This is a genomic window from Komagataeibacter swingsii (genome assembly GCF_003207895.1).
In the GTDB taxonomy this organism is placed as follows: Bacteria; Pseudomonadota; Alphaproteobacteria; order Acetobacterales; family Acetobacteraceae; genus Komagataeibacter; species Komagataeibacter swingsii.
The window spans coordinates 342,032-388,826 of sequence record NZ_NKUB01000001.1; the positions used below are offsets into that span (position 1 = coordinate 342,032).

Sequence of the window (46,795 nt, forward strand, 5' to 3'; positions counted from 1 at the left end):
ATGACCTGCTGTATGACGACCGCGCCGAACGCGCGGGCGCCAAGTTTGCCGATGCCGACCTGCTGGGCCATCCGTGGCAGCTGATCGTCGGCCCGCGCGGGGCGAAGGATGGCAAGGTGGAAGTGAAGAACCGTCGCACGGGTGAGCGCACCGAGGAAACGGTGGACGCGGCGCTGGCCCTTATCGCGAAAATACGCGCCTGATGTTTGGCCCCTTCGAGCGGATGGTCGCCGGGCGTTACCTGCATGCCCGGCGGGGGGAACGGTTCGTTTCCGTCATTGCGATCTTCTCGCTTGTGGGGATCGCGCTGGGCGTCGCCACGCTGATCATCGTCATGTCGGTCATGAACGGGTTCAAGGCCGACCTGCTGGGGCGTATCCTCGGGCTGAATGGCGATCTCAGCGTATTCGGCGTGACACGCACCATCAGTGATTATGATGACGTGGCGGCCCGCGTGCGCAGGGTGCCGGGCGTCGTCTCGGCGGCCCCCCTGGTGGAATCGCAGGTACTGCTCAATTCCGGCAGCTACAATGCGGGCGGGCTGGTGCGCGGCATGACGCGGGCCGACCTGCTGGCGCTGCATGAGGTCAGCGACAACCTTGTCGCCGGGTCCGTGGACGATTTTGGCGGGGATGACACCATCATCGTCGGCACCACGCTGGCGGAACGCGCGGGGCTTACGGTTGGCGGCAGGCTGACGCTGGTTTCACCCCAGGGGGCGGCCACCGCGTTCGGCACCATGCCGCGCGTGCGCGCCTATCGCGTCGTGGGCATATTCGATGCCGGGGTGAATGATTATAACGCCAGCTATGTTTTCCTGCCGCTGCATGCGGCGCAGGTGTATTTCCAGCTGCCGGGGCAGGTGACGCAGGTGCAGGTCATGACCCGGGATGCGGAAAATGTCGGCCCCATCCGTCAGGCGATCGAGAAGGTCATGGATGGCAATGTGCGCGTCATGGACTGGACGCAGAGCAACAATGCCTTCTTCGGCGCGGTGCAGGTGGAACAGAACGTGATGTTCCTGATCCTGACGCTGATCATCCTTGTCGCCGCCTTCAATGTCATTTCCTCGCTGATCATGATGGTCAAGGACAAGAGCGCCGATATCGCCGTGCTGCGCACGCTGGGGGCCACGCGCGGGGCGATCATGCGCATCTTCCTCATGTGCGGGGCGTCGGTGGGGGTGACGGGCACGTTTGCCGGCACCGGGCTGGGCATTGTGTTCTGCCTGAATATCGAACATATCCGCCAGCTTCTGCAGCGCATTACCGGCACCAACCTGTTCAACCCCGAGGTCTATTACCTTGAACACCTGCCCGCCAGACTGATCTGGTCGCAGGTGATCGAGGTGATCGTGATGGCGCTGGTGCTGTCGCTGCTGGCGACGCTGTATCCGTCATGGCGGGCGGCGAAAACCGACCCGGTGGAGGCCCTGCGCCATGAGTGATGTCCTGAACACCGCCCCGCCGCTGCGCATGGATGGTGTTGCGCGCCGCTATGTCAGTGGGGAGGAAACGCTGGACGTGCTGCGCGGCGCGGACCTGACGCTGCACCCCGGTGAGATCGTGGCCCTTGTCGCCCCTTCGGGCACGGGCAAGTCCACGCTGCTGCATCTGGCGGGCCTGCTGGAAAAGCCGGATGCGGGCTGCGTCATGGTGGCGGGGCAGGATGCGGGCGCGCTGACGGATGCGCAGCGCACCGAAATCAGGCGCGACCGGATCGGGTTTGTGTACCAGTTCCATCACCTGCTGGCCGAATTCAGCGCGCGGGAAAACGTCATGCTGCCGCAGATGATCGCGGGTGTCGCGCGCAGGGCCGCACGCGCGCGGGCGGACGACCTGCTGTCCATTTTCGGGCTGGCGCATCGGCTGGACCACCTGCCGGGCAAGCTGTCGGGCGGGGAGAAGCAGCGCGTGGCCATTGCCCGCGCGCTGGCTAACCGCCCGCAGGTCCTGCTGGCGGATGAACCGACGGGCAACCTGGACGTGCATACGTCCGACGCCGTGTTTGACGCGCTGCTGGAAACCGTGCGCGCCCACGGGGTCGCCGCCCTGATCGCGACCCATAACATGGACCTTGCCCGCCGCATGGACCGCATCGTGACCCTGCGCGACGGGCTGGTGGTGCCGGTAGCACCCGCCACCTGAAAAAAACGGTGAAAAGTTTCTGGTGAAGCGTTTTTCCAAAAAGCTTCGCAGAACGCCGCCTTTTTCAAAAAAGGCGGCACTCAAAAACTTATGGGGATGGCAGGACCCGCACAGGGACGTGCGAATCATATGCGGTGTGGAGTAGGATGCAACCATGTCCCATGCCGATTTCGTCCATCTGCGCGTCCACTCCGCCTATTCCCTCAGCCAGGGGGCCATCCGCGTGCCCGAACTGGTGGCGCTGGCGCATGACATGCGCATGCCCGCCGTCGCCATTACCGATACGGGCAACATGTTCGGCGCGCTGGAATTTTCGCAATATTGCGGGAAGAAGGGCGTGCAGCCCATTATCGGCTGCCAGATCGGCCTGCCGTCGCGCAGCGACAAGCCCGGCAGCCCGGCCGAACCCGTGGTGCTGCTGGCGCGCAATGCGGAAGGGCTGGCCAATTTGCAGTTCCTGTCATCCGCCGGGTTCCTGCAACACGAAACGGATGAACCGACCGTAACCCTCGATCTTCTGTGCGAACGCGCGGGCGGGCTGTTCCTGCTGACGGGCGGCAGCCGGGGGCCGCTGTTCCACCTGCTGGCCGAAGGGCAGGAGCGGGAGGCAGCACACCTCATGGACCGGCTGCATGAAGCCTATGGCAGCCACATGGCGGTGGAACTGCACCGGCACGGTCAGGCGGCGGAACGCGCGGTGGAGCCGGGCATGATCGCCATGGCCGACCGCATGGGCCTGCCGCTGGTGGCGACCAATGAATGCTTCTTCCCCAGACCGGACATGTACGAGGCGCATGACGCGCTGCTGTGCATCGCGCAGGGCCGCACCATGGCCGAACGCGACCGCTGGCGCGTGACGCCCGAACACTGGTTCAAGCCGCCCGACGCCATGCGCGAACTGTTCGCCGACCTGCCCGAAGCCTGCGACAACACGCTGGATATCGCGCGCTGCTGCGCCATTGCGGTGGAAACGCGCAAGCCCCTGCTGCCGGTCTGCCCCAAGGTAGAGGAAGGCCAGACCGAGGAACAGACATTGCGGCACATGGCCGTGACCGGCCTGAAAAACCGCCTGTCGCGCATGAATGTCGATGATGAAACCCGGACGAAATACGAGGAACGCCTGGCGTTCGAACTCGATATCATCGCCCAGATGGGCTTTCCCGGTTATTTCATGATCGTGGCCGACTTCATCCAGTGGGCCAAGGCGCATGACATACCCGTGGGGCCGGGCCGTGGGTCGGGTGCGGGGTCGCTTGCGGCATGGGCGCTGACCATTACCGATATCGATCCCATTCCCTTCAACCTGCTGTTCGAGCGGTTCCTGAACCCAGAGCGCGTGTCGATGCCGGATTTCGACATTGACTTCTGCCAGGACCGGCGTGACGAGGTGATCCGCTACGTCCGCAACGAATACGGCCCCGACCGCGTGGCCCAGATCATCACGTTCGGCAAGCTGCAGGCGCGCGCGGCGGTGCGTGACGTGGGGCGCGTGCTGGGCCTGCCCTTCGGCATGGTCAACCGCGTGGCCGAACTGATCCCCAACAATCCCGCCCAGCCGGTCACGCTGAAACAGGCGATCGAGGGCGAGCCGCGCCTGCAGGAAATGCGCGACGAGGACGAGGCCATCCGCCGGCTGATGGAAATCGGCCAGCAGCTCGAAGGCCTGTTCCGCCACGCCAGTACCCATGCGGCGGGTGTCGTGATCGGCGATCGCGAACTGGTCGAACTGGTGCCGCTGTACCGCGACCCCAAGAGCGACATGCTGGTCACGCAGTACAACATGAAGTTCGTGGAGCAGGCGGGGCTGGTCAAATTCGACTTCCTTGGCCTGACCACGCTCACCATCCTGCAACGCGCGGTGCAGTTCCTGCACGGCATGGGGGTAGAGGTCGACCTGTCGGCCCTGCCGCTGGATGACGCCCTGACCTACGACATGCTGGCGCGCGGCGATACTGGCGGCGTGTTCCAGTTCGAAGGGGCCGGCATGCGCGACGTGCTCAAGCAGATGCGCCCGACCCGGCTGGAAGACCTGATTGCCGCCGTGGCGCTGTACCGTCCCGGCCCCATGGCCAACATCCCCGATTACTGCCGGCGCAAGCATGGTGAGCCGTGGGAGCCGCCGCATGAGGAAATCCGCGATATCCTCGAAGAGACCTACGGCATCATGGTCTATCAGGAACAGGTCATGCAGATCGCCCAGAAGATGGCGGGCTACAGCCTGGGGGGCGCCGACCTGCTGCGGCGCGCCATGGGCAAGAAGATCCGCGCGGAAATGGACCACCAGCGCGAAATCTTTACCGAAGGGGCGATGAAGCGCGGGATCGAGCGCGAAAAGGCCGCCGAGGTGTTCGACCTCATGGCCAAGTTCGCCGATTACGGGTTCAACAAATCCCATGCCGCCGCCTACGCGCTGGTGTCGTACCAGACGGCGTGGATGAAGGCGAACCACCCCGTGGCCTTCATTGCCGCGTGCATGTCGCTGGCGCGTGAAAAGACCGACAAGCTGGCGGGCCTGCGGCAGGAAGCCGACCGGCTTGGCATTCCCCTCCTGCCGCCCGACATCAATGCGTCGGGTGCTGATTTCACGGTGGAAAAATTGCCTGATGGCAAGGGATACGGCATCCGCTACGCGCTGGCCGCGATCAAGAAGGTCGGCCTGAGCGCCATGCAGTCGCTGGTGGCGGTGCGCGGCGACAGGCCCTTTACCGACCTTGAGGACCTGGCCGCCCGCCTTGACCCCCGGCAGGTCAACAAGATGCAGCTTGAAAACCTGGCCCGCGCGGGGGCGTTCGACACCATCATGCCCAATCGCGCGCAGGCCTGTGGCGGGGCGGAAACCGTGATGCGCCGCGCGCAGGCCAATGCGCAGGAAGCCGCCAGCGGCCAGATCGGCCTGTTTGGCGGGGGGGGCGCCATGCCCGCCCAGCGCGAGCCGCTGCGCCTGCCGCGCTGCGCCGACTGGCCGGAATTCGAACGGCTGAACATGGAAGCCGACGCCATCGGTTTCCACCTGACGGGACACCCGCTGGATTCCTATGGCCCGCTCATGCGCAGGCTGGGCGCGGTCCGGGCCACGGGGCTGGAGGCGGCGGCACAGGCGGGCATTGGCCGCGTCAAGATCGCGGGCTGCGTGGTGGACCGCAAGGAGCGCCCCACCCGCACGGGCAACAAGATGGCGTGGGTGCGGCTGTCCGATGCGTCGGGCGGGTGCGAAATCACCTTCTTTTCCGAAGTGCTGTCACGGTCGCGCGAAATCCTTGTGGCGGGCAATGCCGTGGTGGTGACGGCGGACCTGAAGCTGGAGGGCGAGGCGCTGCGCATTACGGCATCCGACGTGATGGAACTGGAACAGGCCGCCGCCGAGGCCGCGGCCGAACTGCGTATCTGGTTCGACCGGGCGGATGCGCTGGAACCGATCCGCGACGTGCTGCAGGGGGGTGGCAACGGGCGGGGGCGGGTGATCCTGCTGCCATCGGTCGCGGAAACGCGCGATGTGGAACTGACGCTGGCCGAACGGTACCGCGTGACCCCGCGCGTGGCGCAGATGATCAAGGCCATCGAGGGCGTGGGCAAGGTGGAACAGTTCTGATGACCCCACGGCCCGGCGGGCGGGGATTGCCATGAACCTTGCATGTGCCGGGCCGGGGTGCCATACGCAATCCCTGTCAGTTTTTTTCATTGTCCCTGTCGACGCAATGCCGGATACAGAATGGACCAGACCAGTCCCGCCACCGCCCTGTCGCACCAGCATGTCACCTTTCCGGACGGATTGCAGCTGGACTGCGGCTTCCACCTTGCCCCGGTGGATGTGGCGTACCGCACCTATGGCGCCCTGTCGCCCGCGCGTGACAACGCGATCCTTGTCTGCCACGCGCTGACGGGCGACCAGTATGTGGCCGACCCCCATCCCCTGACCGGCAAGCCCGGATGGTGGGGGCGCATGGTGGGGCCGGGGCTGCCGATTGACACCGATCGTTTCTTCGTCATCTGCGTCAATGTGCTGGGCGGGTGCATGGGCACGACCGGCCCGCGCAGCCTGCGGGTGTGCGATGACGGGACGGAGGAGCCATGGGGCACCGATTTCCCCGCCATCACCATCCGCGACATGGTGCGCGCGCAGCACCTTCTGGTCGAACATATGGGCATCGAGCGCCTGCTGGCGGTGGTGGGCGGGTCCATGGGCGGCATGCAGGTGCTGGAATGGTGCGCGACCTATCCCGATCAGGTGTTCGCGGCCATGCCGATCGCGACATCCCCCTTCCATTCGGCGCAGAACATCGCCTTCAACGAGGTCAGCCGCCAGGCCATATTCGCCGACCCGCAGTGGCATGGCGGGCGGTACTGGGAATGTAACGAGATCCCGGCCCGCGGGCTGGCGGTCGCGCGCATGATGGCGCACATCACCTACCTGTCCGAAGCGGCGCTGACGCGCAAATTCGGCCGCCGCGTGCGGACGACCCCCGGTCGGGGGGCGGTAGGCGCGCCGGGCGCGCTGTTTGGCGAGATGTTCGAGGTGGAAAGCTACCTGCGCCATCAGGGATCGACCTTCGTGCGGCGGTTTGACGCCAATTCCTACCTGACGATCACGCGCGCGATGGATTATTTCGACCTTGGCGCCGAGCATGATGGCGACATGTCGCGCCCGTTCCGGGGCACGCCCACGCGGTTCTGCATCATATCGTTTTCGTCGGACTGGCTGTTCCCCACGTCGCAGGCGCGGCTTCTGGCGCGTGCGCTCAACCAGGTCGCGGCTAACGTATCCTTTGTCGAGATCGACAGTGACAAGGGGCATGACGCCTTCTTGCTGGATGAACCTGATTTCGACCGGACCATCCGTGGCTTCCTGTGCGGGGCGGCGGAACATGCGGGGATTGACTGAGCATGCGGCTTGACCAGCGCCTGATCGCGGGCATGATCCGTCCCCGGACCCGTGTACTGGATGTGGGCAGCGGCGATGGCGCGTTGCTGGACTACCTGTTCCGCAACAGCGGGTGCGACGCGCGCGGGATCGAGATCGACATGCGCGAGGTCACCCGTTCCGTCGCCCACGGCCTGCCGGTCATGCATGGCGATGCCGACCACGATCTGGTCCATTACCCCGACAATGCATTTGATTACGTGGTGCTGCAGCGCACCCTGCAGGCGGTCGAACGCCCGCGTGAGGTGCTGCGCCAGATGCTGCGCATCGGGCGGTACGCCATCGTGTCCTTCCCCAATTTCGGTCACTGGCGGCTGCGCATGCAGCTTCTGCTGCGCGGGCGCATGCCCATGACCAGCGTGTGGAGCACGCCATGGTACGACACGCCCAACATCCACCCCTGCACGATCCTGGACTTTTTGACGCTGTGCCGCGACGAGGGCTATGTTGTCCAGCAGTGGATGGCCGTTGATGAAGATGGCGAGCGCGCACCATGGCGGCGTTCGATCCGGCTGGCCAACCTGTTCGGGGAGCAGGCGCTGTTCCTGTTGCGGCGCAAGGACGCCCCCCGCTGACCAAGTCGCCACGGTGGGAGATGTGATATTGGATACCCTTGAAGCCATCGAGACCCGGCGCGCCATACGGGCCTATGACCCGGATCACACGATCAGCCCGGCGGACCTGCACAAACTGCTTGCGGCCGCGCGCCGGGCGCCGTCCGCCTTCAATATCCAGCACTGCCGTTTCGTGGTGGTGCGGGACCCGGCCCTGCGCCGCGCGCTGCGCAAGGTGGCGTGGGACCAGCCGGATGTGACCGATGCCTCGGCCCTGGTCGTGATCTGTGCCGACCGCGATGCGTGGAAAAAGGACCCGGCCCGTTATTTCGATGGCGCGCCCGATGACGTGAAGCAGCGCATGGCGGAGATGATCCGCGGCTATTACGAAGGCCGCGAATGGGTCCAGCAGGACGAGACCATGCGCAGCGCGGGGCTTGCGGCCCAGACGCTCATGCTGGCCGCCACCGCCATGGGCTACCAGTCCTGCCCCATGGACGGGTTCGATTATGACGCGGTGGGCCGGCTGATCAACCTGCCGGCGGGCCATGTGGTGGCGATGTTCGTCGTCATTGGCAGGGGGGTGGAACAGGCCGCGCCCCGCGTGGGCCGGCTGCCTGATGGCGAAGTCATCCTGACCGACCGCTTTCCCCCGTCCTGAACCGTGGCCGCCCATGGCGGGCGGGCATGGGGGCCGCATGAAAAAGCTTGCGGCCCGCCCCGTAACACTATACAGGCTCAGGCTTGGGAACGGACCGCGCCTGTTCCTTGTGCTGGTTTGATTGCACGTGTCCTTGACGCGGGGGACACGAACAGAAGCAGACTGGACCGGCCTTTATTCCTTACATGATATCCTTGCGACGACAGACCAAGTGCCCCCGTGCATATAAGGGCCGGTGTCGGGTATGTCTGTCAGTTCGCCATCCGGGCATGCAGGTTCCTGCACGCCCCACGGCCCTGTTTTTTCGCGCCAGGAGGCGCCATTCATGACAACGTTTGCCGATCTTCATCTTGCAGAGCCGCTGCTGCGGGCACTGGACGAGGAAGGCTACGCCACGCCCACCCCCATTCAGGCCGGCGCCATTCCCTACCTGCTGGAAGGGCGCGACCTGCTGGGTCTGGCACAGACCGGAACGGGCAAGACCGCGGCCTTCGCGCTGCCGATCCTTGACCGCCTGTTCCGTGAAAAGGGCCGCGCCCACCCCAAGGGCGCGCGCGCGCTGGTGCTGGCGCCGACCCGCGAACTGGCATCCCAGATCGGGGAAAGCTTCGCATCCTATGCCCGCCACATGCGCTTCAGCCACGCCGTGGTGTTTGGTGGCGTGGGGCAGGGACGCCAGATCGAGGCGCTGCGCCGTGGCGTGGACGTGCTGGTCGCCGCCCCCGGCCGCCTGCTGGACCTGATGGGGCAGGGGCATGTCGACCTGTCCGGGCTTGAGGTGCTGGTGCTGGATGAAGCCGACCGCATGCTGGACATGGGCTTCGTGCGCGATATCCGCAAGATTGTCGCAGCCCTGCCGACCGACCGCCAGACGCTGCTGTTCTCGGCCACCATGCCCAAGACCATTTCCGACCTGGCGCATGGCCTGCTGCGTGATCCCGCCACCGTGCAGGTCACCCCGCCGTCCAGCACGGTGGACCGCATCCGCCAGGCGGTGATGTTTGTCGATACCGGCAACAAGCGCGAGGCGCTGAAGCTGCTGGTGGACTCGCCCAAGGTCGAACGCGCCGTGGTGTTCACGCTGATGAAGCATGAAGCCAACAAGGTCGCGGCCTTCCTGAGCGAACACGGCATCACGGCCGAAGCCATCCACGGCAACAAGTCGCAGGGCGCGCGTGAACGCGCCATGTCGGGTTTCCGGTCCGGCAACGTGAAGGTGCTGGTGGCGACCGATATCGCAGCGCGCGGCATTGACGTGGACGACGTGACCCACGTGTTCAACTACGACCTGCCCAACGTGCCCGAAAGCTATGTCCACCGTATCGGCCGCACGGCGCGCGCCGGGCGTGAAGGCTGGGCCGTATCCCTGTGTGACGCGGAACAGCGGGCATGGCTGCGCGATATTGAAAAGAATATCGGCAAGAAGATCCCGGTCGTGTCCGAACATCCGTACCATTCGGAATCGGCCGAGAACTCAACCATGCGCCCGCCCGTGCTGGGTGGCGGTGGCCGTGGTCGTGGCGGCGGCGGTGGCCGTTCCGGTGGCGCACGCCCCGGTGGTGGTGGACGCCCGGCCGGTGGCGGTCGTCCGTCCGGTGGTGGGCGTGGTGGCCGCCCCGGCGGCGGTGGCCGTGCCGGTGGCGCAGGTCGTCGCGCGGTCTGATCGCGCAGGCGGCGTATTGCTGCCCCGACGGGCTGGCGCCGCACGGGCGATGATATGAAAAAGGCACCCGGTCCTGTGGATCGGGTGCCTTTTTTTGTCTGTCGCGATCATCCGCATGCATGTAAAACGCGATATGTTATTTAATAAATTGCCGAATATGATTTATGATGCAAACCGCATTCATGGATTATGCCTGCCGGATATTGCGGGCAGGGTGCCGCGCCTGTTTTTTTTAACCGGCATTTAAAAATAAATCCGCATCCCACATAATGCCTTGCGGTTCCGATGGCACGTCATTTAATGTTCCTTCCCATTAAGAAACTCACGGGAAAGAGATACCTTTTAAGCGGAACTGTTTGCCATAAGGAATAAATCATGCCTGGCGCGGGGCGCAGTAATGGTCCGTAAAATGCCCGGCGCGCCTGTTGCATGCATATGTATCAGCGGTTTTTATTCAGGTCGGTCTGGTTGTAAAATATGTTAAGGGAATTGTGGCTGAAGTGGGGCGGTCGTGCGTTCATGGCCACGCCGCGCGGGTCGAAGTGGCTTGTCAGCTTTCTGTTGGCTGGGGGGGCGTTTCTCTGCCTGTCTGTTGGCAACATCACCCTTGCGCCCGAACAGCAGGCCTATATTTCCGTGGGCACGATCAGCCTGTTCTTCCTGCTGAACCGCAGGAAGGGGCGGCACGTCACCTGCATCCTCATGATGCTGTCACTGTTCGTGTCCTTCCGCTACCTGATCTGGCGGCTGGGCAGCACGGTGCAGTTCGCCGGCCCGCTGCAGATTGTCATGTCGGTGGCCCTGCTGCTGGCGGAGGGGTACGCCCTGTCCACCCTGTGCCTGAGCTATTTCCAGATGTCATGGCCGCTGGGCCGCAGGCCGCACCGCCTGCCGGACAACCCCGATGAATGGCCGATGGTCGATGTCTATGTCCCGTCCTATAACGAGGATCTGGAACTGGTGCGCTCGACCGTGCTGGGGGCGATGGACCTGCACTGGCCCGCGGACAAGCTGAATGTCTATATCCTGGATGACGGGCGGCGGAAGTCCTTTTACGATTTTGCACGGGAATCCGGCGCGGGCTACATCATCCGCGCCGAGAACAACCACGCCAAGGCGGGCAACCTCAACCATGCCATGAAGATCACCAGGGGGGAATTCGTGGTCATTTTCGACTGCGACCACGTGCCCACCCGGTCCTTCCTGCTCAAGACCATTGGCTGGATGATGGCCGATCCCAACCTGGCCCTGCTGCAGACGCCGCACCATTTCTATTCCCCCGACCCGTTCCAGCGTAACCTTGCGGCCGGGTATGACGTGCCGCCCGAAGGCAACATGTTCTACGGGCTGGTGCAGGACGGCAATGATTTCTGGGATGCGACGTTCTTCTGCGGTTCGTGTGCCGCCATCCGCCGTTCGGCGTTGCTGAGTGTTGGCGGGTTCGCGACCGAAACGGTTACGGAAGACGCCCACACCGCGCTGAAGATGCAGCGCAAGGGGTGGGGTACGGCCTACCTGCGCCAGCCGCTGGCCGGCGGGCTGGCGACCGAACGGCTGATCCTGCATATCGGCCAGCGCGTGCGCTGGGCGCGTGGCATGCTGCAGATCATGCGGCTGGACAACCCCCTGCTGGGCGGTGGCCTGCGGTGGGAACAGCGGTTGTGCTACCTGTCGGCCATGTCGCACTTCCTGTTCGCCATTCCCCGGGTGACCTTCCTTGTCTCCCCGCTGGGGTTCCTGTTTTTCGGGCAGAACATCATTGCCGCGTCGCCCTTCGCCATCATGGTCTATGCGCTGCCGCACATCTTCCATTCCATCATGACCCTGTCGCGGATCGAGGGGCGATGGCGCTATTCCTTCTGGAGCGAGATCTACGAAACCTCGCTTGCGCTGTTCCTGGTCCGCATCACCATCGTGACCCTGCTGCAACCGCACAAGGGCAAGTTCAACGTGACGGACAAGGGCGGGCTGCTGGCGCGGGGCTATTTCGATTTCAGCGCGGTGTACCCCAATGTCGTCATGGCGCTGGTCCTGTTCGTGGGGATGGTGCGCGGCATCCTGGGCATGATTTTCCAGTATCACCAGAAACTGGCGTTCCAGTCCTTCGCGCTCAACACGCTATGGATCACCATCAGCCTGATCGTGGTGCTGGCGTCCATCGCGGTGGGGCGCGAGACGCGGCAGATCCGGCACAAGCCGCGGGTGCGGGTCAAGCTGCCGGTTGATGTCTGCTTTGGCGATGGTGCGGTCTTCCATGCCCATACCACCGATATCTCGCTGGGCGGGGCGGGCGTGACCCTCAGCCTGCCCAGGCAGCTCGAAACCCCGCTGGATGTCACCCTGCGCTACAGCAAGCCCGATGACGAAATCATGGTGGCGGTGCCGGCCACCATACTCGGGCAGCGCGGTTCATGGCTGCACCTGCAATGGAAAATCGAGACGCTGGAACAGGAACGCCAGATTGTCAGCCTTGTGTTCGGTCGAAGCGATGCATGGCATAACTGGGCCGATTTCAAGGATGACCGACCGTTGAACAGCATATATCAGGTCATAAAAAGCATAAGTGGCCTTCTGTCCCCGCCTTACCTGTGGGATCTCAGCCCGGCGCAGGAATCTGAAGAAGGTGATGCAAGCGTGCACAAGGAAGAAACGCTGGAAAAAAAGAGCCTTGTGGTGCCGCCTGTCCATCGGGGCATTGGCTATGGCATGACCATGATGGCGGTAGGGGCGGGCATGCTGCTGTCGCTGGTGATGCCCGCCACGGCGCAGGACGCCGCCTTGCCCCCGCCCGCGCCGCCCGCACCACCCGCGCCGCCGTCGCAGGTTTACACGACGACCGGCGTGTCGCGCCTGACCCCGCTGGGGGATACCAACAGTGGCGACATCCCGCCCGTGGGCGGCATGGTGGACCCGACGCTGGCGGACCGGGTGGCCGATACCGAAATTACGCGCACCATCCCGTTCCATGACCTTGGCCTTGAAAATGGCCCGCTGACCCTGCGGGGCTTTTCGCCATTGCAGGGAATTGACGTGGTGGTGCCGGCCAACCGCGTCGTGACCCATGCGACGCTGAAGCTGTCGGGGGCGATTTCGCCCTCGCTTCTGCCCGAAGCCACGGCGCTGACCGTCACCCTGAATGAACAGTATGTCGGCACCATCCGCATCGATCCCGCCCATCCGACTTTCGGACCGATGGAATTCGCGGTCGACCCGCTTTATTTCACGGGGGACAACAAGCTCAATTTCCATTTTGCCGGTGAATACAGGCGTGACTGCAACGACCTGTACAATGATGTGCTGTGGGCGCAGATATCGGACCAGTCCAGCATTACCCTGACCACGGCGCGGATCGTGCCTGAACGTGACCTGAGCCGGCTGCCGGTGCCCTTTTTCGATCCCAACCTGAAGGTGGCCATGCGGGTGCCGGTGGTCATGCCTGCGGCAGCGCCGGGGGAGGACATCATGCGGGCGGGGGGGCTTGTCGCCTCATGGTTCGGCAAGATGGCTGATTCCCGGCGGCTGTCCTTTCCCGTGTCGCGCAGCATGCCCGCATCCGGCAATGCCGTTGAAATCGGTCAGGACATTCCCGTTGATGACCAGGGGCACATGCCCGGCGGCCCGACGCTGCTGGAAATTGCCAACCCCAATGACAAATGGGGCACCATCCTGGTCGTGACGGGACGCACGCCGCATGAGGTGGAGGTCGCGGCCCGCGCACTGGTGTTTTCGCCCGATACCCTGGGCAGCACCGCGTCCACCGTGGTGCAGGACGTCACCCTGCGTTCCCGCACGCCTTATGACGCCCCGGCCTTCATCCCGACGGATCGCCCGGTGCGCTTTGGCGAACTGGTGACGGCAGGCGACCTGCAGGCAGGCGGTTTCACGCCCGGTACGCTGCATGTGCCGTTCCATCTGCCGCCGGACCTGTACACTTGGCACGGGCTGCCTTTCCTGATGGACCTGTGGGTACGCACGCCCGATAACCCGGTGGTCGATATCAGCGCGTCCCGCCTGGATGTCAGCCTCAACAACTCCTACCTGCAAAGCTATTCGCTGCTGGGCAACAGCCTGTGGCGCACATGGTCGGAACGGATGGTCACCCAGCATGCGGGCGCCGTGGGGCATGTCACGGCGCTGCCGTCATGGCTGCTGTTCGGGCAGAATGACCTGCAGTTCAATTTTGATACCCGCCCGATGGACCGGGGGGCCTGCCGCCGTACGCCCGATAACCTGCGGCTGGGGATTGATTCGGATTCCGTGCTGGATTTCCGGCGCGGGGTGCATTTCGCGACGCTGCCCAACCTGTCCTATTTTTCCGAAATCGGGTTCCCGTTTTCGCGCATGGCCGACCTTGGGGAAACCACGGTGGTCCTGCCGCCCACGCCGGATACCGACACGATCGGGGCCTATCTTGACCTGATGGGCTTCATGGGGTCGGTCACGTGGTATCCCGCCGCGGGGGTGCATCTGGCGACGACGACGGATATCGCGCGCAACCCGCCATCGGGCGACATCATCCTGCTGGCGCCAGTAGGGCAGATGGGACCGGCGGCTTCCCTGCTGTCGCGTTCGGCATACCAGATTGACGACGGCCATATCCATGTCGGTCAGGATATGGGGCTGCAGGGTATCTGGTACATGTTCCAGGACCGTGACGGCAGCGGCCTGCGCAATGGCGTGACCGCCAACCTGAACGCCCCGGTGCATAACGTCGCGATGATGATCGGGGCGGAATCCCCCTATGCCAGCCATCGTTCGGTGCTGGCGCTGCTGGGGGATGACGGCGCGCATATCCATGAACTGGTCACCAGCCTGCATGACCGCAAGGCGCTGTCCAGCCTGCAGGGCGACCTTGTGCTGAAGAATGGTGACAAATTCACGACCTATCGCACATCCCCCACCTATACCGTGGGCAGTTTGCCGCTGTGGATGTGGGTGGACTGGTTCCTGTCGCGCCACCCGGTCCTGATGTACCTGTGCGGTGTGGCGGGTGCGTTCATGCTGGGAACGGGCGCATGGCTGTGGCTGCGTGCCCGCGCCCGCCGCCGGGTGCGTGAACAGGCCATTGCCGATGAAGCCGCACGCATGGCGGGGCATGTTCCCGGAGACTGACCGGGCGGGACGCGGCACCGGATATGTCCCGCGTCCCGCATGTCCGTGTGGCGTGCAGGCATAACGGAGCAGTGGATTCCGGCATGGGAACGGGAATGGGCCTGTCACAGGCATGGCAGGCCGGTCGCGGTGGGATCTGGCCGTCGCATCGCACGCGCGGTCCGACGGGGGGCGTAATGTTTTGACTGTATTATGTTTTTAAGGACTGTCTGAAATCAGGCCATTGATGGATGAAAGGTTCCGGATGCCGTCTTTTTTCAGGAAAGCGGTATTTCGGAAAGCTTTTTGAAACAAGCTTTGCCAAAAACGTCTTTATGATTTTCAGGGCACTGGCGGAGAGGGTGGGATTCGAACCCACGGTACGCTCACACGCACGGCGGTTTTCAAGACCGCTGCCTTCAACCGCTCGGCCACCTCTCCATATCGCCTGTTTAGCTACGTCTGCCGCCGCCGTCTAGGGGTTTGGCCGCACAAAAACCGCTGCCTTCAAGGGGGCGCTGTGCCGACTTTTGTGCCGACATGCAGCATATGGTCCAGTTCATCCGCGGTAAGGGCGGATAGATAGATCTCGGTCGTCTTGACCGATGTGTGGCCCAGATGGCGGCTTAGCCGATAAATGTCTCCACCGGCCTTGAGCCACCGGATGGCGAAGGCATGACGGAAGTCATGGATGCGGAAGCGGGCAAACGGAATGCCCGTGGCTTCACACCGGGCAGCGACCCGGCGCATGATCTGCCCGTAATTCGAAGCGGCGTTGCGATAGGGATTGCCATCACGGTTGGGGAACAGGAAGCCGGTACAGGGTGCTTGCTCCAGCAATGCGGTTGCATTCCCGCCTGACGTGACCCATGCGATTGTACGGGGCCGACTGGTCTTGGTGCGGAGCAGAGCCCGGCGATGGAGAGACAGAACAATGAAGCGGATAGCAATAGCAGCTGCCATGCTACTGACCCCGATCGTGGCATGCGCTCGGGTGCCCCCGCAGAACTGGACGCAGAATTTCATTCCATCCCTGAAGGATTGGCAGGCAGCACTTCTTTATAAAGGAATGCCGCTTTCGGTACAACTTGATCAAATAGCTGTACAGATTAACGATGTTGCCGCACAAATAACGGGTATCAACTCAGATATCGGAACAAAGGTTGATGTAAAAAACGGCACGTCTGCAAATCAGTCTCTCACAACGCCTACGCTTACATCTCCTGTCATATCGGGAGGGGCGTCTACCGAACAGATCCTTAATGCTCCCACCATATCGGCTGGCACGTCTACCGGTCAGGCACTAACCCAACCGACGATAACCCAAGCCCCATCTGTCGATATTGCAGGAAATCAGTCACTGACGGTGTCGCCGGTAGGAAATCCGATCAGCACTTTGTCAAGTTTGAACGCTCAGGGAACAGCTACCAGTTCGACAGGACGAGAATTCCTTGTAAATCTTGGATTTACGTCATCTGTGGCCGGTTCTGCGACGGGCGCGGATAAAGTGGTCCTCTACGCTGGCATGACTTGTAATCAGGGGTCCGGAAATTGCTGGGCAATGAATCCACTTGCTACGGCGGGGACTGGTTATACCGGCAGCGTGCAGACGGTTGAGGCTGATCTCAACAACTTCGCATCTGATGCGCCGGTAGGGGGAACGTTTTTTCGATCAGCCCTGTCAGCCAACGGTGCGGTCACATCTGGTTACCTGAACACCTCGGGATTGTTTGTAGGGTCAGTGAATTCTGTACCAATTTTCCATGCCGGGGTTTTGTTCACGAATAACGCGGTGAAAGATGCGGCTATATGGGACCAAGCCAGTAGCGCAAACTATGGGTATTATAACCAGTCATCGCATGCATCTGCCTTGATTAACGATACAGGTGCGTCGCCTGTCCTGATCAATGCTCAAGGAACATATTCTTATTCTATCTTTGACACGCAGAATGCGACTGCCAACTACCTCCTGACAGCGAAAGCCGGGCAGCTTGTTTGTTTCGATGGTACAGCCATGTGCGTCTCATCCAGTTCCGGGAAGTTGACAGTGCAGTCCGGAGGCGCGAATCTTTTTTCAATAGATTCGTCAGGGAATGTTGTCATTAAAGGAACACTGACGCAATCGGGTTCACCTTAATGGCAACGCCCATTCCATCCGGTCCGCACTCTACCATTTTATATAGACCGGCCTTCGCCGCCGGCATTATCTCGCCCATGCTGCGCTTTCGCTCGGACATGGAAAAGTGGCAGACTGGCGCGTGCCAGTTGACCAATTTTTTCGTGCATGTGCAGGGTGGCGCCAGCAACCGGCCCGGCACGCAGTATATCGGCGCGGTGAAGGATGCGGCGAACCTGCCGCGTCTGGTTCCCTTCGTTTACAATAACACGCAGTCCTATGTGCTGGAGATGGGCGATAAATATTTTCGCTTCATCTCCAATGGCGCGTATCTGACCAATACCGATGGCAGCGTGTATGAGGTCGCAACACCCTATGCCGTGGCGGATGTATGGGGCATCCGATGGGTGCAGTCGGCGGATGTGCTGACCATCGCCCATCCGTCCTACCCGCTCTACAACCTGTCGCGTAGCGGTGAGACCGACTGGACACTGGCCGAGGTTTCATTCGCCGCAGGCATCGAAGCACCCGGCACCGTCAGCGCAACGGCTACGAACGGAAACGCAGGCAATACCGGCACGACACCAGGCATATCGTCCGCGACCTATGACTATGTGGTCACGGCGGTTTCCATCGCGCTGAACAGCGAAAGCAATGTGTCGGCGGTTGCGACCGTAAAAAATTACAATATCGGCTATTACACCCAGTACGGGAACTACAACACCGTCAACTGGTCCGAAGTGTCGGGTGCGGATTACTATAACATCTACTGCAAATATGCCGGGTCATACGGCCTGATCGGGTCAACGACAGACCTGTCATTTCAGGATACCGACTATGAACCGGACACGGCCATTGGTCCGCCCACGCATGAGGACCCGTTCAGTGATGGAAACAACCCGTCTTGCGTGTCCTACTTCCAGCAGCGTCGGGTATTTGGCGGATCAACGGCTGACCCGCAGACCATCTGGATGACGCGCTCTGGCAACTACACCAACATGGACGTTGCCAACCCGGTCAAGGATGACGATGCCATCACAGCCACGATTGCATCCCAGCAGGTCAACCAGATCAAGCATATCGTGCCGATGGCCGACCTGATCATCTTCACCGCGGGCAGCGTGTGGAAGGTAAGCGGGGGTGATGCGGGCAAGGCCATCACGCCGGCGGATGTAACGGTCACGCCACAGATGTTCGTGGGGGCTGCCGATACCCTGCCGCTTCCCATCGACCAGGACGTGCTGTTTGTCGAAAGCAAGGGCAACCAGACGCCACGCATCCTGACAAACGATCAGGTTCAGGCGCTGTCGCAGCAGATTTCCAGAGCCGATCCGGCCAAGGAAGACATTGGCCAGACCATGGACGGCATTGCCCGCCAGTATGGGCAGCAGTGGCCGAAGGCGTTTGGTGAACTGGTCCAGTATGGAAAACTGCCGCCCGATTATCAGGTGCTGGCGAACATGGACACGGCCGACCAGACCATGGGCCGCGCTGATTTCCAGCGCGCCCTGCAGGCAGGCACCCTGCCACAATTGCAGGAGGCGGCAGGGCAGGCCGCCAGCAACATCTTGCCCAAGGGCGGCGATGACCCGGTCGAGGACCAGCTTGCCGCCTTCCGCGCCACCACGGTCAACAGCAGCGGGGGCGATGCGCTGTATCGCACCGTGCACGACGCGACCAAGCGGCTGGCACTCTACTACATTGCCCACGGGCAGGACAGCAGCACGGCCCTGACCAATGCGGTTGATGGCGTAATCAACAGCAAATACGACATCTCCGGCAGCATGCGCGTGCCCAAGGGGATGCTGCCTGCCGCGCGCACTGCCGCCGCCAGTGTCCTGTCATCGCTCAGGCCATCCGATCTTGCGCCGATCCCCGGTAGTGCGCCGGGCCTGACCGATCAGGACCGCAAGGATTTCGGCATCAGCGCTGCGCGCGCAGGAGGCCAGTGGGTGCAACAGGGCGGCGGGGCATGGATCTACGGTGATTTCCTGTTCGGTGAACAGAGTCGCATGGGTAACTCGTTCCTCGAGGCGCTGGCAGGTCCAACCTTCTCGGACGCCAGCAGCCTGTTCAAGATGTTCGCCAACAGCCGCGACATGGCATTGGGCAGTGCCGATGCCCCCAAGGGCAAGACGTTCGAGATGAACCTGCTGCAGGAAGCCCGGCGGGAACTGCCGTTCGGCAACCTGTTCTATACTCGTGCCGCCCTCGATTACCTGGTGTTCTACCGCCTGCAGGAGATGATGAACCCCGGATACCTCAGACGCTACGAACTGGGTATCCAGCAGAACCAGGGCCAGAAGTTCTGGTTGTCGCCTACGTGGAATCCTTATCAGGCAATGGCAGGACGGTAAGCCCGTTGTACAGATACCCTACTGCGCGGTAGAGTCCTCATGTGGAGAGCATTATGGATAAACTGGTTGTCGAAATGGACCCCGATGTAAAAGCGGTCTGTGACTTCATGGGCAGCAATATCGACCCCGGAAAACTGGTTGTAGTGGCGCGCGCCGTTGCTGATCTCGCCCCGGTCATGTGGCAGCATTTCCCGAATGTCGGGTTTTATGATCCGCCCCTATCGGTCAGGCGGATCACTGATTATTCTATGGGGAACCCTTCTCAATCGCCGCTGCAACAAGCTGCGCCCGGCTGGAAGCTGATGCGAAGGCGCAGGCTGAAACGGCACGTCCGGCCTACGAGAAGAAGAAAGCAGCATATGACGCAAAAACAGGGCGTCGCGGCCGGGCGCCCAAACCGCCCGATGATGAACCACCACCCGACCGACAGATCAGTCTGACCGATCCCGACAGCCGCCTCATGCGGCGCTCGGACGCCCATGAATTCCGGCAGGCTTACAATGCCCAGGCCGTAGTCTGCGCCGAAGGCAGCCAGTTGATCGTGACAACCGGCGTGGTCGCCACGTCAGCGGACGCGCCATCCTTTGCCGACACGGTGCTGTCGATGGAAGACACAATCGGTCTCCCGGAGAAGGTGCTTGCCGACACCGGTTACGCCAGCGGGCAGGCGGTCCGGAAACTGCGGGAAAAGGGCATTGATCCGCTGGTCGCCATTGGACGGCTCCGTGCCCGCAGACCCTGCGACTTCCGACCCCGGCCCGCAGAAAGGGAGCCACGCCGGATAACCGAACCCTGGCGGCTTGCCATGAAGGCCAAGCTGGAAACTACAGAAGCCGGAGATCTTTACAGACTACGAAAACAGACCGTGGAGCCGGTCTTTGGAATTATCAAAAGCATCATGGGCTTCAGAAGGTTCACCCTGCGTGGCCTTGCAAAAGTCACGACTGAATGGACACTCGTCGCTCTCGCATACAACTGCAAGAGAATGGCGCGACTTTACGCAGCGTAAGCCGGGTCAGCCTCGGCCTTATGGCCCTCAAAATGGCCAACCCGACAGGCTGCTAAAATTCGGTTGAGACAGCATGCATGGCCGGGCCGGTTGCGGTTTTGTCCCCGGCCTGTCTTGCGATACATCCCGCTGGCAGGGATGCGGACAGGGAGAACGCAGGTTGAAGCAGCAGGCTGAACGGTGGATGTGGCGGATTGCAGCCGGGCTTGTCATCCCCATGCCGGTGCTGCTGCTGTATGCGCTGGCCCCTGCCGAAATCGTGGTGACGGTGGTGGCGGTGCTGTTCGTGGCCCACTGTGTCCTGACCCGGCACGGGAACTGGCTGCGGCAGCCCTGGGTCATCGTGGCGGGGTTGCTGTGGGGGCAGGTCATTTTGTCCTCCGTGGTGCAGGGGGGGAGCCACGGGGTCGTGCAGGCCATGTGCTTCGGGCGCTATTTCCTGTTCATCGCGGCCCTGCAGGCGTGGGTGCTGCCCGGCGCGCGCGTGCGCGCGGTGCTGGCGCGGGTTTATGCGGGCGTTGCCATATGGCTGGTGGTGGGGTGCTGGGAGCAATACATATGCGGGCGCAACATATGGGGTTATGGCCGGTGGGCTGATGGCGCGCTGCTGGGGCCGTTATGGGCGCCGCGCGCGGGATCGGGGCTGTTCATGACGGCGCTGCCGGGACTGTTTCCCATCGCCATACGCCTGTCGCAGCGCGCGGGCGCGCGGGGGCGGGTCATGGCCGCTGGCATGCTGCTGGGGCTGGTGCTGACCATGGTGCTTGTGGCGCAGCGCATGCCGCTGTTCCTCATGCTGGGGGGCATGGGCATTGTCGGGCTGCGGGTGCCGCGCCTGCGGGGCGGGCTGGTGGCCGTGGGGCTGCTGGGGGCGGGCGGCGTGGCGCTGTCGCCGGTGCTGGCGCCACAGGCGTATCACAAGCTGGTCGTGAACTTCATCGCGCATATGCACGCCTTTGCCGACAGCCCGTACGGCATGCTGTTCATCCGCGCGGGTGTGATGATCGGGCGGCACCCATGGTTCGGGCTGGGGTTTGACGGGTTTCGCCATGCCTGTCCCGACCCGGCCTATTTCCACGGCCTGCCGTGGCTGGGCGTGGCCGAGGGGCCGCATGGCGGCGCGACCGGCTGCAACCTGCATCCGCACAACCATTACCTGCTGATGGGAACCATGGGGGGCATACCCGCCATGGGGCTGTTCATGGCCCTGGTCGCCTGCCTGCTGGTGCCCGCATGGCAGGCTGTCGCCCCCACGCGCGATCCGCAGCGGCTGATGCTGGCGGTTGTCGTGACGCTGGTTTTCTGGCCCGTGGCGTCCACCAGTTCATTGCTGACGCAGCCTGCGGCGGGGTGGCTGTCCATGATCGTGGGGTGGGCGCTGGCGGCATCCCCGTTTACGGCCCGGTTGCGATACGTGCATGGCGGGGACTAGCCCCGGCAGGCGCGGCGCATTACAGTGCCGCCGTGGGATACGGGGACGAACGGCGGCAGGCGGCCAGCCTGGCGGCCTTTTCCCGCGTCCGTATTCAGATAGGGGAGCCTGCGCTATCGTTTTCGCCTGTTGTTCCGAGGGCACGTGTCCGGGGCCATCCCGTGCGCGGGTTTCTGTACGTGTGAGTATCCATGTCCACTTCTGAACGGGACGCACTCAAGCGCATTTTCGGCAATACCGGTTTCCTGATTGCCGGGCGGGCGATCAATGCGGTCTGCAGTTTCGTCTATATCGCATGGGCGGTACGGGCGCTGGGGCTGTCGCAGTTCGGTGTGCTTATGCTGGTCACGACGTTCGGGGCCGCCATATCGCAGGCCACGCACCTGCTGTCGTGGCAACCGCTGCTGCATTATGGCACGGACCCGTTCACCAATGGCCGCCAGGCGCAGTTTGCGCGCGTGCTGGCGTTCTGCATCCGTGCCGATTACATAAGCGGCGGCGTCGGGTGGCTGGTGGGCACGCTGGGGGTTGCGCTGTTCGGGACCTATATGGGGTGGCCGGCGGCGGACCAGGGGGCGGCTTTCGCCTATATGCTGACCATCGCGTTCACGAACACCAGCTGGTCGGCCGGGGTGTTCCGGCTGTGCAATTCCTTCTGGCTGACCATGCTGACCGACCTGTCCGGCGCGCTGGTGCGCACCGTGGGGTCGGGCGTCGGGTTCATGTATCACATGGGGCTGGATTACTACCTGCTGGTATGGAGCGTGACGCAGCTGGTCATGTTCATAAGCAGTACCACGCTGGGGTGGCTGCAACTGCGCCATGCGGGCGCCACGCGGCGTTTCAGCCTGTTTGCCCCGCTGGAGGCGGGCGATGCGCCGGGCATATGGCGCTTTACCCTGTCCACCAGTTGCAACCACCTGCTGGGATCGGTTTTCAACCAGTTCGGCACATTGCTGGTGGGGGGCATCCTTGGCCCGGCCGATGCGGCGGTCTATCGCGTCTCCCGCCAGATTGGCGAGGGGATCGCCAAGCCCGCGCAGCTCATGATGCCCGCGCTGTACCCCGAATTCATCCGCCTGCGTGAAGACCAGGACTGGTACGGCATCAAGCGCGTGACGATCAAGCTGTTCCTGATGATCGGCGGGTTTTCCATCGTGCTGATGGGGGTGGCGATGGCGGTGGGCAATATCCTGCTGACGTGGATGCTGCATGTCCACTGGCATGGCGGGCGGTCGCTGATCATGCTCATGCTGGGCAGCGCCATACTGGGGCTGGGCGTCGTGCCGCTGGAGCCGCTGCTGACCGTGATCGGGCAGGTATCGCAGGTGCTCAAGGGGCGGATCATCGTCACCCTGACCTACCTGCCGCTGATGTATGGCATGACCATGGCGTGGCATCTGGAGGGGGCCGCGGCGGCGGCCGTCGTGGCGGGGCTGATCATGCTGGGTGTCTGCCTGCGCCCGGTCGTGGCATGGTTCCGGCGCATGGCCCCGGGACGCAGGCCGGTAAACGGGAATGCATCACCTTCCATCATGCCACCCATGCCCGAAAAGGGCACGGGGACGTAATCCCCTGAAAGCCGGCTGAATTTCAAAGGGGTTCCTGGTGAAGCTTTTTCCAAAAAGCTTCAGGAAACGCCGCCTTTGGGGGAAAAAAGGCGGCGCCCGAAAACTTTTCCTTTTTGTCAGGTCAGAAATTGGCGGTCAGGCTGACATTGAATGACCGCCCCATGCCCGGCAGCGCGCGCAGCACGCCGGTTGCCGCGTTATCGGCCAGCGACCATCCACCCAGCGGCAGTTCGTATTTCTGGTTCAGCACGTTGTCGATGCTGGCATCCAGCGTCACGTAACGCCAGTGGTACTGCCCCCCCAGCCCCAGCAGGGCATAGCCGGGGGTACGGGGTTCATTGCGGACCCAGTCCACCGTGTCCTTGGCCTTCACGAAGGTCATTTCCACCCGGCCGCTCCAGTTCTGCCACCGTTCATTCAGCGACACGCTGCCATTGGTCGGCATCTGGTGGTACAGCCCCGCGCCATTGGTCAGGTCCTGCCCGCGCACCCAGTTGATGTTGGCCACGATTTCCCCACGGCCAAAGCGGGCGTTCTGCCACAGGCGGTAATTGCCCGAGCCGTTGATGCCGTAGCTCTGGGCATTGTGGTTGACGAATCCCAGCGTGTAGAACTGCCCGGCCGGTGCGATACGCTGCGCGTTCACGTAATTGTGGGTGTAGGTGTAGTAGGGCTGGACCTTCAGGTCCCACCTGTCGCCGTTCGGGTCATGCCAGTCGGCGGTGATGGAGGCGGTATTGGCCACTTCGGGCTTCAGGTCGGGATTGCCGACATAGCCGTTGCCGTCGCCAAACCAGTTGATCATGCTGGTGACCATGGCCGACCGCCCCCAGGCATAGCGTTCATACAGGTTGGGCGAACGGGTCTTGCGCGCATAGCCGCCCTCGATCGTAAGGTCGCGGCGGGGTTTCCAGCGCACCATGGCCGTGACATCGAAGCTCACGTCCGTCCGGCCCCGGTCGCTGGCGTTGAACGCATTGGCCGCGTTGATGTTGGCCATGTTCATCATGTTCATGGTCGATGAATAGCCGGAGACCGGCCCCGTATTCATCATGACCAGGTCATTGCGAAAGCCCAGCAGCGTGGTCACGCGCGGGGTCCATGCCGCTTCCCATTCCACGAAATGGCCCAGCCGGTCGCGGTGGCCGTCATTGATGCTGTGATAGGTGTCCGGTCCCATCATCATGCTGCCCGCAACGGGTGGCCACCAGTCATTCAGGCCGGAATGGTCGAACGAGCTGCCCAGCCGCAGGGTCTGCCCCTCGGCCAGCGGTATCGTGGCCTTGATGCTGTAGCCCGCCATGCGGGCGTTGGTGTTCATGGGCATGTGGGTGGTCTTGTCGCGGTCGGGCAGGAAGTCCATGGTGTGGTCCTCGCGCTGCCAGTAGCCGCGGGCCTCCAACTCGCCCCAGTCAAACGTGCCGAGATACTTGCCGTTGACGAAGGTCGAGCGGTTGTTGGTCATGTCCATGTACTGGTTGGCGAAACCTTCATGCGGGGTGTCCTGCTGCCCGAATGTCAGGGTGAACAGGTGGTTGTCCCTGTGCATGCCAAAGGTCACGGCATGGTTGTAGGTCAGGTAGCTGGTGGAACGGACGATACCCGCATCCCCGCCGCCGCTGTAATCGCCCGCCTGGCTGTAGGATGCATTGTAGCGCAGGCTGAACATGTCATTGGCCACCGTCAGGCTGCCCGATGCGCCATACCCGCCGCCATTGCTGCGATAGGTGCCGGTGACATGCCCGGTGACGAGGATCTTGCCATGGCGGGCGAATTGCGGGTCCTTGCGTTCCACGTCGATCGTGCCGCCGGTGCTGTCGCCGCCCATGCTGACGGGGGTGATCCCGGCGATGGCGGTGGCGGTGTCCACGCTGTCGGGATCAATGAAGGACAGGGCGGGGTTCATGTGGTTGGGGCAGCCCGAGGCAATGCGTACCCCATCGACCATGGTCGCCACGCGATCATCCGCCATGCCGTTGATGACCGGCAGGGACGCAAGCCCACCGGCTAAATAGGTGCTGACGCCGGGCTGGTTGCGAAACAGGCTGGCGGTGTCGGGGCTGCTCAGGCTGGCTGCCGTGCGCGATGCCTGTGATGGGGAGCTGGCCGATAGCAGGCGGTCGCCCATCGGTGTGTCCTCGGCCGTGTCCTCGATCGACAGGCCGGGCAGGGTCACTGTGGTTTCGGCCTGCGCCATGACGGGATACAGGCCGGCGGCCAGCATGTAGCCGCCAGCAGCCGCGACAATGGGCGCGGCCGTTCTTTTTATGGAAGTCACTTTTCATGTCCTGAACAGGAAACGGGAATGCGCACGCCCGGATGGACATGCGACAGCGCATGGGTTCAGGAAATGGAAGGTGGCCCGCGTGACGGCGGCAGTCCGAGTGGGGCGGAAGGGGGCGCGCGGGGCTGTCGCGGCTCATGCCGGGCCTGTTTCCATGCCATGGGCGGCAGGGGCAGGAACGGCAGGGATACCAGCGCAAGGGCAGGCAGGTGCAGGAGCGGGCACAGCGGGCAGCCTTCGGCATGGTCATGGCCCGTATGGGGCGCCATGTCGTGCGTGTTGGCTGGCATGGCCCCCATCATGGCATGATGATGGGCGGGGCCATGGGCCGGGGTGGCCGCATGCGCCGGGGGGGCGATATCGATCCCCGTCAGCCGCATGATGGTGGTCCGGGGCAGTTCCCCCGGCATGCTGCGGCTTTCAACTAGCAACTGCCCCCACAGCCCCAGGCATGCGCACAGCACCATGACCCAGCGGGTCACAGGCATGTCATGCATGAAGGGGTGACGGGCGTGGCCCATGATTGAACATGTTCTTTCTGGTTGTAAGATAAGGCGGTAACAGATTTATGTTCTCGTGGGTGCGGCCCTTTTTGTCAAATGGAACGCAGGCCGCCGTACCGGCCATGATGGATGGAACCGTGCCGCAACAGCAAGACAGAACGGCAGCCCGGCTGCTTGTGCCCGACGGTGCGCGCACGCGCGGGCGCTGGGCGCGCATGGCGGCCGGGTGGGCGGTGCTGCTGGCGGTGCTGGGGCATGGGGTGATCGGCGCATGGCTGCTGCCGGGCGGTGCGAAGGTGCCTGCGTCGCCCAGCGAAAAAAACGCCATCCAGGTCTTTTTTGATCGGCCGGAGGTTGCAACGCCCTCCGAACCGGCTACACCACAGCCACAGCCACAGCCACAGCCACAGCCACAGCCACAGCCACAGCCACAGCCACAGCCACAGCCACAGCCACAGCCACAGCCACAGCCACAGCCACAGGCCATGCCCCATGTGGCGGGCAGCCAGGAAACGCCGGTCGTGCGGCATGTCCCCGCCGGCACGCCTGTGTCACCCTTACGGGCACCCGCCCACGCAACGGCCCCGCATGCAGCGCCTGTTCCGCCGCCCGTGGCCCCATCCGGCTCACGGGCCGATACCGCCCATGCCATGGCGGCACCCGGCCATGCGCAACAGGCGGCAGCGGCGGCAATGCCTGCCGCCGCATTGCATTGCACGCCACCCGCATGGCGTTATCCCCCCATGGCCCGGCACATGCATGAAGAAGGTAGCGCGCTGGTGGATCTGGTCATTGGCGGGCAGGGGCAGGTGGTGCAGGCAAGCCTGCGCGCCAGCAGCGGTTATGATGATCTGGACAGCACGGCCGTCGCCGCCGCGCGCAATGTCCACTGCACGTCGGATGGGGGGGCGCTGGAGGGCAGGCATCTCACACTGCCGGTCGTCTTCCACCTGAAGGGGCAGGGAATGCCCTGATTACCGGATGGCGGTGGGATGGCCGGTACCGGCCCGCGAGGCGCCAGCCTGCGTGGCGACCAGTTGTTCCGCCCGTTCCATGACCGCACGGGCCTGCGCCGTTATCGCATTCAGGTTGTAGGAGGACAGGATCTGCCGCCGGGCCGCGGTCCCCATCCGGGCGCATAGCGCGGGATCATCGTACAGCCGCAGCAGCAGGCTGGCCAGGCGTTCCGGCGTCGCGGGGTCAAGGAACAGGCCGCTTTCCCCATCCCTTACCACGTCGGCCATGGCGCCCACGGGCGTGACAATGGATGGCACGCCCGCCTGCATGGCTTCATGCAGGGCGATGCACAGCCCCTCGAACAGCGATGGCTGCACATAGCCATGCAACCCGGCGCAATACGTGAACGGGTCGGCCTGGAAACCTGACAGCGTGACATTGTCCAGCCCGAGCGCCATGATCTGCGTCCGCAACTGCGGGGCGAGGGAGCCTTCGCCACCGATATCCAGATGGATGCGGCACTGCGGCGCATGGTCGCGCAGCCAGGCCATGGCCTGGATCAGCAGCCCGTAATTTTTCTGGGGTTCCAGCCGGCCCAGCGTGCCCAGGCGGAATACGGCGCGCCCGTCATCCGCGCCCGCCCATGGCACGGCCTGGGGCATGCGGGCCTGCGCGGTGAACAGGGGCCATGTAATGACATCGCGCTGCGGCACATTCAGTTGCCGCGCCGTGCATTTGGCCACAAAGGGGGAATCCGCCACCCACAGGTCCGTCAGGCTGTGCGTGGCGTGCAGGAGCCGGCGATTCCACGGGCGCAGGTAGGCATTGTGCTGCCAGCTGACCACCGGCCTGCGCAGCAGCACGCCCGCCATCTGCCCATACAGGGTCGCGCGTGTCAGTGATGTCCAGATCAGGTCGGGCGCATGGCGGCGCACGGCGGCAAGCGTCGTGCGCAAGGACGCGAATTTATCAGGATCGGGGGAAAGGATGTCATAGGCAATTCCCGCCTCTTGCAGCCAGGCGACCGCGTTCCCGGCCTTCCGGGCCAGGGCGAGGACATGGACATCGTGCCCGCATGCACGCATTTGCGCCACGATATCGGGCAGGGGACGTTCAGCGCCCCCGCCGTTCAGGCTGTTGATGATGTAGACGATACGCATGCAAACGATTTTGACACGTAAAAATAGAAAATTAATACAGTTTATAATCGTTGACACATTTTATGTCTTATTTGAAACAAAACACACATATCTGTTACAAATTGATACTTAAGCGCTTATGGCATATATTATGGTTTTTTATGGCGTGGATGCGGGCTTCTGTTCCCTGTACCTGCATTCATGGCATAATGGTTCCGGTTTCGCAATAATGGGCCGGGATACCGGTGGCAGCCGGCGCGTATGCGCCATCGTGATGTGCCCCCTATGGCCCGCCTATGAAAAAAAACGCCCCCCGTCCTGTAACGGGGAGCGCCATCCGGCGGGGCCGGATCAGGGGGTATGGACCAGTTTGCGGTTCAGGAATTCCTCAATGCCGAATTCCGAAAGCTCACGGCCATAACCGGAGTTCTTGATCCCGCCAAAGGGCAGGTCGGGGGCCGTGCCGGTAATGTTGTTGATGAACACCATGCCGGTGTCGATCCGGGCTGCGACGCGGCGGCCACGTTCCACATCGGTGGTCTGGATGGACCCACCCAGCCCGTATGGCGAATCATTGGCCATGGCGATGGCTTCATCATCGCTTCCGACAGGATAGATGATGGCGACGGGGCCGAAGATTTCCTCATGGAAAATGGGGTTGTCCCTGGTGATGTTGGTCAGGATCGCGGCCTTCATGAAAAAGCCTTCGCGGTCGATCTTCCTGCCGCCCACGACCAGTTCCGCCCCGTGGGATACGGCCTTTTCCACCTGCGACACGGCGCGTTCCATGGCGGCCTGGCTGCTCATCGGGCCATGGGTGACGCCCTGTTCCAGCGGGTCGCCGTACTGGAATTCGCTGACCGCCGCCTTCAGGCGCGACGTGAAATCGGCAACCAGCGACTTGTGCACGATCATCCGCTTGGCGGCGGTGCAGACCTGGCCGTTATTGGACATGCGCCCCCGGATCGCCATGGGCACGGTCTTGTCCAGGTCGGCGTCATCCAGCACGATGAAGGCGTCGGACCCGCCCAGTTCCATCGTGCTCTTCTTCAGCGCGCGCCCGGCCTGCGACGCCACGGCGCTGCCCGCGCGCTCGCTGCCGGTCAGGGCGACGCCGCGCACTTCGGGGCGTTCGATCAGCTTTTCCGACTGGTCATTGGTAATGAACAGGTTGGTATAGGCCCCTTCGGGCGCGCCCGCTTCACGGAACAGGTCTTCAAACGCGACGGCGCATTGCGGCACGCTTGGCGCGTGCTTGACCATGACGACGTTGCCCGCCATCAGGTTGGGGGCCGCGACGCGGGCCAGCTGGTAGTAAGGGAAGTTCCACGGTTCCACGCAATAGATGATGCCCAGCGGTTCGCTGGTGACGGTTGCATGGCCCTGCGATACCGGCAGTTCGCGCGGCGCGAGGAAGGTTTCGGCCTTTTGTGCGTAATAGGCCAGGATGTCAGCCGAAAGTTCGATTTCCCCAATGGCTTCGGGCAGGATCTTGCCCATTTCGATGGAAATCAGGCGGGCATGCTTTTCCTTGTCCCGGCGCAGGATTTCCGCGGCCTTGAGCATGATCGCCTTGCGCTGTGCGATGGAACGGTGCCGCCAGTCGCTTTCCCATAACTGGTGGGCGGTGGACAGCTTCGCCAGCATTGCCTTGTCGTCATGCAGGTCAAAGACCTTTTCCGTCTTTCCGGTGGCCGGATTGATGGTGCGGTAGGGACTGGTCATGTCGTCAATGTCCTTTGTGGCTGCTTCGTAGGTCATTTTTCATAACCGGCGAAGGTTTGCGTTGTCTGAACGCACAAACGGGTTGCTACGCTATGGGATGATCCCGGCTGGCGCGACCCGTTGCGGGAACGCTCTCCCTATCGTGACTATATCCACACGTATATTGTCAATGCATGCCGGGAACAGGGCAGGGGCACATCCGGGACGTGGTTCCCGGCCACGGCCACGACCGGGGCGGGGGAAGCCGTATGACGGGCGTGCCGCCCCGCGTCATCATCACGCGGGTTTGAACAATACGTTGCCATGGGCTGCGGCACGGGACGGGCGGCCGGCCCGTTCATGTCCCGTCATGGCCGCCGGGCCGGTTGTGTGGGGCAACGACTGGTGTACGATGCGGCCCGTTTTCAGATATTGCAGGAGGTAGGGACCATGCGCATTGACCTGACGGGCCGCACGGCCATTGTAACGGGATCGACCGGCGGCATCGGGATGGCCATTGCAAGGGGGCTGGTCACCAGCGGGGCGCGGGTGGTGGTGAACGGGCGGAAAGCCCCTGCGGTGGACAGGGCGGTGCGCGACCTGTCCGCCCTGGGCGTGGGAAAGGCCGAAGGGTTCACGGGCGACCTGGGTACGGCGGTGGGGTGCGCCGCGCTGGTGGCGGCCCATCCGACCTGCGATATCCTGATCAACAATCTGGGGATTTTTGAACCGAAGGATTTTTTCGAGACGCCGGATGCGGACTGGAGCCGGTTTTTCGAAGTCAACGTCATGTCCGGCGTGCGCCTGTCGCGGGCCTACCTGCTGGGCATGAAGGCAAGGAACTGGGGGCGGGTCGTTTTCATTTCCTCGGAATCCGCGCTGAACATCCCGGTTGAGATGATCCATTACGGCTTCAGCAAGACAGCGCAGCTTTCGGTGGCGCGCGGCCTGGCGGAACGGATGGCGGGAACGGGGGTTACGGTGAATTCCGTGCTGCCGGGGCCTACGCTGTCCGAAGGGCTGGCGGACATGCTGAAACCCGAACAGGAAAGGACCGGCAGGCCACTGGAGGAAGTGGCCGCGGAATTCGTCATGACGCACCGCCCCTCATCCATCATCCGCCGCGCGGCGACGGTGGAGGAAGTGGCGAACATGGTAGTCTACCTGTCGTCCCCGCAGGCATCCGCCACCACCGGAGCGTCCGTGCGTGTCGATGGCGGGGTGCTCAGCACGATCTGAGGGGACAGCCCCCGGAAACATGTATTTCTTAGAGACTGTTTGAAACGTCAGATCATGATAGCGCTTTAAAATTAAAGGAAGTTTTTGGTGAAGCTTTTTGCAGAAGCTTCGAAAGAACGCTGCCTTTTTGAGAAAAAGGCGGCACCCAAAAACTTTTATTGTTTTTTATCAATGAGTTGTTTTCAAGTAGTCTCTTGCCGATTGCCCGGCCTCCCGCAGCCAGGCAATGGGGCTGGTTACTGGAACGGGCTGGCGGAATAGGATGGGGCGGTCGTGTAGCCCGCCGCCGGTACCGGCATGCTGGGTGCGGGATAGCCGGAGGGGCGGGTGGTCGGTGCGACATAGCTCGGGCTGGACAGTTTCTGTTCGGCGACAGAGGAATGCGCCGTAATGTTGCCCGTTCCCGTTCCCGTTCCCGTTCCCGTTCCCGTGTATGGACTGATGCCGCTGTGGATATTGCCGCGGGCGGGCATGGTCGTGACTGCCGGGGCCGGGCGGTCGGGCAGTATCCTGTCAGGATAGACGGCGCCGGTGCTGTCATAATCCGTTGCGTTATAGCGCCCCACGCAGTTCTTGCCGCGTTCGGCGGTATGGACAGCGTCCAGTTCGCCTTTCAACTGGCCGGGCTGGATATATCGGGCGCGGGCCATCCGCCCTGCATCGGCTGAGGCAAGGGCCTGCGTGTCCGTTTCATCCAGCTGGGCGAGCTGCGCGCAGTTCTGCCGCATGTATGGTTCGGGGTTCACATATTGCGCATTGATTTCGGCAGGTCTGGCGGCACACCCCGCAACAGCCAGCACGCCCAGGCACAGGATCGTTTTTTTCATGGTCTTCCCGTCATGTGATCAATGTCGTTTCACTGTCTTGAATAAAGATGTGAATTCATGGGCACGGTTTTACGTCTGGATTGTTTGTGCATTCATTAATGGAACGAGTAATCACGCCATGATTTTGGCCTGATGAAAAATAAATGGGCATGCGAACGATCGGTCATGGCCATTATTGATGGAAAATTCCCATCTCCCGGTGGCGTCGCGCCCATGGGCATGGACAGGCAACGCATGCTGGCCTGACGGGTTGCGGGCTGGACGCGCCGCACGCCCGCGTCACACCGGTCACGCCCACCATCTGCAAGTCGGACGGAAATCGCTATTGATGTGGAAGCCGCATCAGCAGCGAGAGACCAGCAAGGTGGTCTCGATCGCTGCGACATGATGCCGTCTGGGGTAGGCTGATACCGCAATGAACCATGGCGCACTGCAAGACATCTGTAAAAGATGCAAAAATTCTAGCCGCCAAGTCATTGAAAAATGGCGCGCCCTGCTGGATTCGAACCAGCGACCCACAGCTTAGAAGGCTGTTGCTCTATCCAACTGAGCTAAGGGCGCGTGGCCTGAACTTGTGCCAGATCGGGCCTAATGCGTCCAGTTCTGGATCCGGTCATAGCGGAAATTATCCGCATAGGCCTTGGGGCGACGGATGCGCGGGGCGGGGATTTCGATATCGAAGGCGATCCCTTCGCGCGTGGCGTAGGCGACGGCGCTGTCCTGATCGGGAAACTGCAGGCGCAGTTGCGACGGGGTGTCGGTGCTGCCGGTCCAGCCCATCAGGGTATCGATATGGCGGGGGCGGTTCTGCCCGTAATCCAGCACCCATGTATGGGTTCCGGCCTGTCCGGACTGGGTGGAGGGTTTTGACTGCCTGTAAATCCGGGCTCGCATTACTATCCGTACTCCCTGGATATGGTCGGGGCGCCCGGACTCGAACCGGGGGCCTCGTGTACCCAAAACACGCGCGCTACCAGGCTGCGCCACGCCCCGCGACCACGAGCGGGAACCTATGTGGCAACTGCTGATCTGGCAAGCACATTCTTGCAAAAAAAATACCGCGCCCGTCGTCCCCGCGACAAGCGGCGTGAACGGGCGCGGCGAACAACAAGGCGTGTGCCGGGGCGGCCGGGCGGCCCGGTCAGGCCTTTTCGACCGGCTTGCTGGCCAGCGGCGGGATGAACAGCGGCGCGGTATCCCACGGGAACAGCACCCAGGTATCCTGCGGGACCTCGACTACGAAAATATCCGTGATCGGACGGCCCGCGGGCTTGGCGTACAGGCAGGCGAACACCGCCTTGGGCAGCATCTTGCGCACAAGCTGCGCCGTGACGCCGGAATCCACCAGGTCGTCAATGATCAGGAAGCCCTCGCCATCGCCCGCGGCATCGGCATTCTTGACGACGGAAGGTTCGCCCATCCTTTCCTCGTCATAGGTCACGACGGAAATGGTGTCGATCAGGCGGCAGTCCAGTTCACGGGCGATGATCGCGGCGGGGATCATGCCGCCACGCGTGATGGCCACGATTCCCCTGAAGGGGCCACGGGTCATCAGCGTGCTGGCCAGTTGGCGGGCATCGCGGTGCAGCTGGTCCCATGTTACGGTTGCGTAGTTTGTGGCCATCAGAAAAGTTTTCCTCCATCGGGAACGCGGCCGTCGGGTCGGATCAGGACGGCCTCTCCATTACTGTCGGGCATGCCCAGCGTCAGTACTTCACTGCGCAGCGAACCGACCTGCCGGGGCGGTACATTGATGACCGCGCAGATCTGGCGGCCAACCAGCCGGGCAGGGACATAACGGTGGTTGACCTGCACCACCGACGACCGGATCCCGATATGGGGGCCGAAATCGATGGTCAGCCGGAAGGTGTGCCGTGGCGTTTCACGCACGGGGTGCGCCGCCACGACGGTGCCGGCCCGGATATCAAGCCAGTCGCGGGTCGCCATGTCCCCTTCCGTGCCGGGCACGGCTGCATGCTCTACAGGGTCTGTCATGGAACAGCTTTTGCCTGTGTTGGGGGCGATTTGCAAACACGGGAACATACTTTTTAGGCGCGAAGGCGTAGGATATTGCGCATCAGTGCTGTTAGGGTGACGCCATCATGCCACCCACCCCAGTTCAACCGGCCCCGCCAGGGGGCGCGCCGCCCCCGGCCGCCGTGCCCCTGCACCACCACCCGGGGCTGCCCGCCTTCCTTGTCGCCCGTACGGCTTCGTCCTTTTCCGGTTGCGTGCAGGCCGTCGCGGTGGGATGGCAGAGCTATGCCCTGACCCACAGCACGACGGCGCTCGCACTGGTGGGACTGGCGCAGTTCCTGCCCATGGCGGGGCTTTTGCTGCCGGCGGGGCATGCGGCGGACCACCTCAACCGCCGCATGATCGTGGTGACATGCCAGTGTATCGAGGCGCTGTCCGCCCTGCTCATGGCCATCGGCGCGCTGGGCGGGTGGACCACGCCGTGGATGATCTACGCCATGGTCATGGTGTTTGGCGCCGCCCGCGCGTTCGAGATGCCATGCCAGCAGACCTTCCTGCCATCGCTCGTGCCCGTGCATGTGTTTCCACGTGCCGCGGCCGTTTCGTCCTCGCTGTTCCAGGCGGCGGCGGTGACGGGGCCATCGGTGGGCGGGTTGCTGTACGGCGCGGGGGCGGGGGTGTGCTACCTTGCCTGCGCCATCGGCTTCGCCTGCGCGTGCGTTGGCACATTATGTATCCGGCTGGTCTACACGCCCCGGCCACGGGTGCCGCTTTCGCTGGCCACGTTTGTGGAGGTCGCGCATTTCATGCGCGCCCGGCCCGACATGCTGGGGGCGATCTCGCTGGACCTGTTCGCCGTGCTGCTGGGTGGGGCGACCGCCATGCTGCCGGTCTTCGCTAGCGACATCCTGCATGCCGGGCCGCTGGGGCTGCTGCGGGCCGCGCCCGCCATGGGGGCGGTGGTGTGTTCCGTCCTGCTGGTGTGGCGGCCGCTCAACCGCCGGGCGGGCGCGCGCATGTTCATGGCCGTGGCGATCTTTGGCGTGGCAACGGTGGTGTTCGCCCTGTCGCGTTCCATGGCGGTGTCCATCATCGCGCTGGCCGTGCTGGGGGCGGCGGACGTGGTCAGCGTGGTGGTGCGCGGCGCGCTGGTGCAACTGCGCACGCCCGACAGCATGCGCGGGCGGGTTTCGGCGGTGAACATGCTGTTCATCGGGTCATCCAACCAACTGGGCGAATTCGAAAGCGGGATGGTGGCCAGCCTGATCGGGCCGGTCGGTTCGGTCGCGCTGGGCGGGATCGGCACGCTGGCCATTACGATCGCGTGGATACGGATGTTCCCCGGCCTGTGGCGGCTGGACCGGCTGGATGACATCGCCCCGGAATAGGGACGCCGCTATGCCCCCGTGCGCGGGGCGAACAGCCGGAACAGCGGGCCGGTCAGCGCGGTTGAGATCACCGCCAGCACCATGAGGGAGGCAAAGGCGAAATCCGACAGCATGCCCTGTGCGTGCAGGATGGTGGCGGCCACGATTTCCATAAGCCCCTTGCATTGCAGCAGAGCACCCACCCCCAGCGCCTGCCGCCGCGACAGCCCTGGCGCGGGCGGGAAGACATAGACCGCCCCCATCTTGGCCAGTACGGAAATCACCACCAGCATCAGCGACGCGGTGACCGAAGGCCATGTCAGCGCATCGCCATTGATGTGCAGCCCGCTATGGCCAAAGAACATCGGCGCCAGCCAGATCAGGGAAAACCGCCCGACATCTTCCACCGGCAGGCGCGCGACCCAGCGCGGCGGCATGAGCGCGCCGGCGAAATACGCCCCGATCAGTTCATGCAGGCCCAGTTGCATGCTGGCCCATGACCCCGCCGCCAGGTAGACCGGCACCGCCGCCCAGATGACGGCTTGTGGCGGGTTGGGCATGTTGCGGGTCGCCCAGTTGCTGGCGATGGCCAGCGCCACGAGCAGGATAACCGCCACCCCCTCCAGCCCCGTCCAGCCATGCAGCGCGGCAGGCCCGCGGGCCGCGAATTGCAGGATGACCAGCCCGATCCACAGCGCCGCGTCATCCACCACCGCCAGCTTGAGCGCAAGCTGCCCGATCGAACGCTGCGGCGCGGGCAGTTCCCGCACGATGCCAATCAGCACCGGCAGGGCGCTGACCGCGATGCACAGCCCGATGGCCAGCGACCCGACCAGCCGGCCCACATGCGGCTGATGCCATCCATGCAGGGGCAGGAAAAAATAATAGACCAGAAAGGAGCCGATGATGAACGGCCCGCCCAGCGCCACCAGCGCGCCGCCCAGCAGGCGACCCAGCGGGGGCGGGGGAATGGTGTGGGCGGCTGCATTGGCGTCGGGTGGCTGCCACATTTCCAGCCCGGCGGTAAAGGCCAGCACCAGCACGGCCAGCCAGCCGATATTGTTGCCGTAAACCGATGGGATGCCGATATCCTGCACCGGCACGTGCATGACCGCCAGCACGATCCCGAGCAGGATCGGCAGGACAACAATGGGAATTGCCCTGTGTGCCAGTCGCCATACCGCCCATGGAAAAATAACAAACAGGGCGGCATCAAGAACAAGTGCCGTAATGTCCGACAATCCCAAACCTTTCTTGCCAATAACGGGAATAGGTTATATACAAAAATTATGAATGGAAACTTTTATTTTTGGTAAGGTTCGGGAATATATGCCACGCTGGTCCGGATGGTCCCTTTTTGTGTGGCCGCGCCCAACTATGCCTATAAAAAAGGCAACAGTTCTTGTCGGGCGGCCAGATGTCCACCGCAAGGCGGCGCAAACACATGGAAACGCCGGTAAGGTCCGGGGGTTTGTCAGGGCGGCGGGGTGACGACATCACCTTGTTGGCATCATGCGGCGGGTTGCGATGATGGCATTGCGCCGTAGGGAATATATTTTATATGCGCATGGCATATACAATATATAAACCAATAAAATGAATTGGTTTTCAGATATAATAGATAAGAAAATCCCATAATTTTATATTTTATATACATATATGGAGAAAATTATTTGATGTCGGTCATGGCTGGTCATGTCTGCGTGCGTGACGGTTGCAGGGAATGAAGGCGTCCCTACGGGCGGCTTCTGATTGAAGAGGATCTGCTTCACCATGCCCAAAAATGTCGTAAATCCCGAGTTCCTGTCGATTCTGGAAAAAATGCCGTCATTTGATGGCCTGTCCGGGCGCTCGCTGCCGGAAGTGCGTGAAATCTTCATGACGTCGGTGCGACTGATCGAAGGGCGCCCCCTGCCGGATGTCGAAACGCAGGAGGAATACGTGCCCGGCCCCGCTGGCGCGCCGGATGTGCGGGTGCTGATCTATCGCCCCCGCGTGCGGCGGCCCAATGCCCCGGCCATCGTCTATATCCACGGCGGCGGCCTGGTTTCGGGACATCCGGAAGTCGATGACCCGAAATGCCAGGTACTGGCCAGCAAGATGGGGTTTGTCATTGTCTCGGTCGATTACCGGCTGGCGCCGGAGGTCAAATATCCCGGCGCGATCGAGGACTGTTACGCCGTCCTGAAATGGGTGCATGACAGCGCGGCCGGACTGGGCATCAACCGTGACAAGGTTGCCGTGGCTGGCGAAAGTGCTGGTGGCGGGCTGAGCGCGGCACTTGCGCTGATGGCGCGCGACCGCAAGGAATACAAGCTGGCCTATCAGTTGCTGATCTATCCCATGCTGGATGACCGGACGGCGACCAAGGTCGATCCCGCGCCCGATTTTGGTGAATATGTCTGGACCCGTTCGGCCAACAAATACGCATGGGAAGCCTATTTGGGGGTTACGGCAGGCGGGGATGACACGCCTGCCTATGCCGCCGCCGCGCGGGCAAGGGACCTGTCCGGCCTGCCGCCCGCCTTCATCGGGGTGGGGTCGATGGACCTGTTCCTGTGCGAGGATCTGGACTACAGCCGCCGCCTGATGGCGGCAGGGGTGCCGACCGAGGTCATGGTCGTGCCGGGGGCGTACCACGTCTTTGACATGTTCGTGCCCAACGCGGAACTGTCCCGCCGGTTCATGGATGCGTATTGCGCGGGACTGAAGCGCACGCTTGGCCTGTAAATCCTGACCTGACCTGACCTGACCTGACCTGACCTGACCTGGCCCGGCCATGGCATTACGCCAAGGCCGGGTTTTTTAAATTCTGGCCGGACCCGTGGCGTGGTGGATTTCCGGGAACCGGAACGCAAAACCGGCCATCCCGGCGCTGGTGGTAAATATTTTGAAATAATTCAAAATGTAAAATCATCCTGCTGCATGATGGGTGATTCTAGGAATTCCCGTTTGGAATGATATAACGGTGCAGCTACGGCTATGCTGGCCGGTAGGCAGCGTATCTTATGGGACCAGGGGAATTCGGGATAACTTCCGCAAAGGGGTATTTCGATACGGGATGTAGGGAAAAATATTAAAAAAAATGTTCAGGAATGCATGGTCTGATATTTTAAAGAAAAAAAATCTGTCCATAATCTGTGTTTCGCTTTTTTTTGGATTTATTAATTTCTATGTTGCGCAACATGATGCGGATGTCGCGACCTCTATTTCAAAGGAATTTCTGTTGTCCCTGCTGATGCCGTTCCTGGCGTCACTTGGATGTTTTCTTTCCCCCATATTTGTCCCGTTTTTCCTGTTGTTCGCGCTGTTTGATTTCTACCTTGCCTACAAATATGGCCTTGTCACCCGCTCCATGCTGCAGGCGATCATGGGGACCAATACTCATCAGGCCATTTCCATGGTCAGTTCCGTCAGCGTTCTGCTGCCGGTTGCCATACTGCTTGTCATTGTCGGTATGGTGGTGCTGACATGGAAATGCGTACGCTTTCGTCCCGTCGTGCTGTTGGTTACCGGGGTGGGGATTGCCGTGGCGCTGCATGCGGGGTGGAAACACAGTCATGGCAGTAATGTGGAACGTCAGAATAGCAATATTGCGGAAATGGCGGCTAACCTGCGTTTTTTCCTGCCCGGCGTCGTTGGAGATTTCGTGTACATGACCGGGCTGGGGTTGAGCGATGACAACAGGCCCGCAATCCCGCATACTAGGATCGATCCCGCCATTACGGGCAAAGCGGAGGGTAAGCGTAAAAATATCATTCTGGTCATAGGGGAAGCTGCTTTTGCTGACCGGCACACCACCTATGGATATACCGCCCAGAACACGACCCCAAACATGAAGGCCATGGCAGATGAAGAGCGTATCTGCGTCATAAAGCAGGCTCATTCCGCAGCGAACATGACCCGGGCGGCAGTGCCCATGCTGGTTTCGTTTTATGATCCCGATCATCAGGGCGCGTTGTATACGGAAAAAAACCTGCCCGAACTGGCACGGGACAATGGATACAGGACATTCTGGATCGCATCGCAGCCCGGCCGTGGGGAATATTCCCGTACTTTTGGTTATGTGTCCGAATTTAGCGATTATGTGACACGGCAGGATTACAATAATACGACCAATCATGTGACCTGGCGCGATGAGTCGCTGTTGCCAGTCATAAAGGAAAAATTTGCCGATCCTGTTTCAAGGAAGTTTTTTGTCATCCATCTTATGGGTAGTCACGAAAGCTATAGCGACGACCGCACACAAGAAGATATCAGGGCGATTCCCGATGCGGACCCGTATGACCAGAGCCTGCATCGCACTGACCGTATTCTGCAGCAGATCATCACGATGGCGGATAAGGAATTGGGTGACTATACCCTGGTCTATATTTCCGATCATGGGGAAATAGTGGGACAGGGGCACGGGATACAGTACGGTGGTTATGACCAGTACAAAGTGCCGGTATACATATTGGATAAAGACAGGTACTACTGCGATATGGCAGATGGCATGCGCAATAAGGATAAATACTATACGGGATTGATGACAAAATACCTGCTTCTGGATATGCTTGGGTATGATGTTGACCATGATTATATACAGAATATTCAGGATAATGATCGCGTATTGCATTCAGATGGCAAGGTATATGACTATAAATCTATACCCCGTCGATAGTTTTCATCCAGCGATATGATAAGTCTGGCATTGTGAAATATGATACTTGTTCTGGATTCTTGGAAATGTCATAACGCCAATCTTCAACCAAGCTGAATTGTATGGTGGTCTCGACCTGATTAAGGAACGACAGGGATATAAAAAGTGACTGAATGTAAATCATTAATTAAACGATGTTCTATTTTATTAATGTTTGCATTGTCTCTCGTTTATGTCCTGACATTCTTCCTGTCGCCCTTCACTGACTGGGATACAACATTTTATCCATTGATCGGGAAGGGGATATTCCGGTACCATATACTTCCGTACAATTATATATTTGATCACAAGCCATATCTTGTTTACGTTTTTTATTATATATGGACGCAGGTTGAACCCATCCTGAATGGGCGGTTCACCATGCTGGCCATGGTCAGCATGGTTTCGGTGGCGCTCCTGTTCAGTTCCGCATATCGAACGGATAAATGGCAGACATTATTTTATCTGTTTGTCGGGAGTGTTATCGGGGACTACCTGGGGGGCAATACGGAAGTATTGCAGGTTCCCCTGGTGCTTTCGGTTATCCTCATGCTGGCCAGAGGCGTGGAAAGGCATGAAATCAGCCTGTTTGTTCTGGCGGGGATCATATCGGCAATCGCCGTCAACATAAATTATCTGGCGGGCTGTGTCCTGTCGCCCATCATCCTTTACCTGTTTCTGGGCCGGGTCTGCACCGCATTGGAATTCCTGGCCTGTGTCGCAGGTGGGCTGGTCGGGCTGGCAGGTGTTTTCCTGCCTTTCCTGATCGCGGGGCACGGAAAGCTGGCTGCATATTTTGCCATGCAGCATCATTTTCTCCAGCATTATGGGGGTGCCCCGGGCGAGCGGATGGGCACATTCGCGCTGGTTGCGCTGTATATCGTTCCCCTTTGTCCCATGCTTGTCCTGTGGTTTGGAAAACGGGATGTCTGGTGGGGAAACCTGCGCGAACGCCTGCTTTCACTCTGGTTTATATTTTCCGTAGTGGCCGCGATATTGTCAGGCCATGGGTTCTATCATTACTTTTCATTGTTTCTTGTCCCGGGCCTGCTGATATGCCTGCTTCTGCGTCATGAGGGCGGGGGCGCCCTTTCATGGCGCATGATGCCATTATACCTTTATGCCGCGTTTTTGATGGTAAGTGGCATCGTATCCAATATAAACGACATGAAGCGTGCGCATCTGACTGATCCCGCACGGGTTTCCCAGATTGTAGGCAACCAGAAAGTGCTGAATATCAATTCGGATCATTCCCTGTACTACCTGTCTGATCTGGAGACATTTGATCCGATACTTTTCAGCGGGCAGATCGAGATATATTTTGGCCCACAGGCTACCGATCATTATCTGGATGACCTGCAGCAGCGCCCGCCCTTTGTCCTGATGCCTCATGCCGGCTGCGTTAACCATACGGTGGCGCCACCGGTCTGTGCGTGGGTAACGGATCATTATCACCCTGTATATGAGGCGTATAAGAAAAAAGATCCGAACAAGAATAATGCAAGATATTACAACCTGTATAAAATAAACTGATTTGGTATTTTTATGTGAATGTCAGGTTCATGTTGTCATGGCTGGACGGGATATGCCGGACTGCCCGGTTTTTGCGGGGATATGGAAACGAAATAAAAACGGATTACCGCCAATATTCCTTTTTCCGTTCTGAGGGCGGCCTTGTGGCAGGAATGGCTGGAAAACACTGCGCAGGGAAAGCGCCGTGCCTTAAGGTCATGCAGCGGGTTCCATGCTGGACGGCGCCTGCCGTGCGCGGCCAGCGGGACCGGACATCCATTCAATAATGTCGCGCAGGCTGGTCTTTTCCGGCAGTTTCTAACCTGGGGTACAGCCACGGGGGCCACGGCCTATGGGCGGCTCGCGGCAACCCATGGGCCAGATCTGTTTCATTCATGAAGGAGGGGAATTGTGGAAACATGACCAGACCATATCGCAGGCCATGATGCATGGGCGCGTGACCGGGCGGGGCATGCTACCTGTCACGCAGGCAAGCAGGTTGGCAGATCTGTAAAACCCATGCCTGCTGGCCTGATGCTAATTTTTAAGGAAAGGTGGCTCCCGAAGTATGAGCCTAACCTAAGTGTCTGTGGGCGTCTGAAGGCGTCAATAACCTACTGTTTCAAATACATATAATTTACGACCTGTTTCCTGACGTGTCTGAACGTGTCCCACGATGGCCGTTTTTATCATGGGTCTGATCGTGGGTTTGGTATCATGGGTCTACTGATCCGATTCGATTTCTAAACCCCAGACCACAGGTTTCGCCGTGCCCCGTATCAGCCATAACCGCCTGACAGTCCGTGCCGTCTCGTCTCTCAAGGATGGTGTCTTTGCGGACGGAGGGAATCTGTGGCTGACCGTCAAGGGCAACACGCGGGCATGGTCGGTCCGCTACACCAGTCCGGTAACCGGCAAGGCGCGGGAAATGGGGATCGGCTCGACCCGCACGATCAGTCTGGCGGAGGCCCGGGAGCGCGCCGCCGCCGCGCGCAAGCAGGTAGCGGATGGGATTGATCCTCTCGAGGTGCGTCGGCAGGAGCAGGCCGAACGGAAAAAGGAAAGTGGCCTGAAATTCGCCCAGGTAGCGGAGAGGTTCATGGTAGAGAAGGCTCCCAACTGGCGCAGCGTCAGAGCAGCTCCTCTCCGGCAAGGCATACTCCGCATCCACATATGTCCGGTCATTGGCGACAAAGCCGTGAACGAAGTGGAGACGGATGATGTTCTGTCGGTCCTTCGGCCGATCTGGACCACCAAGCCGGAAACCGCCAGTCGGGCCCGATGGCTGATCGAGAACATCCTGAACTATGCAAAAGTGCATGGTTGGCGGGATGGCGCGAACCCGGCTAGCTGGCGCGGCCATCTGGCGAACGTCTTGCCCAAGCCCTCCGCCGTGGCGAAAGTCGAGCATCATGCCGCGATCGATCGGAAGGATATGGCCAGGGTGATGACCAAGCTAGCAGAGTCTCAGGGTATCGCTGCCAAGGCCGTCCGCTTCCTATGCCTGACAGCGGCACGCTCCGGCGAGGTGAGGGGAGCTGTCTGGTCGGAGCTTGATCTGAAAGCCAAGATCTGGACCATTCCGGCCGAACGGATGAAGGCAGGGAAGGAGCATCGCGTGCCCTTGAGCGACGGTGCCATGTCTGTCCTGAAAGCCGTTCTGGTGCTTCGAGATCCTGCGCATGGGGATCTTGTGTTTCCAGGTCAGAAAGCAGGCAAGCCGCTGTCAGACGTGGCGCTGTCCAAGGCTTTGCATCAGGCGGCCGGCACGAAGAATGTGACCGTGCATGGCCTGCGATCGACCTTCCGGGACTGGGCAGCGGAGGAAACCGACTATCCCCGAGATGTGGCCGAAATGGCGCTGGCTCACGCTATTGGGGATAAGGTAGAGGCCGCTTATCGAAGAGGTGATCTGTTCGATAAGCGGCAAGCATTGATGCAGGAGTGGCATCATTTTGTTTTTTAACAAGTATTTTAATAAAAGCAGGCGGTGAACATAATATTCACCGCCTGCTTTTTTACTTACATGGGAACGAGGATCGGCCACGCCTTGAGCCCAAAGGCTCGTGCGTAGAGTACGCGTCCAGACTGCTTGCACTTCCGCCACGGGCGAAAGATGTAGCGATATCCGGGCGGTGCCGGTGGCAAAGATTTTTTCGCCATCTCGGTTCTCCTGGGGGCGATGTTTGCCTTGACAGAGAATCCAACTTCCACCATGTGTGGAGGCGACCAAGCCTATTGAGATTCACTGTGGCTTCCCTACCAGCTAGCCCCCGTGAGCCCAGTAGGGAAATAGGGACCTGAGGACTTTCCTCAGGTCTTTATTCTTATTCGGGTATCTTTCCCTTTTTCCTGAGATAATTCAGTCTGTGGAAAGCGGCTTGATAGCCTACCCCATGTCTCTGCATGACGTCTTCTGCAGTATCATGCAGAGAAAAAAATTTCGCAGGCATTAGAAGTTCGCTAGCAAACTGATTCGCCTGTGGTTCACTAAGCTTATAAGAAGGAACAACTTGACTCGGCTCTAGTCGTGCTAAGCGAAGCCCTGTATGCATCGCCCAGTGCCCAAACTCGTGAGCAGCAGTAAATCTGTCTCGATGTTCCCTGTTCCATGCCTTTCGATACACATCCTCTCGCAGGTAAATATATTTGCCGTCCGGGTCTGTATATCCTTCAGCGTTCCCCATTTCCTTGGTGTCGATTGGAGAGAGCGTAAATAGGCCAAATCTGTTATCCAGAATTTTTTCCAGAACTTCCATGATCGGAAAGTATGGAGTGTCTTGAAGGCTAAGATCTGAACGCCAGCGTGAAGCGATACGCTCTATTTCATTCCAGCTTTTTGGGGGGACAACAAAACTATCACCACTCATCTCGGGATCTACTCTCTCATTTTTCTCAGTATTTCATTTATTTCGTTTAGTTGCTCTTCGGAGAGTTCGTTCATTCTGCGGGCAAGTAAACCGGCCGTATCTCTCCCCAGCATACTGCTAGGCTCTATAGTAAAACTTTTTCGAGCCCGATCGGCAGCTTGATAAAGCTTTGTTACCATGTCGGATGCCAGCTCATATATTTTCGCCACAGCGTCTTCAAAGCCTGGTGGGGGAGACTTTTTTCCAACCTCAATAGCCGACACAAAAGCGGATGATTTTCCTAGTTTGTCAGCCATATCCATCAATCGTTCATCACGATCGATTCGAATTTTCCGAAGTTCCTTTCCTAATTCCGTAACCATTCCGTAGCCCTCCTGATTGGGGTGTGCTGAACATAGCGTACTTGCGCAGCGAATCAACCTAAAAAATCATAAAATCAACCTTTGAGGTTGATATCCTCATCAAAAACAAAAATACGCTGCATCCCGCTATGTGTGGGGACGTTATATTCATAATCAAATTGAACCTGAAACGTAAATGCGTATAGCGGGTACCTTGGTTGCATTTAGGCTCAGTCAGAACATGAGGCGTTAGGATAACTGTCTATGTGCTTCAATTTGCTCTGATCGATCGAAAAACCGGTGTTCCACGTGTTCCATGTGTTCCACCGCGCTGAAACCCTAGAGGAACTGCGGTTTTTCGGAGGTGCCGAGTGGAACACGTTGGAAAATGCGCGGTGTTCCGCGTGTTCCACCTCCGGGCTGGTTAAGCGCGAAGAGTGTTGTTTTCCCGCCATTTTCTACAATCGGGGATGAAGGAGCTACCCTGGAACACCTTCGTATGCCTGCAGGAAGCTCTCAATGTTATCGCTCATCAGCAGCGGCATTCGGGCCCGTATGACCTCCTCCGGCCAGTCCCACCATGCCAGTGCCAGCAGCCGCTCGATGGTTCTCTCGGGGAAGCGGTATTTGATGATCCGGGCCGGGTTGCCGCCCACGATGGCATAAGGAGCTACGTCTTTCGTCACCACGGCCGCCGTGGCGATGATCGCGCCTGATCCTATGGTGACGCCCGACATGATGTTGGCCCGCGCACCGATCCAGACGTCATTGCCGATGACGATATCCCCCTTGGTGGAATGGTCATCGGATGCGTCAGCTGCTTCTGGCCAGAAATTGCACTGGTTCTTGAACGGGTAGGTAGTGATCGTGTCCGTGCGGTGGTTGCCCAGGATCATCAGCACCTCACGGGCGATCGAGCAGTATTTCCCGATCTTCAGGCCGGCATATTCGGCCTCTATGATGATGGGAGAACCCTTGGCGCCATACGTATGGTCCCCGATCTCCCAACCCCATTCCTCGATCTCGTGGGCCAGTGTGTAGCGTAGGAGTAGCGAAAAGGCGTTCTTGCCGTAATACATGGGGGCAGCGTTCTCCCATCATGGTTGAGTGTGCGAGGCTGTCGATATGCGATTTTGCACACCGATCATAGGAAACAACAGCCTTGCTACGAGAGATTGCCGTTCGGGAAAGGGGAAGAAAAGTGTGCCGTATCAGGCAGCGTTGTGATCGTCGTCCAGTAAGGTCGGGAAGGGCCGGATCCGTGGAATGGCAGGCAAGGGGGATAGGGCAGCGATCCTCCGCAACTGGGTAAGGCTGATGGATCTCTGGCGCCCATGATCGGCCTTATGGTGGATCTGATCCCATACCGGTGCCCCGGCGCCGTTATAGACCTCCGAGAAGCCCTTATATCGATCGAGGTGCAGGACAAGCAGATGCCCGTCAGGCGTGAATTTCCGGCCTGGCACGATCTGCTCAAGCCGATCCACGATCTGATAGAGCTGGGCTATGAGGACGGGGATCTCAGCTATGGCGGTCAGAAGGCTTCCTTCTGCATTGTGCGGATCTCTTTGGTAGCGTTCATTTGCGAAGCCGCACTCTCGCCACCACCACTATTCTCAGCAGGGTATTAATGAAATGCTCCAAGCAGCACTGCCACAATAAACCCGATGGTTACCCACCCCAGAAGGCCATTCCACAGTTTGTTTTTCCGGTAATAGGCGCGGTTGTAGGCGGCTTTCCTTGGATTGGTCAGCCACCCCCAGCCGCGCGGGGCCTTAGAGCATTCTGTGATTAGGTTGATGCATATCCTGAGTTTTTGAGGTAGTTGGCACATTCCTGTGGTGAGAAGCCTTTGATGAGTGAGCCGATGCGTTT

36 protein-coding genes, 3 tRNA genes and 1 pseudogene (1 of these 40 only partly in view) are annotated in these 46,795 nt (G+C 60.9%); 22 read left to right on the forward strand and 18 right to left on the reverse strand.

Translation table 11 applies throughout. From position 1 onward, the window contains the following. From proS to bcsA, 9 genes are all read left to right on the forward strand, one after another. A protein-coding gene (gene proS, locus CFR76_RS01635; RefSeq protein WP_110555502.1) for a proline--tRNA ligase crosses the window boundary here: on the forward strand, window positions 1–203 show its 3' portion. The gene continues 1,120 nt to the left of window position 1, outside the view; 203 of the gene's 1,323 nt are visible here — the last part of the coding sequence; the start codon falls outside the window, past its left edge; it ends in the stop codon at window positions 201–203. Continuing rightward, window positions 203–1,447 (forward strand): lipoprotein-releasing ABC transporter permease subunit, encoded by a 1,245-nt coding sequence (locus tag CFR76_RS01640; RefSeq protein WP_110555503.1) that lies wholly within the window; start codon window positions 203–205, stop codon window positions 1,445–1,447. Before proS ends, CFR76_RS01640 begins: the two co-directional genes overlap by 1 nt. Continuing rightward, entirely contained in the window at window positions 1,440–2,147 is a 708-nt protein-coding gene (locus CFR76_RS01645) for an ABC transporter ATP-binding protein (protein WP_110555504.1), read from the forward strand. The genes CFR76_RS01640 and CFR76_RS01645 overlap by 8 nt, the downstream gene beginning before the upstream one ends. Before the next feature lie 154 nt (window positions 2,148–2,301). After that, window positions 2,302–5,736, forward strand: a complete 3,435-nt coding sequence (gene dnaE, locus CFR76_RS01650; RefSeq protein ID WP_110555505.1) for a DNA polymerase III subunit alpha — start codon at window positions 2,302–2,304, stop codon at window positions 5,734–5,736. A gap of 120 nt (window positions 5,737–5,856) precedes the next feature. Beyond that, on the forward strand, window positions 5,857–7,026 hold the full coding sequence (metX, locus tag CFR76_RS01655) for a homoserine O-acetyltransferase MetX (protein ID WP_110555506.1): 1,170 nt from the start codon (window positions 5,857–5,859) through the stop codon (window positions 7,024–7,026). Window positions 7,027–7,028: 2 nt separating this feature from the next. Further along, entirely contained in the window at window positions 7,029–7,640 is a 612-nt protein-coding gene (gene metW, locus CFR76_RS01660) for a methionine biosynthesis protein MetW (protein WP_010506332.1), read from the forward strand. Window positions 7,641–7,668: 28 nt separating this feature from the next. Next, window positions 7,669–8,280, forward strand: coding sequence for a nitroreductase family protein (locus CFR76_RS01665; protein ID WP_110555507.1), 612 nt, complete (start codon window positions 7,669–7,671; stop codon window positions 8,278–8,280). Between the two features lie 325 nt (window positions 8,281–8,605). Beyond that, the gene (locus CFR76_RS01670) at window positions 8,606–9,943 is read left to right on the forward strand and encodes a DEAD/DEAH box helicase (protein WP_110555556.1); all 1,338 of its coding nucleotides are present in this window, start codon (window positions 8,606–8,608) and stop codon (window positions 9,941–9,943) included. A gap of 477 nt (window positions 9,944–10,420) precedes the next feature. Further along, window positions 10,421–15,055 (forward strand): UDP-forming cellulose synthase catalytic subunit, encoded by a 4,635-nt coding sequence (gene bcsA / locus CFR76_RS01675; RefSeq protein ID WP_110555508.1) that lies wholly within the window; start codon window positions 10,421–10,423, stop codon window positions 15,053–15,055. 330 nt (window positions 15,056–15,385) lie between these two features. Here the strand turns inward: bcsA and CFR76_RS01680 are convergent. Together CFR76_RS01680 and CFR76_RS01685 are read right to left on the reverse strand one after the other, a co-directional pair. Next, window positions 15,386–15,475: transfer RNA gene (locus CFR76_RS01680), tRNA-Ser, on the reverse strand. Window positions 15,476–15,541: 66 nt separating this feature from the next. Next, entirely contained in the window at window positions 15,542–15,874 is a 333-nt protein-coding gene (locus CFR76_RS01685) for a tyrosine-type recombinase/integrase (protein WP_244191713.1), read from the reverse strand. A 94-nt stretch (window positions 15,875–15,968) separates the two neighbouring features. Between CFR76_RS01685 and CFR76_RS17630 the strand changes: the two genes are divergently transcribed. The 5 genes and pseudogenes from CFR76_RS17630 (at window position 15,969) to CFR76_RS01705 (ending at window position 23,519) form a co-directional block, all read left to right on the forward strand. Then, a complete protein-coding gene (locus tag CFR76_RS17630; protein ID WP_146222620.1) occupies window positions 15,969–17,171 on the forward strand; it encodes a hypothetical protein in 1,203 nt (400 codons plus the stop codon). A gap of 77 nt (window positions 17,172–17,248) precedes the next feature. Further along, window positions 17,249–19,507 carry a hypothetical protein gene (locus tag CFR76_RS01690; RefSeq protein ID WP_110555509.1) on the forward strand — a complete coding sequence of 753 codons (2,259 nt, stop codon included), beginning with the start codon at window positions 17,249–17,251 and terminating at the stop codon, window positions 19,505–19,507. A gap of 280 nt (window positions 19,508–19,787) precedes the next feature. Then, window positions 19,788–20,516: pseudogene (locus tag CFR76_RS01695) on the forward strand (transposase); the annotation flags it as partial. Window positions 20,517–20,676: 160 nt separating this feature from the next. Next, on the forward strand, window positions 20,677–21,948 hold the full coding sequence (locus CFR76_RS01700) for an O-antigen ligase family protein (protein ID WP_110555510.1): 1,272 nt from the start codon (window positions 20,677–20,679) through the stop codon (window positions 21,946–21,948). A 191-nt stretch (window positions 21,949–22,139) separates the two neighbouring features. Beyond that, window positions 22,140–23,519 (forward strand): lipopolysaccharide biosynthesis protein, encoded by a 1,380-nt coding sequence (locus tag CFR76_RS01705; protein ID WP_110555511.1) that lies wholly within the window; start codon window positions 22,140–22,142, stop codon window positions 23,517–23,519. 121 nt (window positions 23,520–23,640) lie between these two features. Here CFR76_RS01705 and CFR76_RS01710 read toward each other — a convergent pair whose 3' ends face one another. Together CFR76_RS01710 and CFR76_RS01715 are read right to left on the reverse strand one after the other, a co-directional pair. After that, window positions 23,641–25,797 (reverse strand): TonB-dependent receptor, encoded by a 2,157-nt coding sequence (locus CFR76_RS01710; protein ID WP_110555512.1) that lies wholly within the window; start codon window positions 25,795–25,797, stop codon window positions 23,641–23,643. A gap of 65 nt (window positions 25,798–25,862) precedes the next feature. Next, on the reverse strand, window positions 25,863–26,324 hold the full coding sequence (locus CFR76_RS01715) for a DUF2946 domain-containing protein (protein ID WP_244191714.1): 462 nt from the start codon (window positions 26,322–26,324) through the stop codon (window positions 25,863–25,865). Between the two features lie 107 nt (window positions 26,325–26,431). Between CFR76_RS01715 and CFR76_RS01720 the strand changes: the two genes are divergently transcribed. Further along, window positions 26,432–27,280, forward strand: coding sequence for an energy transducer TonB (locus tag CFR76_RS01720; RefSeq protein WP_110555559.1), 849 nt, complete (start codon window positions 26,432–26,434; stop codon window positions 27,278–27,280). On the opposite strand, the gene CFR76_RS01725 is transcribed toward CFR76_RS01720, so the two are convergent. Both CFR76_RS01725 and CFR76_RS01730 read right to left on the reverse strand, forming a co-directional pair. Then, window positions 27,281–28,423, reverse strand: a complete 1,143-nt coding sequence (locus tag CFR76_RS01725) for a glycosyltransferase family 4 protein (protein WP_110555513.1) — start codon at window positions 28,421–28,423, stop codon at window positions 27,281–27,283. Window positions 28,424–28,753: 330 nt separating this feature from the next. Then, entirely contained in the window at window positions 28,754–30,163 is a 1,410-nt protein-coding gene (locus tag CFR76_RS01730) for an NAD-dependent succinate-semialdehyde dehydrogenase (RefSeq protein ID WP_110555514.1), read from the reverse strand. Between the two features lie 393 nt (window positions 30,164–30,556). On the opposite strand from CFR76_RS01730, the gene CFR76_RS01735 reads away from it, so the two are divergent. After that, window positions 30,557–31,345: an SDR family NAD(P)-dependent oxidoreductase gene (locus CFR76_RS01735; RefSeq protein ID WP_110555560.1), complete on the forward strand. Its 789-nt coding sequence runs from the start codon at window positions 30,557–30,559 to the stop codon at window positions 31,343–31,345. A gap of 236 nt (window positions 31,346–31,581) precedes the next feature. Here CFR76_RS01735 and CFR76_RS01740 read toward each other — a convergent pair whose 3' ends face one another. The 6 genes from CFR76_RS01740 to CFR76_RS01765 form a co-directional block, all read right to left on the reverse strand. Then, window positions 31,582–32,172, reverse strand: coding sequence for a hypothetical protein (locus CFR76_RS01740; RefSeq protein ID WP_110555515.1), 591 nt, complete (start codon window positions 32,170–32,172; stop codon window positions 31,582–31,584). A gap of 484 nt (window positions 32,173–32,656) precedes the next feature. Beyond that, window positions 32,657–32,733, reverse strand: a tRNA-Arg gene (locus CFR76_RS01745). A gap of 27 nt (window positions 32,734–32,760) precedes the next feature. Next, on the reverse strand, window positions 32,761–33,066 hold the full coding sequence (locus tag CFR76_RS01750) for an ETC complex I subunit (protein ID WP_025438882.1): 306 nt from the start codon (window positions 33,064–33,066) through the stop codon (window positions 32,761–32,763). Between the two features lie 22 nt (window positions 33,067–33,088). After that, a tRNA-Pro gene (locus CFR76_RS01755) sits at window positions 33,089–33,165 on the reverse strand. A 148-nt stretch (window positions 33,166–33,313) separates the two neighbouring features. Then, a complete protein-coding gene (gene gpt / locus CFR76_RS01760) occupies window positions 33,314–33,796 on the reverse strand; it encodes a xanthine phosphoribosyltransferase (RefSeq protein WP_025438881.1) in 483 nt (160 codons plus the stop codon). Beyond that, window positions 33,796–34,167 (reverse strand): tRNA-binding protein, encoded by a 372-nt coding sequence (locus CFR76_RS01765; protein ID WP_025438880.1) that lies wholly within the window; start codon window positions 34,165–34,167, stop codon window positions 33,796–33,798. Before CFR76_RS01765 ends, gpt begins: the two co-directional genes overlap by 1 nt. A gap of 107 nt (window positions 34,168–34,274) precedes the next feature. Between CFR76_RS01765 and CFR76_RS01770 the strand changes: the two genes are divergently transcribed. Continuing rightward, the gene (locus CFR76_RS01770) at window positions 34,275–35,537 is read left to right on the forward strand and encodes an MFS transporter (RefSeq protein ID WP_110555516.1); all 1,263 of its coding nucleotides are present in this window, start codon (window positions 34,275–34,277) and stop codon (window positions 35,535–35,537) included. A gap of 8 nt (window positions 35,538–35,545) precedes the next feature. Here CFR76_RS01770 and CFR76_RS01775 read toward each other — a convergent pair whose 3' ends face one another. Continuing rightward, entirely contained in the window at window positions 35,546–36,757 is a 1,212-nt protein-coding gene (locus CFR76_RS01775) for a cation:proton antiporter (protein WP_110555517.1), read from the reverse strand. Window positions 36,758–37,289: 532 nt separating this feature from the next. On the opposite strand from CFR76_RS01775, the gene CFR76_RS01780 reads away from it, so the two are divergent. The 4 genes from CFR76_RS01780 to CFR76_RS01795 all read left to right on the forward strand — a co-directional run bounded on the left by CFR76_RS01780 (window position 37,290) and on the right by CFR76_RS01795 (window position 43,675). After that, window positions 37,290–38,246, forward strand: a complete 957-nt coding sequence (locus tag CFR76_RS01780; protein ID WP_110555518.1) for an alpha/beta hydrolase — start codon at window positions 37,290–37,292, stop codon at window positions 38,244–38,246. A gap of 355 nt (window positions 38,247–38,601) precedes the next feature. After that, window positions 38,602–40,179, forward strand: a complete 1,578-nt coding sequence (locus tag CFR76_RS01785; protein ID WP_110555519.1) for a phosphoethanolamine transferase — start codon at window positions 38,602–38,604, stop codon at window positions 40,177–40,179. 144 nt (window positions 40,180–40,323) lie between these two features. After that, on the forward strand, window positions 40,324–41,730 hold the full coding sequence (locus tag CFR76_RS01790; RefSeq protein WP_146222621.1) for an ArnT family glycosyltransferase: 1,407 nt from the start codon (window positions 40,324–40,326) through the stop codon (window positions 41,728–41,730). Between the two features lie 748 nt (window positions 41,731–42,478). Then, window positions 42,479–43,675: a tyrosine-type recombinase/integrase gene (locus CFR76_RS01795; protein ID WP_110555521.1), complete on the forward strand. Its 1,197-nt coding sequence runs from the start codon at window positions 42,479–42,481 to the stop codon at window positions 43,673–43,675. A gap of 361 nt (window positions 43,676–44,036) precedes the next feature. Here CFR76_RS01795 and CFR76_RS01800 read toward each other — a convergent pair whose 3' ends face one another. From CFR76_RS01800 to CFR76_RS18785, 4 genes are all read right to left on the reverse strand, one after another. Continuing rightward, a complete protein-coding gene (locus CFR76_RS01800; protein ID WP_110555522.1) occupies window positions 44,037–44,579 on the reverse strand; it encodes an ImmA/IrrE family metallo-endopeptidase in 543 nt (180 codons plus the stop codon). Between the two features lie 8 nt (window positions 44,580–44,587). Then, window positions 44,588–44,941 carry a helix-turn-helix domain-containing protein gene (locus CFR76_RS01805; protein WP_110555523.1) on the reverse strand — a complete coding sequence of 118 codons (354 nt, stop codon included), beginning with the start codon at window positions 44,939–44,941 and terminating at the stop codon, window positions 44,588–44,590. A gap of 458 nt (window positions 44,942–45,399) precedes the next feature. Further along, window positions 45,400–45,999: a CatB-related O-acetyltransferase gene (locus tag CFR76_RS01810; RefSeq protein ID WP_110555524.1), complete on the reverse strand. Its 600-nt coding sequence runs from the start codon at window positions 45,997–45,999 to the stop codon at window positions 45,400–45,402. 132 nt (window positions 46,000–46,131) lie between these two features. Then, complete coding sequence (locus CFR76_RS18785) at window positions 46,132–46,353, reverse strand: DUF6998 domain-containing protein (protein WP_408884345.1); 222 nt, start codon at window positions 46,351–46,353, stop codon at window positions 46,132–46,134. Between CFR76_RS18785 and CFR76_RS17905 the strand changes: the two genes are divergently transcribed. Then, on the forward strand, window positions 46,255–46,551 hold the full coding sequence (locus tag CFR76_RS17905) for a hypothetical protein (RefSeq protein ID WP_167402025.1): 297 nt from the start codon (window positions 46,255–46,257) through the stop codon (window positions 46,549–46,551). The two genes, CFR76_RS18785 and CFR76_RS17905, sit on opposite strands and share 99 nt — an antisense overlap. Here CFR76_RS17905 and CFR76_RS18200 read toward each other — a convergent pair. Next, a partial coding sequence (locus tag CFR76_RS18200) for a hypothetical protein (protein ID WP_208623901.1) occupies window positions 46,548–46,795 on the reverse strand: 248 nt, incomplete at its 5' end. The genes CFR76_RS17905 and CFR76_RS18200 overlap by 4 nt on opposite strands.

Bases quoted from the DNA above. Each gene is read 5' to 3' on its own strand.
- CFR76_RS01640 (WP_110555503.1), top strand. From the start codon at position 203: ATGTTTGGCCCCTTCGAGCGGATGGTCGCCGGGCGTTACCTGCATGCC.
- CFR76_RS01645 (WP_110555504.1), top strand. From the start codon at position 1,440: ATGAGTGATGTCCTGAACACCGCCCCGCCGCTGCGCATGGATGGTGTT.
- dnaE (WP_110555505.1), top strand. From the start codon at position 2,302: ATGTCCCATGCCGATTTCGTCCATCTGCGCGTCCACTCCGCCTATTCC.
- metX (WP_110555506.1), top strand. From the start codon at position 5,857: ATGGACCAGACCAGTCCCGCCACCGCCCTGTCGCACCAGCATGTCACC.
- metW (WP_010506332.1), top strand. From the start codon at position 7,029: ATGCGGCTTGACCAGCGCCTGATCGCGGGCATGATCCGTCCCCGGACC.
- CFR76_RS01670 (WP_110555556.1), top strand. From the start codon at position 8,606: ATGACAACGTTTGCCGATCTTCATCTTGCAGAGCCGCTGCTGCGGGCA.
- bcsA (WP_110555508.1), top strand. From the start codon at position 10,421: ATGTTAAGGGAATTGTGGCTGAAGTGGGGCGGTCGTGCGTTCATGGCC.
- CFR76_RS17630 (WP_146222620.1), top strand. From the start codon at position 15,969: ATGAAGCGGATAGCAATAGCAGCTGCCATGCTACTGACCCCGATCGTG.
- CFR76_RS01690 (WP_110555509.1), top strand. From the start codon at position 17,249: ATGCTGCGCTTTCGCTCGGACATGGAAAAGTGGCAGACTGGCGCGTGC.
- CFR76_RS01705 (WP_110555511.1), top strand. From the start codon at position 22,140: ATGTCCACTTCTGAACGGGACGCACTCAAGCGCATTTTCGGCAATACC.
- CFR76_RS01715 (WP_244191714.1), bottom strand. From the start codon at position 26,324: ATGGGCCACGCCCGTCACCCCTTCATGCATGACATGCCTGTGACCCGC.
- CFR76_RS01720 (WP_110555559.1), top strand. From the start codon at position 26,432: ATGGATGGAACCGTGCCGCAACAGCAAGACAGAACGGCAGCCCGGCTG.
- CFR76_RS01725 (WP_110555513.1), bottom strand. From the start codon at position 28,423: ATGCGTATCGTCTACATCATCAACAGCCTGAACGGCGGGGGCGCTGAA.
- CFR76_RS01730 (WP_110555514.1), bottom strand. From the start codon at position 30,163: ATGACCTACGAAGCAGCCACAAAGGACATTGACGACATGACCAGTCCC.
- CFR76_RS01735 (WP_110555560.1), top strand. From the start codon at position 30,557: ATGCGCATTGACCTGACGGGCCGCACGGCCATTGTAACGGGATCGACC.
- CFR76_RS01740 (WP_110555515.1), bottom strand. From the start codon at position 32,172: ATGAAAAAAACGATCCTGTGCCTGGGCGTGCTGGCTGTTGCGGGGTGT.
- CFR76_RS01750 (WP_025438882.1), bottom strand. From the start codon at position 33,066: ATGCGAGCCCGGATTTACAGGCAGTCAAAACCCTCCACCCAGTCCGGA.
- gpt (WP_025438881.1), bottom strand. From the start codon at position 33,796: ATGGCCACAAACTACGCAACCGTAACATGGGACCAGCTGCACCGCGAT.
- CFR76_RS01765 (WP_025438880.1), bottom strand. From the start codon at position 34,167: ATGACAGACCCTGTAGAGCATGCAGCCGTGCCCGGCACGGAAGGGGAC.
- CFR76_RS01770 (WP_110555516.1), top strand. From the start codon at position 34,275: ATGCCACCCACCCCAGTTCAACCGGCCCCGCCAGGGGGCGCGCCGCCC.
- CFR76_RS01780 (WP_110555518.1), top strand. From the start codon at position 37,290: ATGCCCAAAAATGTCGTAAATCCCGAGTTCCTGTCGATTCTGGAAAAA.
- CFR76_RS01785 (WP_110555519.1), top strand. From the start codon at position 38,602: ATGTTCAGGAATGCATGGTCTGATATTTTAAAGAAAAAAAATCTGTCC.
- CFR76_RS01800 (WP_110555522.1), bottom strand. From the start codon at position 44,579: ATGAGTGGTGATAGTTTTGTTGTCCCCCCAAAAAGCTGGAATGAAATA.
- CFR76_RS01805 (WP_110555523.1), bottom strand. From the start codon at position 44,941: ATGGTTACGGAATTAGGAAAGGAACTTCGGAAAATTCGAATCGATCGT.
- CFR76_RS01810 (WP_110555524.1), bottom strand. From the start codon at position 45,999: ATGTATTACGGCAAGAACGCCTTTTCGCTACTCCTACGCTACACACTG.
- CFR76_RS17905 (WP_167402025.1), top strand. From the start codon at position 46,255: ATGATCGGCCTTATGGTGGATCTGATCCCATACCGGTGCCCCGGCGCC.